This window comes from Novacetimonas pomaceti (assembly GCF_003207955.1).
Classification (GTDB): domain Bacteria; phylum Pseudomonadota; class Alphaproteobacteria; order Acetobacterales; family Acetobacteraceae; genus Novacetimonas; species Novacetimonas pomaceti.
In genome coordinates, this window is sequence record NZ_NOXG01000001.1 from 1 (window position 1) to 57,671 (window position 57,671).

General features: G+C 59.3%; 44 protein-coding genes, 1 tRNA gene, 1 rRNA gene and 3 pseudogenes (1 of these 49 running past the window's edge). 30 read left to right on the forward strand and 19 right to left on the reverse strand.

Annotated elements, in window-relative coordinates:
• From rrf to CFR71_RS17180, 4 genes and pseudogenes are all read left to right on the forward strand, one after another.
• Positions 1 to 88: ribosomal RNA gene (gene rrf, locus CFR71_RS00005) — 5S ribosomal RNA — on the forward strand; the annotation flags it as partial.
• A 31-nt stretch (positions 89 to 119) separates the two neighbouring features.
• Positions 120 to 196: transfer RNA gene (locus CFR71_RS00010), tRNA-Met, on the forward strand.
• A gap of 245 nt (positions 197 to 441) precedes the next feature.
• Positions 442 to 916, forward strand: a pseudogene (locus tag CFR71_RS17175) (hypothetical protein); the annotation flags it as partial.
• The gene (locus CFR71_RS17180; RefSeq protein ID WP_207781312.1) at positions 879 to 1,034 is read left to right on the forward strand and encodes a hypothetical protein; all 156 of its coding nucleotides are present in this window, start codon (positions 879 to 881) and stop codon (positions 1,032 to 1,034) included. The pseudogene CFR71_RS17175 and the gene CFR71_RS17180, both read left to right, overlap by 38 nt.
• A 16-nt stretch (positions 1,035 to 1,050) precedes the next feature.
• Here the strand turns inward: CFR71_RS17180 and CFR71_RS17185 are convergent, their stop codons facing one another.
• Positions 1,051 to 1,227, reverse strand: a complete 177-nt coding sequence (locus CFR71_RS17185; protein ID WP_207781302.1) for a hypothetical protein — start codon at positions 1,225 to 1,227, stop codon at positions 1,051 to 1,053.
• 51 nt (positions 1,228 to 1,278) lie between these two features.
• Entirely contained in the window at positions 1,279 to 4,338 is a 3,060-nt protein-coding gene (locus CFR71_RS00025) for a TonB-dependent receptor domain-containing protein (RefSeq protein WP_110525436.1), read from the reverse strand.
• Positions 4,339 to 5,004: 666 nt separating this feature from the next.
• On the opposite strand from CFR71_RS00025, the pseudogene CFR71_RS16770 reads away from it, so the two are divergent.
• Positions 5,005 to 5,646: pseudogene (locus CFR71_RS16770) on the forward strand (IS5 family transposase); the annotation flags it as partial.
• On the opposite strand, the pseudogene CFR71_RS16775 reads toward CFR71_RS16770, so the two are convergent.
• Positions 5,643 to 5,835: pseudogene (locus tag CFR71_RS16775) on the reverse strand (SOS response-associated peptidase); the annotation flags it as partial. The pseudogenes CFR71_RS16770 and CFR71_RS16775 overlap by 4 nt on opposite strands.
• A gap of 807 nt (positions 5,836 to 6,642) precedes the next feature.
• Between CFR71_RS16775 and CFR71_RS00050 the strand changes: the two are divergent.
• Positions 6,643 to 7,671, forward strand: a complete 1,029-nt coding sequence (locus tag CFR71_RS00050) for a phosphoethanolamine transferase (protein ID WP_165832000.1) — start codon at positions 6,643 to 6,645, stop codon at positions 7,669 to 7,671.
• Positions 7,672 to 8,065: 394 nt separating this feature from the next.
• Here CFR71_RS00050 and CFR71_RS16780 read toward each other — a convergent pair whose 3' ends face one another.
• Positions 8,066 to 8,395, reverse strand: coding sequence for a hypothetical protein (locus tag CFR71_RS16780; RefSeq protein ID WP_239020204.1), 330 nt, complete (start codon positions 8,393 to 8,395; stop codon positions 8,066 to 8,068).
• A gap of 33 nt (positions 8,396 to 8,428) precedes the next feature.
• Positions 8,429 to 9,565, reverse strand: coding sequence for a helix-turn-helix transcriptional regulator (locus tag CFR71_RS16085; protein ID WP_133251076.1), 1,137 nt, complete (start codon positions 9,563 to 9,565; stop codon positions 8,429 to 8,431).
• 1,779 nt (positions 9,566 to 11,344) lie between these two features.
• Here CFR71_RS16085 and CFR71_RS00070 point away from each other — a divergent pair.
• The 3 genes from CFR71_RS00070 (at position 11,345) to CFR71_RS00080 (ending at position 15,777) form a co-directional block, all read left to right on the forward strand.
• Entirely contained in the window at positions 11,345 to 11,926 is a 582-nt protein-coding gene (locus tag CFR71_RS00070) for a TetR/AcrR family transcriptional regulator (protein ID WP_239020205.1), read from the forward strand.
• Positions 11,927 to 12,036: 110 nt separating this feature from the next.
• Positions 12,037 to 13,395 carry an MFS transporter gene (locus CFR71_RS00075; protein WP_110525455.1) on the forward strand — a complete coding sequence of 453 codons (1,359 nt, stop codon included), beginning with the start codon at positions 12,037 to 12,039 and terminating at the stop codon, positions 13,393 to 13,395.
• A 219-nt stretch (positions 13,396 to 13,614) separates the two neighbouring features.
• Complete coding sequence (locus CFR71_RS00080) at positions 13,615 to 15,777, forward strand: TonB-dependent receptor (RefSeq protein WP_110525458.1); 2,163 nt, start codon at positions 13,615 to 13,617, stop codon at positions 15,775 to 15,777.
• Between the two features lie 6 nt (positions 15,778 to 15,783).
• Here CFR71_RS00080 and CFR71_RS17230 read toward each other — a convergent pair whose 3' ends face one another.
• From CFR71_RS17230 to CFR71_RS00105, 5 genes are all read right to left on the reverse strand, one after another.
• A complete protein-coding gene (locus tag CFR71_RS17230; protein ID WP_207781304.1) occupies positions 15,784 to 16,173 on the reverse strand; it encodes a transposase in 390 nt (129 codons plus the stop codon).
• Between the two features lie 6 nt (positions 16,174 to 16,179).
• Positions 16,180 to 17,370, reverse strand: coding sequence for an MFS transporter (locus tag CFR71_RS00090; protein WP_110525461.1), 1,191 nt, complete (start codon positions 17,368 to 17,370; stop codon positions 16,180 to 16,182).
• 11 nt (positions 17,371 to 17,381) lie between these two features.
• Positions 17,382 to 19,697 carry a TonB-dependent receptor gene (locus CFR71_RS00095; RefSeq protein WP_165832001.1) on the reverse strand — a complete coding sequence of 772 codons (2,316 nt, stop codon included), beginning with the start codon at positions 19,695 to 19,697 and terminating at the stop codon, positions 17,382 to 17,384.
• A gap of 141 nt (positions 19,698 to 19,838) precedes the next feature.
• Positions 19,839 to 21,146, reverse strand: coding sequence for a type I glutamate--ammonia ligase (locus CFR71_RS00100; RefSeq protein ID WP_110525467.1), 1,308 nt, complete (start codon positions 21,144 to 21,146; stop codon positions 19,839 to 19,841).
• Positions 21,147 to 21,156: 10 nt separating this feature from the next.
• A complete protein-coding gene (locus CFR71_RS00105) occupies positions 21,157 to 21,753 on the reverse strand; it encodes a cysteine hydrolase family protein (RefSeq protein WP_239020206.1) in 597 nt (198 codons plus the stop codon).
• Between the two features lie 230 nt (positions 21,754 to 21,983).
• Here CFR71_RS00105 and CFR71_RS00110 point away from each other — a divergent pair, with 230 nt between their 5' ends.
• From CFR71_RS00110 to CFR71_RS16090, 7 genes are all read left to right on the forward strand, one after another.
• The gene (locus tag CFR71_RS00110) at positions 21,984 to 23,294 is read left to right on the forward strand and encodes a M20 family metallopeptidase (RefSeq protein ID WP_110525474.1); all 1,311 of its coding nucleotides are present in this window, start codon (positions 21,984 to 21,986) and stop codon (positions 23,292 to 23,294) included.
• On the forward strand, positions 23,291 to 24,160 hold the full coding sequence (locus tag CFR71_RS00115; RefSeq protein ID WP_165832002.1) for a MurR/RpiR family transcriptional regulator: 870 nt from the start codon (positions 23,291 to 23,293) through the stop codon (positions 24,158 to 24,160). The genes CFR71_RS00110 and CFR71_RS00115 overlap by 4 nt, the downstream gene beginning before the upstream one ends.
• Before the next feature lie 83 nt (positions 24,161 to 24,243).
• Positions 24,244 to 25,041, forward strand: coding sequence for an N-formylglutamate amidohydrolase (locus CFR71_RS00120; RefSeq protein WP_110525480.1), 798 nt, complete (start codon positions 24,244 to 24,246; stop codon positions 25,039 to 25,041).
• Positions 25,042 to 25,620: 579 nt separating this feature from the next.
• Positions 25,621 to 27,411 carry a Hint domain-containing protein gene (locus tag CFR71_RS00125; RefSeq protein ID WP_239020207.1) on the forward strand — a complete coding sequence of 597 codons (1,791 nt, stop codon included), beginning with the start codon at positions 25,621 to 25,623 and terminating at the stop codon, positions 27,409 to 27,411.
• 131 nt (positions 27,412 to 27,542) lie between these two features.
• A complete protein-coding gene (locus CFR71_RS00130) occupies positions 27,543 to 28,127 on the forward strand; it encodes a helix-turn-helix domain-containing protein (RefSeq protein WP_110525486.1) in 585 nt (194 codons plus the stop codon).
• A gap of 408 nt (positions 28,128 to 28,535) precedes the next feature.
• Positions 28,536 to 30,230 carry an alpha-keto acid decarboxylase family protein gene (locus CFR71_RS00135; RefSeq protein WP_239020208.1) on the forward strand — a complete coding sequence of 565 codons (1,695 nt, stop codon included), beginning with the start codon at positions 28,536 to 28,538 and terminating at the stop codon, positions 30,228 to 30,230.
• 363 nt (positions 30,231 to 30,593) lie between these two features.
• Positions 30,594 to 30,821: a hypothetical protein gene (locus CFR71_RS16090; protein WP_133250283.1), complete on the forward strand. Its 228-nt coding sequence runs from the start codon at positions 30,594 to 30,596 to the stop codon at positions 30,819 to 30,821.
• A 597-nt stretch (positions 30,822 to 31,418) separates the two neighbouring features.
• Here the strand turns inward: CFR71_RS16090 and CFR71_RS16330 are convergent.
• On the reverse strand, positions 31,419 to 31,757 hold the full coding sequence (locus CFR71_RS16330) for a hypothetical protein (protein ID WP_165832003.1): 339 nt from the start codon (positions 31,755 to 31,757) through the stop codon (positions 31,419 to 31,421).
• A 664-nt stretch (positions 31,758 to 32,421) separates the two neighbouring features.
• Between CFR71_RS16330 and CFR71_RS00150 the strand changes: the two genes are divergently transcribed.
• From CFR71_RS00150 to CFR71_RS00165, 4 genes are all read left to right on the forward strand, one after another.
• Positions 32,422 to 33,648 carry an MFS transporter gene (locus CFR71_RS00150; protein ID WP_110525494.1) on the forward strand — a complete coding sequence of 409 codons (1,227 nt, stop codon included), beginning with the start codon at positions 32,422 to 32,424 and terminating at the stop codon, positions 33,646 to 33,648.
• 46 nt (positions 33,649 to 33,694) lie between these two features.
• Positions 33,695 to 34,960, forward strand: a complete 1,266-nt coding sequence (locus CFR71_RS00155) for an acyl-CoA dehydrogenase family protein (protein ID WP_110525497.1) — start codon at positions 33,695 to 33,697, stop codon at positions 34,958 to 34,960.
• A gap of 275 nt (positions 34,961 to 35,235) precedes the next feature.
• Positions 35,236 to 36,324 (forward strand): anhydro-N-acetylmuramic acid kinase, encoded by a 1,089-nt coding sequence (locus CFR71_RS00160; protein WP_110526520.1) that lies wholly within the window; start codon positions 35,236 to 35,238, stop codon positions 36,322 to 36,324.
• Between the two features lie 38 nt (positions 36,325 to 36,362).
• On the forward strand, positions 36,363 to 37,376 hold the full coding sequence (locus CFR71_RS00165) for an asparaginase (protein WP_110525500.1): 1,014 nt from the start codon (positions 36,363 to 36,365) through the stop codon (positions 37,374 to 37,376).
• A 189-nt stretch (positions 37,377 to 37,565) separates the two neighbouring features.
• On the opposite strand, the gene CFR71_RS00170 is transcribed toward CFR71_RS00165, so the two are convergent.
• The 3 genes from CFR71_RS00170 to CFR71_RS00180 all read right to left on the reverse strand — a co-directional run bounded on the left by CFR71_RS00170 (position 37,566) and on the right by CFR71_RS00180 (position 41,148).
• Complete coding sequence (locus CFR71_RS00170; protein WP_110525503.1) at positions 37,566 to 38,540, reverse strand: hypothetical protein; 975 nt, start codon at positions 38,538 to 38,540, stop codon at positions 37,566 to 37,568.
• Positions 38,541 to 38,950: 410 nt separating this feature from the next.
• The gene (locus tag CFR71_RS00175) at positions 38,951 to 40,357 is read right to left on the reverse strand and encodes an amino acid permease (RefSeq protein WP_110525506.1); all 1,407 of its coding nucleotides are present in this window, start codon (positions 40,355 to 40,357) and stop codon (positions 38,951 to 38,953) included.
• On the reverse strand, positions 40,354 to 41,148 hold the full coding sequence (locus CFR71_RS00180; protein ID WP_165832004.1) for a GntR family transcriptional regulator: 795 nt from the start codon (positions 41,146 to 41,148) through the stop codon (positions 40,354 to 40,356). Before CFR71_RS00180 ends, CFR71_RS00175 begins: the two co-directional genes overlap by 4 nt.
• Before the next feature lie 181 nt (positions 41,149 to 41,329).
• On the opposite strand from CFR71_RS00180, the gene CFR71_RS00185 reads away from it, so the two are divergent.
• Complete coding sequence (locus CFR71_RS00185; RefSeq protein WP_110525512.1) at positions 41,330 to 42,190, forward strand: hypothetical protein; 861 nt, start codon at positions 41,330 to 41,332, stop codon at positions 42,188 to 42,190.
• A 20-nt stretch (positions 42,191 to 42,210) separates the two neighbouring features.
• Here the strand turns inward: CFR71_RS00185 and CFR71_RS00190 are convergent, their stop codons facing one another.
• Together CFR71_RS00190 and CFR71_RS00195 are read right to left on the reverse strand one after the other, a co-directional pair.
• Positions 42,211 to 42,507, reverse strand: a complete 297-nt coding sequence (locus CFR71_RS00190; RefSeq protein WP_110525515.1) for a putative quinol monooxygenase — start codon at positions 42,505 to 42,507, stop codon at positions 42,211 to 42,213.
• A 147-nt stretch (positions 42,508 to 42,654) separates the two neighbouring features.
• A complete protein-coding gene (locus tag CFR71_RS00195) occupies positions 42,655 to 43,947 on the reverse strand; it encodes a restriction endonuclease (RefSeq protein ID WP_165832005.1) in 1,293 nt (430 codons plus the stop codon).
• A gap of 256 nt (positions 43,948 to 44,203) precedes the next feature.
• Here CFR71_RS00195 and CFR71_RS00200 point away from each other — a divergent pair, with 256 nt between their 5' ends.
• The gene (locus CFR71_RS00200) at positions 44,204 to 44,866 is read left to right on the forward strand and encodes a histidine phosphatase family protein (protein WP_165832006.1); all 663 of its coding nucleotides are present in this window, start codon (positions 44,204 to 44,206) and stop codon (positions 44,864 to 44,866) included.
• On the opposite strand, the gene cobS is transcribed toward CFR71_RS00200, so the two are convergent.
• The gene (cobS, locus tag CFR71_RS00205) at positions 44,863 to 45,627 is read right to left on the reverse strand and encodes an adenosylcobinamide-GDP ribazoletransferase (protein WP_110525524.1); all 765 of its coding nucleotides are present in this window, start codon (positions 45,625 to 45,627) and stop codon (positions 44,863 to 44,865) included. The genes CFR71_RS00200 and cobS overlap by 4 nt on opposite strands.
• Complete coding sequence (gene cobT, locus CFR71_RS00210; protein WP_110525527.1) at positions 45,624 to 46,682, reverse strand: nicotinate-nucleotide--dimethylbenzimidazole phosphoribosyltransferase; 1,059 nt, start codon at positions 46,680 to 46,682, stop codon at positions 45,624 to 45,626. Before cobT ends, cobS begins: the two co-directional genes overlap by 4 nt.
• A 51-nt stretch (positions 46,683 to 46,733) precedes the next feature.
• Between cobT and cobU the strand changes: the two genes are divergently transcribed.
• Positions 46,734 to 47,276: a bifunctional adenosylcobinamide kinase/adenosylcobinamide-phosphate guanylyltransferase gene (gene cobU, locus CFR71_RS00215; RefSeq protein ID WP_165832007.1), complete on the forward strand. Its 543-nt coding sequence runs from the start codon at positions 46,734 to 46,736 to the stop codon at positions 47,274 to 47,276.
• A 117-nt stretch (positions 47,277 to 47,393) separates the two neighbouring features.
• Positions 47,394 to 48,860, forward strand: a complete 1,467-nt coding sequence (locus CFR71_RS00220; protein WP_110525530.1) for a cobyric acid synthase — start codon at positions 47,394 to 47,396, stop codon at positions 48,858 to 48,860.
• Here the strand turns inward: CFR71_RS00220 and cbiB are convergent.
• Positions 48,855 to 49,874 (reverse strand): adenosylcobinamide-phosphate synthase CbiB, encoded by a 1,020-nt coding sequence (gene cbiB / locus CFR71_RS00225; RefSeq protein ID WP_110525533.1) that lies wholly within the window; start codon positions 49,872 to 49,874, stop codon positions 48,855 to 48,857. The two genes, CFR71_RS00220 and cbiB, sit on opposite strands and share 6 nt — an antisense overlap.
• A 500-nt stretch (positions 49,875 to 50,374) precedes the next feature.
• Here cbiB and CFR71_RS00230 point away from each other — a divergent pair, with 500 nt between their 5' ends.
• The 6 genes from CFR71_RS00230 to CFR71_RS00255 form a co-directional block, all read left to right on the forward strand.
• On the forward strand, positions 50,375 to 51,283 hold the full coding sequence (locus tag CFR71_RS00230; protein WP_110525536.1) for a hypothetical protein: 909 nt from the start codon (positions 50,375 to 50,377) through the stop codon (positions 51,281 to 51,283).
• A gap of 235 nt (positions 51,284 to 51,518) precedes the next feature.
• A complete protein-coding gene (locus tag CFR71_RS00235) occupies positions 51,519 to 52,214 on the forward strand; it encodes a gluconate 2-dehydrogenase subunit 3 family protein (protein ID WP_239020209.1) in 696 nt (231 codons plus the stop codon).
• A 1-nt stretch (position 52,215) separates the two neighbouring features.
• Complete coding sequence (locus CFR71_RS00240) at positions 52,216 to 54,000, forward strand: GMC family oxidoreductase (protein ID WP_110525539.1); 1,785 nt, start codon at positions 52,216 to 52,218, stop codon at positions 53,998 to 54,000.
• Entirely contained in the window at positions 53,997 to 55,340 is a 1,344-nt protein-coding gene (locus tag CFR71_RS00245) for a c-type cytochrome (RefSeq protein WP_110525542.1), read from the forward strand. The genes CFR71_RS00240 and CFR71_RS00245 overlap by 4 nt, the downstream gene beginning before the upstream one ends.
• A gap of 92 nt (positions 55,341 to 55,432) precedes the next feature.
• The gene (locus tag CFR71_RS00250) at positions 55,433 to 56,644 is read left to right on the forward strand and encodes an L-dopachrome tautomerase-related protein (protein WP_110525545.1); all 1,212 of its coding nucleotides are present in this window, start codon (positions 55,433 to 55,435) and stop codon (positions 56,642 to 56,644) included.
• A gap of 227 nt (positions 56,645 to 56,871) precedes the next feature.
• Positions 56,872 to 57,671, forward strand: the 5' portion of a protein-coding gene (locus tag CFR71_RS00255; RefSeq protein ID WP_110525547.1) for a quinone-dependent dihydroorotate dehydrogenase. Its footprint extends 277 nt past the window's final position; 800 of the gene's 1,077 nt are visible here — the first part of the coding sequence; it begins with the start codon at positions 56,872 to 56,874; its stop codon lies off the right edge, out of view.

Below are 57,671 nucleotides of genomic sequence, written 5' to 3' on the forward strand. Positions count from 1 at the left end.
CCCGATCCCATCCCGAACTCGGACGTGAAAAACCCCAGCGCCCATGATACTGTGCCTCAAGGCACGGGAAAGTCGGTCGCCGCCAGATCTTCCAGACAGCCCATAACACAACTCACCACCGCGGGGTGGAGCAGCCCGGTAGCTCGTCAGGCTCATAACCTGAAGGCCGCAGGTTCAAATCCTGCCCCCGCAACCAAAAATACGTGTCTGATAAGACAACAAAAAGCCACCCCAATGGGTGGCTTTTTTTGTGCCCGGAATTCTCCGCAGGATGCACATAGGAAACAGACGGAAAGATACCGGGGTAGAGCTTCGTCCACTTTTACAAATGCGTGAAAGCGGGGAGGGGCATCCCGTTGCCTGTTTCAGGGTATGATCCTGCCTCATCGAGTCAGGATGTCTCCCCCCTGCTGTCTATAACTGGAGTAGCAGGAAAGTCTCATGGCCGCAGACGAACTCATAGGACTGATCCGTTATCTCGGTCAGGATGACTGGCAGCACTGTTTCGCGGAAGTGCTCGGCGATCACATCGGTCCGGCGCTTGAAGCGGGCGACATCACGTTCGAGGATCTGGTGGAGATGATCGGTCCCGATGCCGCCATGACGCTATGGGCTGTGTCTTCGAGGATTTTCTCGGGCAGGACTGGGACGATGCTCGGAACATTGTTGACGTCTATCTGAAACGCCGGGGCTAGAAGAAAGGGCCACGCAACAGCGCCTATATACGTGCCCTCCAGGCTTCGGTCATGAGCCTGTATGAAGTCTCGGACATCAGACCCGGCCAGAGCCTCATGGCGCGAGACCTGCTGCGGGGTGGCGAACCATGAAGGCACAACAACCCGGACACTGACGGATTGCAGCGCGTCTCGTGCCGTCCGATGGAAAGACCATTCTGGCAGGCGACCTCCTCGCTTACGGCTGACCTTGCAGAACAGGGCGCATCCGTCTTCGAGGCTGCCATCCTCATTCTCTTGCTGTTCCTGAAGGCGGAGTTGGCCGAACGCGAAGTGCGCTCCATCGCGAACCAGATATAGACCGTCCAGATTCCGCCTACATGGACGTGTCCGGGTTCTCTTTTGCCAATAGGATAGGCAGGTCACCGAACCCATGGTCCGCCAGATTCATGGCAGGGACTTCATCGAGCGTGCCGAAAATGTTGTGCTGATTGACCGGCATGGGAACCGGGAAGATCCACCTGACGGCCACCCCCATGGCAAGTGTTGCCATGAGGAATGCCGCGCGTGAATAGGATCGCTCGGTTGTATTTAGTGTCATGCCTTACAGTGTTGCCGTAATTCCGAAGCGGAAGGCCCGTCCGAGAACACCATTCTGGGCCCAGGACGAGTTGTAAAGGTAGGAACCGTAGGTACCGAAATCATATGGAGCCTTGAAATCGGTCAGGTTGTAAATGTTGACATAGCCAGCCCACTGCTTGTTGAACTGGTAGTTCACAGTCATGTCGATGTCCCAGAAATGACGGACATTGCACTGCGTGGGATAGAAGCTGCTGACGTCCTGATAGAGCGCATATTTGCAGTTTCCGGCTGTTCCCGGGCCATCGTTATCTTCCGCTGTGCCGTGGTAGCCGCTGGTGTAATAGACGGTGAACGTCGTCGAGAGCCTGTTCCACGTGAAGGTATTCTGCCAGTTGGCGCGCCAGCGAGGCGTACCCGACGCAGAAGTCGTGTTCCATGGACCTTCGGTACCGGCAAAGCGCTCTATGCCTACACCCGGTATGCTTTCGTTGAAACGATGCACCCATGTTGCGTGACCGTTGCTGTACCAGTTGATCATCTTCAACGGACCAGGGAGGCGATGGGTAATCGAGAGGTTGAGGTCCACGCCATCGGTCATCATGCTGTTGGCGTTGATATAGGATGACTCAATGATGCCTGCGCGGCGCGGTGCGTCAGGATGCAGTGGGTCCGCAACGTCGGGGATCACCGTATCGCCGTCGATCATGACCGTCCTGTTGGTGTTCATGGCCTCGTAAGCTGAAGCTACGGTTGCTGCCGGAATCGGGTTGGAGACGATGACGTTCTTTTCGCGAATGTACCAGTATTCCGCGCTGAACGTCGCCCACGGGACGGGATGGAAGACTGGACCACCCGTGAAGGTGGTGTTTGTCATGGGCTTGAGGTTCTTGTTGCCGACGCTTTCGCCACCAAGGCTGTAGGCCTGGGCGTAGTCGTCCTTGGTTCCGTTGGTGTTGAGATGCTGGTTGATCCAGGTCTGGTTCGAGGGACCATAAGAAGTGTAGCCAATCGTAGTGCCGTTTGTTTCATAGAAACTCGGGACCTGGAAGCCCTGTGACCATGTCCCGCGGAGCATGAACTCCTTGGTCGGCTTGAAGGTGACGCCGATCTTCGGGGAGAAGTGGCTGAAGCCTGTGGAATAGGAGTCGTAACGTCCTTGGAAATCGGCGTTCAGCATCTTCACGATTGGCGCATTCAGCTCGAAATATCCGGAATAGACGTAACGATGGCCGATCGCGCTGAACGGATTGATGCTTTCATACTGGTTGTTGACGTTGGTGGTGTCGACCGGGTTGGCATTCGGGGCGTTGAAGCCTTCGTAACGGACGTTCGTTCCGACCGCGAGGTTCAGCATTCCGCCTGGCAGTTGTGTGAGCCCCTTGGTGACAGAGGCCTGCCAGGAATATTCTTCCGTATTGGAGTGGACGATTTCCGTTGGCGCGATGGCGTTCTTTGCCGCGGCGGAGTTTGCGGCCTGATCAACGAAATTATAAGTACCGTTCTCGATCGCATAATCAAGGTCGGCGATGTTGATGTTGTTGCTATATTTCGTGGAGAGGTCTGTATTCATGCCGACAAAGCTGGAATCATAGTTCCAGTCGCCACCCCAACTTGACGGTTCCCAGCCTGTCAGATGTATGGACCCGCGGTAGTTCTGGGAGAACTGGGTTTCGGCCGTGGGGTCGATGAAGCGTCCGTAAAGCTGTGCGCTTTCACCGAGCGATGCATAAGGATTGTTGGGGTTCAGCGAACCGTTCGGCAGATAGGCAGGCGCGAGCACGCCCTCGCTCGTCCCAAGCTGGGATTGTGTGTTGGCGTAGAACGCATTCGGGGTACCTGTATAGTAGGACAGGTTCTGCGAGTAGGTGAACATGCTCACAAGCTTCACGCGGGAGCCAAGCCTGACCGTGAGATGGGCGGTTGCTTCCACGCGACGGTCGTAAGGTGAAATCACACCATACTTCGAAACCTTGTCCTGTTGGCACAGGGTGCTCACCGAACCCGTCGGTGTGCCGGCGACGTAGCCCGAATGGGCTCCGGACAGTCCATTGCATCCAGAGGTGGGGTTCAGCAACTGATAGCCACTGAGCGCCTTTCCGTTGCTGTCGACAGCCTGTGCCGTGACGCCGGTGGTTTGCGTGACGGCATTGGTAAATATTCCGTCAGAACCGAGAAGGTTACCATCAGCGTTTCCGCCGCCGATACCCGTGATATTGCTTGTATTGTATGGATAGCCGAGCTGGCTGTTGGTGATCATGTCATCGGACTGGTATTCCGAGTTGACATAGAAGTTGTAACCATCCTTCGCCACGTCACCCACGCCGTAGTTCGCGTAGAGACGCTGATGGCCACCATAGCCGCCCTGGGTAAGGCCACCTTCCGCGTTGCCTTCGAAGCCCTTGATCTGTTCGCGCGTAATCATGTTGATAACGCCGGCAACAGCGTCAGCACCATAAAGTGCCGAACCGCCATCCTGCTGGACATCAATGGTCTGTACCAGTGACGAGGGCATCCAGTTCGTGTCGACAAAGTTACGTGCGCCGTCGTCGCCTGCGGGATAATAGGACAGGCGCATGCCATCCATCATCACGAGCGTAGCGGACGTCTGGAGGCCACGCAGAGACGGTGCGGATGCACCACCCGCGAAGGCACCGTTGGCGGAGAACGCGTTCGTCAGATTGCCCGAACCATTGGATGACAGAAGCTGAAGTGCGTCGGTCACGGTCTTGATGCCGCGCTGCTGAAGCTGCTTGGCGGTGATCTGCTCGATCGGCGAAGCGCTGTTCAGGTTCTTGTCACGGAACATTGTGCCCGTGACAACGATGCTTTCGGCGCCCGTCGAATTTCCGCTGCTTGCGGAAGCATTTTTCAATGCCATCTTGCGCGATGTGGTGGTGGCCGACGTCTTGCCCGTCGCAGAGCGGTTTGGGGCCTTGCTTCGTTTTGTGCTGTCAGGGTCGTCCTGGGTGGTATTGACGGCCTGGGCTTGCGCCGAGTCGGCGGGGGCCGTGACAGCGATGCCATTCAATGCAGAAAAGGCGAAAAGTATGATGTTCCGATGTGGGGCTGACCTGACTTTCATGGAAAAACAATCCTCAAGCTGGAGAGCAAACCGGAGAGTTCGTCACGGAAAAACATCGTTCTTGGATAACAACATATATGAGCTTATAGCTTGGGTGTCCTGTTATAAAAAACATTAATTCTTACAAAAAAACCTTCGAACATAAATTTAGTCCGATGTGTTGCATAAAAGCACATAAATTTCTTGATCGTAACAACTGATGCGATGTCTATTCCGTGTTGCATTGAATTTTGTGTTTGCATGCCAGGGGCATCGCCCTGAATCAAGTGGAGGATCGAACGACCATTGCGTGCTGTAACTTCTGGCGTAGAAAACGAAGCGTGACAGGTCTTATGCCATCTCCCGTGTGCTACGTCCTATATCGGGAAGCATCCGGTCGATTTGGAAACACGTCTCCATCGGCAGTTCGCACTGTCGTTGAAAAATACTGCAAACAAAAACCAGGCGGTCTCCACCGCAAAAAAGGTGCTTCTGGCCATAGCAGATACAGAGTCCAGAGCGGCGTGATGGCGCCGTGGCGCTAACCGTCCTGAAGATGGGATGCGATACCCCAGGTGGAGGATCCAAACATTATTTACAGGGTTGCTGATCAATGAAGGGCTGGTAATCGTCACCGCGTTTAATGATCGCGTGTACGACATGCCCCATCTTTGCGGTGAGACGTGGATGCGACGGTATGGCCTGAGTGATAGCCAGTGGGAGCGGATAAAGGATTTTCTCCCGGGTCGTTAAGGTCATGTCGGTGGCACAGTTGCGGATAACCGTCTGTATATCGTTATCGCGCGGGCATTCCGTGGCGTGACCTGTCAGTGCGGTTTGGGGATTGGAAGAATGTTGACAGATGTCTGCGCCGCTGGTGCGAAAGCGGCGTGATCGAACGGATTTTCCGGCATCTGGCTGCCGATCACGCCAATGACTACATGATGCTCGACAGTACGATAGTCCGTACTCACCAGCATAGTGCGGGCGCCCGTAAAAAAAGGGTGTGGATCAGGCATCGGGCGATCCCGTGGTGGGCTGACCACAAAAGTCCATGCCGTTGTCGATGCCGCGGGAAAGCCGGTAGTTCTTTCGCTGACGCCAGGGCAAAGGGCCGGCATCACTGAAGCAGAGCCTTTCATGGGTGAAGTCGATCCCGCAGCCTTTATCGCCGACAAGGCGTATGATGCTGCTCCGCTTATTGAAAAGCTTGTAGAACAGCAGATCACACCGGTTATTCCATCAAGGAAACTCCGCCTCTCACTCTACAAAAAGAGAAACGAAATTGAGCGGTTCTTCGCTAGACTGAAGCAGTTCAGGGGCAAGGCCAAGGGCTCTTCGTCGCTACGGGCAAACCAGACGGACCTGCTTGTCCCATCCGGCTGGCGCTTTGGTTCGGAAAAGGCCGTGATTGGCATCAGGCAGCGATGCGCTACCCCGCTCCCAGCGCTTCCACCATGTCGAGGCGGGATTACCGATATTGATCACACTCCGATCGACCCTGTGGCCTTTCAGGTATTCGACCCTAATCTGCCCCCGTCTGACCAGGCAGATGCCTGTCTGGACGCCAGACTGGACTACATGCGGGCTGTTCTGCAACGGGATTCATTTTTTTCTCAAGGAATGAAGCATCTTCCTGGGCGAATTATTAATAATAATCAATTGTATGATTATATATGGAGAAAAAATGACTTTTTACGACCCCTTATATCTTGTTCATAGAAAAAAAATAGGATATAGACCTCACCAACATTTTTATATACCTCACAAAGGATTGCATTGTGAATTTTAGGGCCTATTTTATTTTTATTTACTCGTTATTTTTATCTGCGTCTGAGTTTTATATTTCAAATAGCTCTGTAGGCCATAAGCATTACCCGCATCACGTATTTCTTATAATAGAAATGTTCCCCTTGCCATTCCTGTTTTTCAATTTAGGGAAAATTATATCAGCCATTTCCAATGGATTTTTACTATTTTTAACGATATTTGATTCATTTATTTCCTATAAATGCAAGGCTGTGACGGACGCAAATATTATTGCGGTGTTGGGAACAAATAAAAATGAACTTGTTTCCATGCTGCATACTGTCAATATTATTGTCTTGATGATATCTTTTTTATCGTTTTGTTGTTTCATTTATTTGTTTTATATTTTGGGCCGCGTTAACAAAAAAAAGCATAAAAATATCGTCTATTATACTTTTTCCTTTGCTCATGAACTTTTGTTATGTTTTAACACAGACGCTCACAAATAAAAAAATAACACGTACATATGATATCGCATCTCAACTAAGGTTTGAGCTGCCGGGTGTTTTAGGTGATATGTTATTTGCCATTTTGATCTCTTCGCATTCAGGGGATCCACTTTATGTCACACCAGTCGTGAGGCATATTGTAAGGGACCCTTCCATTACCAGGCAAAATGGTGAAAAAATCCATAACATAGTGTTTGTTATGGGAGAATCTTCACTTGCAACACACTATGGTATCTATGGTTACAAATCTTCTAATACAACGCCAGTTCTTGATAAATACAAAGAACAAGGAAAAATATGCGTAATTCAGAATTCGCATTCCGCAGCAGATATGACACGTTCTTCCGTTCCGATGACATTTTCGTTCTTTTCCCCGAAACAACAGGATACACTTTTATCAGAAAAAAATATCATTGAACTTGCACAAGACCAAGGTTACAAAACATTCTGGATTTCATCGCAAGATGGGACCGGACCCTATGCACGTAATTACGGATACATTTCAGAATTTAGCAATTATGTGACACGTGGTGATCTGAATAACACAGAAAATGGCATACGTAGTGCTCAGGACGATACTCTTTTACCTGTTATTAAACAGAAATTTTCAGATACTGCACCCTACAAGCTCTATGTAATTCACATTTACGGTAGTCATCAAAACTATGATGATAAAATAACATTGCAGGATGTAAAAGAATTGCCGCAAGCCATAACATATGATCAAAGCATACATCATACAGACCGTCTGCTCGGTGAAATCATGGATATGGCAAAACAGGAACTTGGTGACTATACTTTGATTTACACATCAGATCATGGGGAGATCGTTGGTGTTGGTCATGGAATACAATATGGTGGATACGATCAGTATAATGTCCCATTCCTGATGTATGATCCAAGCAAAAAATATTGCAATATTGCTGAGGAATTTGAAGAAAAAAGAGGATATTATTCATCTCTGGTCAATAAGTACATTCTTCTGTCTATGCTCGGTTATCCATTTTCAGAGCCGGAAATTGAAAAATTGATACCAGATGATATTATTCTACATTCGGACTCGAAGGTATATGATTACAAGTCAATCCCGCAGTAACTGGACGGATCGAAAGGCTGTTAAATAATGCCCCGTGCGCCTGAACTGGGGCAGTCTGTGTGACGGAAGCCTTTTCCGACTGGGGGGATCTGATCTGAAGCTTCCGGCCATGACACCGTGCCGATTTCTGGCTGACAAGGGATATGATAGTGACAGGATACGGGGGAAACTGCTTTTTTGAGGCATTCTTCCCGTAGTCCCACCGCGTTCAAATCGCACAGAGGATATGCTCTGTGATTTCCATTGTTACAGGGATCGCAACTGTATCGAGCGGATGTTCAACAGGATGAAGCAACTTCGCCGTACTGCAACCTGCTATGACAAGGAAATCCTTCCTCGCTTTTCTCTACCCCGCCGTCATCAAGTGCTGGTTACTGCCTTTTGTAAACAAAACCTAAACAGTCTCGCTACGTGTGGATGGAAAGACTCTGGGAAAATCCTTTGCGTTCGATACCTGCGTGCCTGCATGCTGTATCGTGTCGATGGAAGTATCAAACCCCCAGATGATGCACTTGCCGTCGGCAAAGAAAGCCGAAATAGTTTTTCGGCGGCGACCGGTTAACCGCTGAGCGTGCTGATCCCGCATACAGGCCTTGCCCAGACGATGATCCGGACCAGAGCCCTGTCCCATTGATGACGCGATAGGGTGCGCAAGGGCATGGGCTATTTGCGCGACATATCCTGCGCATTGAACGCTGAAAATGGTGAGTTGAAGTTTTGGCATGATCATTATCAATGGGTGGAATCCGGTGGCTCCTTAACTGGAAAATCGCCCAAAAGATGAAATGTTTCCGATAAGTGCAGCAAGCTGGCTCTGGCTATTCACGTTCAGTTTGTAGAAAATTTCCTTGAGCATGGTTCTGGCATACTGTTCCGATATGCCGATGATTTTTGCAGCCTGGCGTGGTGGATGTCCTGCTCCGACAATACTGGCAAGGCGCGCCTCTGACCTGGTAAGGCCCAATGCCTGCATGATGTCAGAAATATCAGGCAGAACAGGCTCCAGACTTTTTGTCAGAAGAACGATAAAATCATTATTATTCAATAGTGGGTTATTGATTTCCGTCAGAGATATCCTCATGGCCTTCAGCAGAATTTTCTGTCCATCCGTATTGTTGATGACAGCAAATTCCGATGCCTGAACCGTATCCTGCATATGACTGACTTTGTTTAGAATTTTTGTTATCTGATGTTTGTTTTTCTGATTGGTGGAAGACAGTTCGCCGCCTTCATAAGTCAGTGCATTTCCAATCAGGGATTTGAATATGGGATTCATCATAAGTATTTTCCCACTTCTGTTCAGCAAGGCAATTCCAAAGTTCGCATCATTATGAATTTTGCATGTGTTTTCAAGTATTAATGATGTATATATACTCGAAAAACTTAATGATCTGCATATATGTCTTGAAATAATGTTTCTTATGTATTTTTCATTATTTGTTTCACTTCTCTGGCCATCGTATCTCTGGGTGGAAATTTTTATTCCAGACGTAAATATGTCTTGGTCGACAAAGACATTTACGCGACCCCAATTATATTTTTTCAGAAACTCATTATAAAAAGCGGACTTTTTTATTTCATCTCCGACCAGTAAATGATTGTCGGGAAAATCCCCAACAATGTTTTTCTTGTATTTAAACGATATGTTGTATGGGTCTATTTTACAATATGGGTCTGTACGGTGGTAATAATCATAGGATGATGCATCGTGTTCCGGTTTGTTGAGGGATGTTAGTAACATATCTTTAAGATTCGGATCGAAGGGCACGACCACAACGGCAGCGACATCGATAAGCTTTGCGCATTTTTGAAGCGTATCTTTCCAATCGTAATTTCCAAGAGCGGATTCATATATGAGTTCGATAATGGAATTTACTTTCTGACACATATTCATTTACCTATCAAAAAGTTGACATATCCGGAGGGAGTGGCTCCTAAATGTGAACACCGTATATATTATCTTCTTTTGGCATCCAATCCCCCCAAAATGAGAAAGCTGCATTTTGCGGAACCGGATGACGTCCAGGCATGGCTTTGTGCAGCATCCCCAAAGGCGTGAGCGTGCCAACGGAGAATGTGGGGTCACCGTCATGCCCCCTGTTCTGTCCATCGTCTCAGCTATGTCGTGGCCTTATAATGCGGACTGAACCGAGATTTCGCTGCGACTGTCCTGCGGACATATGGAGGACCGGCATTTACGCATTTTTTGGCATGTGTGCTTGTGTGTGTAAATGAACAACGTTCATTTCACGCAGTGTGAATTCCCGCATGGCAGTCTGGTCAACGTCATTCATAATCCTGAATACAGATATTTTCAGAAAGATGTATGATGCGCCATCTGATAAATATGAACGTTGTTAATTCCGCAGGGAGTCCTGCCAAGGTATAATCCGATCACTCTGGTTCATATCCTGCGGCTCCTTTATGTGCTGAAAGATTATTCAGAATGACGACACCTCTTGGCGAGAGGCTCGGAGCGAGCATCTTTCGGGTATAGGAGGCAAACCACTCGCCGGTTACGGGGAGCATGCCGGACAGGCGCAGTCCGTCAATGAACGTTGTGATTTTCCGGTGCCCGTGGGGCACAGACATCCGAAAGCGTGCGCCACGATGCGACCGTTTCCGCAGGCGGCCCATCTTCGTCGAGGCAGCGCCAGATCGTGCTCGGCGCAAGCGGACACCGTGTGCCGTTGCCAGTTTCTCTGCGAGTTCGACGAGGGAAATATTGGCCTGTGCGTCAATCGATGCCAACAGGAAGGCCGACCAGGCTTCAATCCGATGAGAATGGCGATCACCGCCCCGCGTCAGAGCGTGGTCAGGACCGCTTGCCTGCCACTCCGCCGGCCATCGGATGACACTCGACGAAGACGCACCAAAACGAACCGCCGTCGCATGACGGTCATCCCAGAAACAATAGCTGCAAACGTGCGACAGCGAAGATCAGCAGACAGGCCTCCGGTCATACGGGCCGGCCTCCATACCGGCGCACAGTATGAAACAGATTGCGCCCGATATGGAAATCCAAAAACAAAACATTCAGGTCCGGGGCGTAGAGCCGCCCCCGGTGGAATATGTCACCCCCGCCGCGTGTCATCGACATCCAGGCTGCCGTGCTGCGTGTCTTCGCTGCATTGCTTGAGGCTGTATGGGCCATGGCATGTCCCGCCTCCTCGGGAAGGGGGGCAGTGCATATCGGGCAATGGCCCTCAGGATGGTGATGATGCTGTTACATGACCTGCCATCGGAGCAGTCAGGGGGCAAGGGTCAGGAATACGGCTGGCGCCTGCATTCACAACGAATTTTATGAAGTCCTGATCCAACCCACAGTGCGAAGGGTATGGGGTGTTGCCGATGTCTCTTGGCTGTCCAGCGGATTCGCCCTAAAAACTGGCAGTGTGCACTGAAGCCGTCAGCATGACGGGAACAAAATAGGCAATGCCAGATTTTTTCCGGACAGGATCACACATGTCAGGTATGCTCGGATTTTTCAGGCATGACTGCAATGAACCGCTTCGGATCGTATTGATTATCTCTGCGCCTTCATCATATGGATTTGCCTGTCGAATCCGCACCATGCCCACAAGGATGACGTCCCATTTCAAGAGCCTACCACAAAGGAAACGTCGCTGAAGACTTACGGATCGCCACCGTCAGGATACTGGAAACCGAACGGTTGGAAGATCTTTCAGTACGTCGTCTGACGCGGGAAGTCAGGGTCGCGCCAGCAAATTTTTATAACCATTATGGCAGCCTGAACGATCTGCTGCTGGAAATCGCCGCGGATTATTTTGAAGTGTTCCGCGAGCAGGCAGCTCATATCAGCCGCACATCCGCCAACCGGACGGAGGCACTGAAGCGGACCATTTTCTATTTCGTGGATTTTGCGCGCACCCACCCGCAGCTCTACCGGTTGATGTTCGGCTACATACCCGACGCCTATACCCATCCTCGCTACCGGCAGACCGCAAGCGCAGCGTTTGAAGACCTTATGGAACTGATATACGGCTATAAAGTCTTCACCACCAGTGACAATTTCGGTCCCAGAGACATGGCGGCGCTGGGAAGCAAGGTGCAGATCGGTTACGGCCTGTATGCCATGCTGTGCGGCCTGTCGAACCTGTTTGTGGCCAATGCTGTCGATGGCCCCTTTGCCCAATTCGGCAACCCGCGTGAAAGCATCGCCCAGTTCCTGAATGGCATTATCGATGCCTTCATCAGGGGTGACCTGCCCAAGGTTTTGGGAACGGAAACCTGAGTCCGGGCCTCTCTTTTCCCGCCGGATGAGAGGTGATAGGGTCTCGCCCCTGAATACGAACATTATTCATATTAAAGTTCAACCGACCAGAAAGGGAAGATTCTGCTGCCATGGTTTCAGTTCTTCCCAATGCTTCCGATGCCCGACCGGAACTGACACGATGGAAAACATGGCTTTATGCCTTTCCTGCGCTGCCGGCGGCTTTCATCATATTGCCGATGAATATTTTCATACCTGCCTTTTATGCCAGCCATACGACCGTTACCCTGTTGCAGATTGGCACGGTGACATCGGCATGCAGGGTCATTGACGCACTGGTGGATCCGGCAATCGGTTTCATGTCTGACAGGTGCAGTGCCCGGTCCGGTGGTCGTGGCATATGGGGCGTGGCCAGTGCTGTCCTGTGCTGCATTGCACTGTACTTTCTTTTCCAGCCATCCCCGCATACGACAGTCCTGTATTACGGAATATGGGCCTTCGCACTGTATCTGGGATATTCCCTGTTTGAAATTCCCCGTTGCGCATGGGGGGCGGAACTTGGTTCGCGTCCATCCCTGCGTACACGCATCAACGCAACGGTTGGCCTGTTTACCATTGCGGGCAGCCTGATTTTCTGGCTGGTTCCTGTCATCCTGTTCCGGTTTTATGGCACGACTGGCTTCACCCAGGGGACGCTTTCCGTCATTGTCTGGTTATATGCAGCCCTTATGCTGCCTGCTGTCGTATGCGTCCTGCGGTATGTTCCCGACGCATCGTCCGTACGGACCGGCGCGCCAGCCCTGCGCGGGCTTGTGCAGTCCCTGACACGGAACCGGCCTTTCGTCCTTTACCTGCTTGCTGTCGGGCTGTGGGGGATCGGGCAGGGCATATGGTTATCCACGACGTTCTTTTTCCTTAATGATTACCTGCGTGTGGGCAGTGCTTTTCCGTTCGTCATGATCGTGTTTTTCCTGTCCACCATTCTCGCCATTCCGGTATGGGTGCGCCTGGAACATTGGGTGGAACGTCATGACATATGGGCCATCAGCATCGTCCTGACCGTCCTGACGCGGCCACTTGCCCTCCTGCCGGATCCGGGCATGCAGAACCTGCCCGTCATCCTGCTGCTGACGGCATTGGGCGGGGCCCTGTCCGCGCCTGCAAATTTTGCGCCCGCCGCCACGCTGGGGGATGTCGTGGATTATGACATCTGGAAAACATGGACCAACAGGTCAGCTACCCTTTATGCCCTCAATACACTGGTGACCAAGGCCACCCTTGGCATAGGTGGTGGCGCGGGGTTCATCATCCTTGGCTGGGTCCATTATCATGCCGGGCAGGTAAACCACGGCCTGCCGCTGACGGGCCTGCTGTCATGCTACACCGTCCTGTGCGGCATTCCCCAACTGATCGCGGCGGCCATCATTTTTCGTTTTCCTATCGGACGACAGGAACATGCCCTGATCCGCCATCGCCTGCATGGACGCTGACATCGCCCGTATGCCTGTCCAAGAATGATACCTGAATCTTCCTTTTATGGTTACAGGAAACGACAGTCCTGCAGGATACCATGGCCTGCATACATGCTTTTTTTCATCACGTTACATTTTGTATTATGCCCCGCCAGAGCGACAACCCAATCCCCCCCAAAAAAGAATCCGAAACTTCCGGTCGCCCATCTGGCACAGGGCAGGCCGCAGGCCGAACAGATGGAAGTTACCGCCCGGCGCACCACCCAGCGGCTGTCTGACGTGCCGGCGCCCACGACCGCCATCGGTGGCCAGACCCTGCATAATTTCGATATCCTCGATATGAAAAGCATCATGGACATGGTGCCGAACGCCGTGGTGCCGACTGATCCGCAGAATATCAATACATATATCAATATCCGCGGCATCCGGCAGGTGGACAACAATGCCGATCCCAATTTCGGCATGTACCGCAATGGCATCTATGATGGTGGCCTGCGCACCAATCTCGGCCCACAGGTGGATGTCGCACGGGTGGAGGTCAATCCCGGCCCGCAGACGGGCCTGTATGGACGTGACGCCGTGGGCGGCGCGGTCAATGTGGTATACGCGACGCCGGAACAGAAAACCGGCGGATACCTGACCGGGTCCTATGGTAATTATGGGCGGGGTGAATTGCAGGGCGCGCTCAATGTGCCACTGTCGCGTCATTTTGCACTGCGCCTGACGGGCTGGTACATCGACCAGCCACGGGGTTCCCTGTACAACGCCACATTACATGAATATGAGGACCGTTATCGCCAGCAGGGCCTGCGACTGGGGGCGAAATGGACACCCAGTGACAGCCTGTCCCTGACATGGATGGCGGAATATGGGGATGTTCACGGGCCGTCCCTGGCCGGTTACGCACCCGATGGCGTTGCCAACCTGATCCAGGGCAGCGCGGCCGAAACGCCGGGTGTGGTGTATCGTGACACCCCCGACCGTTCCCACAATCATCAACTCTACCTTTCACAGGACCTGACATACAGATCACACTGGGGCACGTTCCAGTGGCTGTCCGCCTACCGGGATTATCATCTTGATGCAGGCGAGGATGGTGACCGCACGGACCTGTCGGCGTCATCCTATCCCCTGACATTGCAGAACCGGTTTGTCCGTCATGAAAATACACGCAATTATTATACTGAACTGCTCTGGTCTTCACCACAGGACCGACGCCTGACCTTTATGGCGGGGGCATCCTATTTTCATGAATATTTCTCGTTCCAGCAGATATACAATACAAAAATCGACCTGAGCCTTCTGCAGGGGAGGTGGGGCAACATTGCCTGTGATGCGTTGCAGGGTGATCCGACATGTTCTGCCATTCCTGGTGGCCGCTTTCCCGATACCGGTGTGCAGGCGATCAGCGAATATGCCCCGGGGCCGGGATCGGGAATCGGGACGCAGTCATGGTCCGGGTTTGTTTCGTCCACGTTCCATATCACCCCGTCCCTCAACCTGACGGCGACAGCACGCTATACACGCGACCGGAAAACCCTGTCCTACAGGCAGTACAATAATCCCGTGAATGCGAGTGGGCGGGCCATTGCCGCCCTGTTCGGGAATGTCTATCCGGACATGTCGCTCAATGACACGGCAAGTTATGGCAACTGGAGTCCCAGCGTCGAACTGAATTACCATCCATTCCACAACATCAATCTTTATGCCCTGTACAGCAACGGCTTCCGGGCGGGTGGTTTCAGCACGACAACGACAACGGCGGCCCTGATACCGTATGGGGAAGAAACCGCGACCAATTATGAACTGGGCGGACGCACGCAATGGCTTGACGGGCGTCTGGGCGTTAATGCCAGCCTGTTTTATATGACGCAGAAACACCTCCTGCTGGATGAGGCCGATCCACGTGCGCCTGCCGCGTTCAGTTTCTATTACCTTGCCAATGTCGGCAGCGCGAATACATACGGCGCGGAACTGTCGGCCCAGTTTGTGCTGACCCGCTGGTGGTCACTATCAGGCAATGTCGGCTGGCTGCATGCCCGTATGGCTGGTGGCCAGTCATATGGCAGCGATGTTGCCAGGCAGTCCCTGCCCGATACGCGCACATGGACAACGAACATACGATCCGAAATGGCGTATCCCATCACATCCACCTATAACCTGCTGTTCAATGCCAATTGGCATCATGAGGCAGGTGGCGTGCTGGATATCACCAATGTTCCGTGGCATTCGCTTGATCGTCTGGACCTGACGCTGGGAATGGCGTGGAAGAAGAATCAGCTTGTCGTCTTTGCCAACAATGCCTTCAACAACCGCGTCGTGGATTATGCGCTGACTGATGGAATCGATATCATGACCGCGCCCGCGACTTATGGAGTGCGTTTTACCGCTGCCTTTTAGGGCCTGTTAGACCTTGATATAGCCTGCTGTAGCAGCGATGAGGATAACGGAGGGGAAAGATGTGGCGGTCTTCTCATATCGGGTCGCGACAGCCCGCCATTCCTTGAGCCCTGCCCACAGGTTTTCGACCAGATGCGGGAGTCTGTAAGCCCGTTTCGGGCAGGCGACCTCGGGATCGTTCTTCCTTGGTAGGATGACAGGACGAGATCCGCGATTCCAGAGATCCTCACGAAATTTGTGCGAGGCATATCCGTTTGCCGGGTTGTTCAGATACGGGTTGGTACCATGTCGAGAGTGAGCCGGAGGAGCAGTCAACCGATCGCAGAGATATGGTTGGGAGTTTTTTTTACGGTATGAATATATGTACTTATTGGTACAAAAATTTTCGAAAGGCAACAGCGATCAATTCCCGCGGTTTTCGGAAATCATCGACATGTCGGGGACATTGCTTCTGGCATATATCTGCATCCAGTACACGCTGCCCGCGGAAACCAGCAACAGGATGCATTCAACCAGAAGCAGGGTTGGAAGGTTTCCAAAGGCCACGATCTGTCCCGCAAGCCATGGCGCAACAGAAAGTCCCAATCCAGCCAGAAGGTTTACCTCGGCTATGACTTCGCCTTTTTTGTCCTGTTGCCCAATGGTGGCGAAAATAAACGGAATAACGAATGTCCATGCAAACTTGAAACTCACGATACCTGCGATGAATCCCGCCATCGTCGGCAACATCAGAATCAGCAGGGCACCAATCAGCACACCGTATCCCATGAACATTGCGCCATTTATATTGGGCCTGCGGCCGTACCAGGCTGCCAATGCCGATCCCATGACCCCGGCGAACGCGGCGCCTGACATCAGCGCGCCGCCATGCAGGGCATTGATTCCCGCGCGTGTGCTGATCGCACCCGAAAATGTCCATACGCCACTCAGCCCCATATAGAACAGCAGGACAGCAATGCGACGCAGGAGTACGGGAAAACCTGATGAAATTGAAACATGTCCATCATTTGCGGGACGGGTCCCGGTGCCACCCCGGGCCAAAAACAGGCCCAACCAGGACAGGGCGATAAACAACATGGGCAGCAGGATGAAGTATGACCTTATCCCGTAATGCGTAAACAGCGCGGGCAGCAGGGCAAGTCCGATGACACCAGTCATGCACTGACCCAGAATATAGATGCCATAGGCTCGTCCCCTGTCCGCGCGTCTGTTGGCGCTGCTCATCGCGACAATTCCAAGCATTGCGCTGAATGTCGCCGTAATGAGGCGCACGAACAGAAGTGCGATGAAGTAATGGAGGCACAGGATCGCGATAAGGTCGCCCATGATGACGACAGCAACCGACACCAGCACGATCAGGCGCCACGGCATGCCGGGCAGGAGCCATCGTCCCCCCAGCCCGGCAAGGCAGTAGCCCCCGAATTCCATCGAGAAGAACAGCCCGACCCTGCGCGCATCAAGGCCGAGTTCGGTCATCAGCTGGGTGGCGATGACCGGCGCGCACAAAAGGCTTGCATTGGCCAGCCCCGCGAAGGCCGCGATGGCGATCAGTCCGCAAAGTCCTGACGTCGGGTATCTGTCCTGCTTGGGCATGGCATCATGTCTCAGAAATTGGCGGTTATATCGAAACCGACATTGGCGGGCGGGGCGACGACATCATGAATGTAATTGCCTGCGGGCTGGGCAAAGAATGTATTGAACTTGGAGAGGATGATATACCGGTTCAGGACATTGTTTCCGTAAAGCGACGCGGACCAGTATTCCCCCCTGTACATGACCTTCAGGTCCAGCTGGTTCCATGATGGAATATTCAGGATCGGGTCGGCGGAAGTTGCGTTCGTACCCACGTAGGTACTGTCAACCCACCGGAAATTGGCCTGGAACACAAGGCTCTTTTTTGGACCAAGCGGTACTGTGTAATCGCCACGGACACTTGCCGTCCAGTCAGGCGTGCTGGGCAGAGAGGAACCTGTCCGCACCACAGGCGCCTTTCCAACGCCGGGATGAATGACGTAATCCAGAAATTTGCTTGGGGTATAAGCCGCGTTTGCCGTGATTTCGAACTGGTTGATGGGGCGCCACGCCACGCTGGCCTCAAACCCCGTAATCCGGCTTGCCCCGGCGTTGGTGATGGCGTTCGAGGTAATGCCGTCCCGGACAACGGTTGACTGTACCTGCTGATTTTTCAGATCGATGTCATATCCGGCCAGTTCGAGACGCAGGCTCCTGTTGACCTGTGACTTGATCCCCATTTCATAGGTGCTGGTTTCTTCGGGCGCGACAGGGCTGACATCGGTGGGAACGACCGGTGCTTTCTGGTAACTGCCGGACTTGTAGCCCTGTGCATAACGAAGATAGACGGATGTCCCGCGCCGGATGTCATATCGCAGCGTGGCGGAAGGCAGCGCCTTGCCCCAGGAGTGGCTGCTGGGCACGTCCGTATTGAAAGAGGCCCATGATCCCAGACTGGACAGGGGGGATTTCAGGACATTGTTGGCAGGAATGACATAACGTTCTAGCCCCGCCGCGCTGACATCTTCCCAGACATAGCGTAGCCCCGCATCCAGGTGCAGCCTGGGCGTGATTGCGTATCCCACCTCCCCATACCCGGCGTAGCCGGTGCGACGCAGGGAGACGACCTGGGAATTCCAGATGCCGGAATACAGGGAATGCAGCGTGCCGTCCGGGGAATCCAGATCCGAAAGGACGTAGAAGCGGTTTGTATATTCCCGGTCCTTGTAGGCACTGAACCCGACATTCCATGTAAAGCGTCGTGACCCGTTGGACTCGATACGGAATTCCTGCATCTTTGACTGCTGTTCGGAATAGATGTCCTGCAGGTTGTTCTGCAGTCGCGCATCGCCGACAAAATCCAGCGGGATATCCGAATTCGCCTCACGCCATGACGTGATGCTTGAAAGCTTCATGTAGGGAAGCGTGTAGCTTGCGACAATGGCCGCGCCGTAATCAACGCTGTTGGACTGATAGGCAAGATCGCCATTGACGGTATAGCAGTGACAGCTGTTCAGCGGGCCTGCGCCGTTCTGGTTGCCATTGTCGCGATGGTAATCACCGATCAGCCGGATATCGAGGTTGTCGGTAGGCGTATAACGCAGGACCGTACGGAAACCACCTTTCTGTTCCACGCCAGTATAGCGGTTGAGGTTGATATGGTTGCCATATTCCGCGACCAGGTTCTCGCCGGGGAAATAAGGGTCGGTAAAGGGGAATTTCGATTTTCCCCTGTTATCTATGTAACCATCCGAACGGCTGTAATCCGCCAGGATGGATCCATACAGATTCCGTGCGATCTTGCCGCTGAAATAAAGCTGCGTCCGCAATGTATTGAAGCTGTCATAACCAACTTCCGCGCGGCGTATCCGTTTTTCACTGGGCGGCGTCGTGACAATGTTGACGACCCCGGCCTCCGCATTGCGGGCAAACAGTGTATTCTGCGGGCCCTTGTAAATATCCACGCGCTGCGGATCCATAAAACCTACGTCGAAGTTCAGGGATGGCATATAGACGCCATCAACATAGGTGCCGGTGGCGGCCTCCAGCTGCGCATTGGTGCCGACACCGCGAATGACCAGCTGCGTTGATTCCTGTGTGGGCGATAAGGAGCTTGTCGTCATGTACAGGCCCGGCGTCATGCCCAGAAGGTCCGTGGTACGCGCGACATTCAGCTGTTTCAGTTCCGCGCCGGAATAGCTGCTGATGGATTGCGGTACCTTTATCAGTTCCTGCTTATGGCTCTGGCCTGTGACATTGATTTCCTCAGGAACGATTTTCCTGTCAGCGGTTTTTACATTGGACCCGGGTGTCGTTTTTCCCGTGGGATGCGACGCGGTCTGGTCCATCGCCGGATTGCGCTGCGTATTGCCGGCCGCGCGTGCCTTGCTGCATTCCGCGGCGGCCAACCCGAAAATCAGGGCCGGAATCGGTACAGACCCAAGAATATGCGAAAAAGAACTATAACCTTTTTCTATGTTCCTTGACATGGGAACTTTGTCCTGTTTTCTGGGTATTTCTAATATTATCAGGAAATATCCTGATGCTATTTAATATATGCGTGCGTATTGTTCGCAGATATTCTCCGGGCTCCAGTCCCGGGTCTTGTCCATTTCGCATTTCTTTGCAGTGCGTATCCCTTCGATCAGGACAGGATCAAACCACTGCCGGACAACATGATCCGAAAGAAAGCATTCCAGTGCCGCGCCAAGGGTGGCAGGCAGGCGTGTTATTCCCGACTGCGCGCGTTCGGCCTCCGACAGGGCGTCGGGATCGCCGGACAGCAGCGGTGGGGTCGGCAGGCGCTGGCGCAATCCCTCCAGACCCGCGCGGACCAGGCATCCCAGGGCCCAGTAAGGGCTGGCCGTTCCGTCTGTCGGCCGGAATTCTATGTTGAAGGCACGGGCGGGATCGGCATGGGGCGCGATCGGGCATATCCTCAGGGCCGCTTCGCGGTTCAGCGCGCCAAAGCTGCTGTAGGCGGCGCTCCAGTGATGGGGAACCAGCCGCAGATAGGACACGACCGTCGGCGCGCACAGGACCATCAACGCCGGCATATGCCTGACAATGCCGGCCACGAACTGCCCACATCGCGCGGAGACGCCATGCGGCCGCGCGGGATCGTAAGCAACCGGCGTGCCGTCCGTCGCATCAAGGAACGAGAAATGGATGTGCAGCCCGTTGCCGACGCCATCGGGATGCAGCTTGGGCGTGAATGTGGCGCGATGCCCATGCAGGCGCGCGACTTCGCGCACGACCTCGCGCACCAGAACCGCCTTGTCCGCGGCCTGCAGGCCGGGCCGGGGGGCGCAGGCCAGTTCGAACTGGTCCTGTCCGTATTCGGGAAGTATTATTTCCGGCGCCGCGCCAATATCCGTCAATGCATCGACCAGATCCCGGCACATCGTGTCCGCGCGCCGCATGGCCTGCAGGGAAAAGGCCGGTGCAGCCCCCCATGACGCGCCCTTTATCTGGAATTCCATTTCAAAGGCACCCTGAAGGATCAGGCCGAATTCATTTTCCAGATCCGACAGTGCCGCCTTGAGGAAGGAGCGCCCGCAACCATACCAGGGCGTTCCGTCCAGCGTGGTGATGTCACACAGCATCCCGTCCAGGGCGCCATCCCCCAGGCGGCGCGACAGGAACCGCGTCTGCGGGTCCGGAAGCAGGCGCAGGTCACCGATGCATCCCCACGGATTGTCAGCCGCGATTTCATCAAAAGGGGTGAGGCCGAGGTTGGCGGGCACCCACCCGCATCCCTTTTCCATCGCGGCACTGCGTGCGGGCAGGGGAAAGAAACGGCCGCGCGTGATCCCGACCAGGTCATTGGTCAGCAACGCCCCGAGCGCCGTTGTCATGTGGATATCATTACTCATGTGGCATGATCTCTGTCATGCGATGAATGACATCGTCGGTATTCGTCACCATGCAATATCCCCCAAAGGCCGTCAGCGCCGCATGATGGCGCGCGGCGGTGTATGTCGCGCATGCGTCTTCGGGCAGGACAACGCGGTAACCCCTGTCGGCAGCATCGCGCACGGCCATGTCCACGCACTGGTCGGTCAGCTGTCCGGCGACGATCAGGTGATCCGTCCCGAGATTGCGCAGGAGATAGTCGATATTCGTGGAATTGAAGACGCCAGAAGAAGTTTTCGGAAGAACAATCTCATCCTTTATCGGGGAAAGTTCCGCGATGATCTCGCCCTGCGGGTCATCCGGCGCGATATGGATCGGTGTCAGCTTGTGATCAAGGGAACGGTCCCGCCCGTCGGAACGCAGGCTGCGGATGATGGTATGCACGACATCCACCCCCATCTGCCGTGCGGTCCGCAGAAGCCGCATCTGGTTGGGAACCGCAACCGTGGCGTTGCGATGGGTGAAATAGTCGTTATCGGCACCGGACGCGGAATGCATCCAGACAACCTGCATGTCCACCAGAAGCAGCGCGGTCCGTCCCACTCGCATTTTTGAATTCCGTTGTCTCATCAACATCTATCCGTAATTGTGCGTGGATGTGGACCATGGTCCCGTAGCCCCTGAAGATACGATGGCGTACGGGTCGATACGGTGTCAATACAATTTCATTATGGACATTATATTAGATAATGTGGAATATCTTACATTCCTGACAGATTGTCAGTCTGCTCACGCAAAATCCGTCGCATGACGGGTCAAGGGGAAATGGAGACAGCCCGATGCACGCAGCGTTTGAAAAAGTATGTGCCCTGATTGACGCGGAACAGGACTGGGCCGTGCGACACAGTCAGGCGATCGTGCGCATTCCATCCGTAAACCCCAAATTCCAGCGCGGGGAAGGCCTGAACCGGGAGGCGGACGTGCAGACCTATCTGGCCGGAATTCTGGACGGGATGGGGTTGGGGACAACGCGCTATGATGTCTTTGCCGGCCGGCCGAATCTCATTGCCTCCCTGCCGGGGGAGGATGAAACGTCCCTGATGCTCAATGGACATATCGACGTGGTTCCCGCGGGTGAGGCCGCGCGATGGTCGATGGATCCCTTTTCGGGGGACATCCATGACGGGCGGCTGTGGGGACGGGGCGCCACGGATATGAAAAGCGGCGTGATCGCGATGATCGCCGCCCTGCGCGCTGTCCTCAAGGCGGGTTACAGGCCGCGTGGGCGCGTGGATATCCATTGCGTCGTTGATGAGGAGGCCGGCGGTTTTGGCGCGATCGACGCCGCAGCGCGTTTCCCCAGATGCCGGGCCGGCATCATCACCGAAACATCGTATGGCCGGATCCTGCCTGCGGAGGGCGGCCTGGAATGGGTACGCGTGGTCATTCCGGGCCGGACGGCGCATTCCGCATGGCGCTATACCTCCCTTTACCCGCAGCCACCGGGGCTGGAGCGCACGCCGGGCGTCAATGCCGTCGATCTGGCGGCAAAATTCCTGATCGCCATGCGCGATCTTGAACATGACTGGGCAATGACCAAAAGCCATCCCCTGATGCCGCCCGGTATGAATACGCTGCATGCGGGTGTCATTCGCGGCGGCGCCTTCGCCGATGAACGCGGCGTTCCGGCCATGATGGAAAACCCGGCCATAACGCCTGACTGCTGCGCCATTGATATCGACCTCAAATTCCTCCCGAATGAAAAAACCGCCGATGTCAGGCAGGCGTTCGAGGCATTCGTCCACCGTTTCGCACAATCCGATGACTGGCTGCGGCACAATCCGCCCCGGGTGATATGGGAACTGGGCGGCCTGCATTTCGAACCTATGAACACGCCTGTCGACCATCCCCTTGTCCAGTCGCTGGCGGCGGGACGCAAAAGCCTGGGACTGGATGTCGAGATCACCGGTTTCGTCGGTGCGTCCGACGCAGCCCATTACGCCGCGCATGGCATCCCCTGCGCCATCTATGGCTGCTCCGGCAATAACGCCCATGGTATGGACGAGTATGTCGAGATTGACAGCATCACGGAGACGACGAAGGTGCTGGCAGGCAGTATTATGAAATGGTGTGGTATTCACGACGCATGATGGACGGCAACATATCAATCCGCGATCACCTGATTGCCCGCAGCGCTGATCTGACCCGTTCGGAACTGAAAGTGGTCCGGGTCCTTATCGACAATTATCCGCTGGCGGTCATGGGACCGATGTCGGCATTGGCACGCCAGGCGCATGTCAGTGACCCGACCGTCATGCGCGCGGTATCGAAACTGGGATTCGACAGTTATCAGGACATGAAGACGGCGATGCTGGCGGAACTGGACAACAACCGGTTTTCGCCGCTGCATGTCTTGCGAAGCAAGGATACCGAGGCATTCCGTTCCGACAATGTACATAACGTGTTCATCGACGGGATCATCGCCAATCTGACGGCGATGCGCGACGGGTATCTTCCGCCGAATTTCCGCGCAGCACTCGACCTGCTGGGCCGTCGCCGGCGTTACGTCCATTGCCTTGGCGGTCGTTCAAGCAAATCCCTGGCCAAGCTGTTGTGCGGGCACCTGATCCAGGCGCGGCCGGGGGTGACGCACATTGATGGCGGCCCGGCGGACCTTGTCGATATACTGGTCGATTTTACGGAAAACGATACCCTGGCGGTTTTTGACTATCGCCGGTATCAGGACGATATCATCGCATTTTCCCGCGCGGCGCGGGATCGCGGCACGCGGATCCTCCTGTTTACCGACATGTGGCAGTCCCCCATCGCGGATTTTGCCGACATAACCCTCAGCGCCCCGATCGAGACCGTATCCCCTTTCGACACACTGGTCCCCGGACTTGTCCAGATCGAGACCCTGCTGGCCGCCATGATGGCGGATCAGGAAAGCCGGGTGCAGTCGCGGTTGGAAGACATCGAGGAAATCCGGGAAAAATACGGAAAAACCCTGTTTTAACAAGCATGACATTCCATACCGGAAACCGCGCATGGCCTGGTCATGCCGGTGTGTAAAGTCCTGCGACATGCATAAGGTCAAGCATGAACAATACAAACGGACCAGATACATCCGCGCAATCGGAAATCGGGGCAGTGCAGGTCATCAATGCGCAAGGGCGTTCGCCCTATGTGATTTTGTGCGAACATGCATCATCGCATATTCCGCCGGCATATGGCGATCTGGGACTGCCAGAGGCGGAACGGCTGCGGCATATTGCATGGGATATCGGCGCGCGGGACATGGCCATCGCGCTTGCGCGTCGCCTTGATGCGGTGCTGGTGCTGGGAACGGTGTCGCGACTGGTGATCGACCTCAACAGGCCGCTGCACAGCAGCAGCTCGATCCCCGAAATCAGTGAAACCACGGTCATTCCCGGCAACACGGACCTGTCCGTGGAAGAGCGCACGAAACGGCATGAACACTGGTTTCGCCCGTTCCATGAAACGGTGACGGCCATCCTTGATGAACGTGCCGCGAGGAAAAAACGTACATTACTGCTTGGCATCCATACGTTTACCCCCGTCTTCAAGGGGGAGAGACGACCATGGGCCGCCGGCATTCTTTTCGGTCATGCGCGGTCTTACGGCCGGCTGTTCATAGAGGCGTTGCACAAGGCATCGCATTTCCCGGTTGCGGAGAATTTTCCTTACCAGATCGAACTGGATGAGGATTATGCCGTTCCCGTGCATGGCGACGGTCGTGATCTTCCCGCCTGCCTGGTGGAAATCCGGCAGGATCTGGTGGCGGACGAAACAGGCGTTACGCGCTGGGCATCGTTTCTGGCAACCGCCGCCCGTGAAGTCGAGCAGACCTTTGACGGTCAAGGGGCCGTTGATTGAATCAGTCGGGCATGAAATGACGCCATACCTGCCACCTTAAGGAACGGTCCTGCGCCCCGAAACTGGGACATTCTGGGGCGTATCGCTTTTCCCGTAATGTATGGGATTTACCCGCTGCTGGCGCCTCCGGCCCGATGACGCGTCCTGCGGATGGCTGCAGGTTTTTCCGCTTATTGGGTAGAATCGCCCGGGCGGGGCGTTACGGGGATCCCTTTTGAACCGTCCGCGCGGGGCATCCTGATGGTGCGGGCGTTATGCGTTGCCGCAGGGAAGGCCAATCGCAGCCTGCCGTCACATGTTGCGGCACGCCCTGAGTCGTATCCATAGACATGTCCGTTTACCGATTGCTCACTTTTACGGAACATAATTCCGATACCAGCTTCAGCAGGCAGCACGGTTCAAGAAGTTCCGGCGGGAAAGGTATCAGATATGACAAAATACACTACAGCTTCGGGCGTAACTTACGATATCACGGAGCCACTTTCCAATTTGCTGGTACCTATTTATAACGACTGGGACGTTACAATTACAGCGCCCGATGGATCGGTGGTATACACGGGTGAAAACATAAACCCGGGGTTGGACCTTCTCGGCCTGGTGCAGGTATTTTCGGGTGGAGCCGTCCTGACCGGGACCCAGGACTATGACACCCTGATAAGTGCGGCCAGTAACCAGACGATCATAAGCGCGCCCGGATCTACCGGTGATATTGATATTGGAATTGGCGCGGCAGAGGCAAATACCTATTACATAGGGGGGGACAACACCCTGTCCGGCCTTGTCGAAGCGATTTCGGGAACCACGATCAATGTGGTTGGCGGGACGGCGACGCTTACAGGCAACAGCGGCGGCTCCCTCGTCGGCCTGCTGACCGGTTCAACGGTCAACATTGAATATGGCGGCACGTTCAATACCGGCGCTGCCCTTGTCAGTGTCCTTGAAGGGGGCACGGTCAATTTCGGCACGGGCGGCGGGACGCTGATCCTTAATGGGGGCGGCACGGTCATCAGCCTGCTGTCGTCCGGAACGCTCAGTACAACCACCCTGAACAATTATGATCCCTCAAAGGACACGATCGAACTGCAGGGCACGACCGGTGCCGTTTCCTCCTATACGATCAGCGGCAGCGGGTCGGATGGCAGGGTCATCAACCTGCTCAATTCCAGCGGCCAGACGGTTGCCGAATATTCCGTCAACCTGGCCGATGGCGTGACCCTGCCGGATGGTAAATATTCAACCAGCGGGACGGATGCGGCCGACAATCCCCTGCAGGTGACCTATGCTGATGACAACACCTATGTCGGGGTCTGCTTCCTCGAAAATTCCATGATCGAAACCCCGTCCGGGGAACGCGCGGTGCAGGACCTGCGGATCGGTGACGAAATCATCGCCTATGCCGGGGATCACAGGCAGGCCCGCCGGGTCATCTGGGCCGGGCGGAAACATGAAACGGTCCGTCCCGGCCTTCCGGATGATGAGGCAGGCTATCCTGTCCGCATCCTCAGGGATGCCATCGCCGAAGGCGTCCCCTACAAGGACATGCTGATTACGGCCGAACATTGCCTGTTTTTTGATGGGGGCTTCGTGCCGGCCCGCATGCTTGTCAACAATCGGTCCGTTTTTTACGACAGGTCGATCACGTCTTACGAATACTACCATATCGAAACGGAAGAACATTCGGTGATCCGGGCGGACGGCATGCTGACCGAAAGCTATCTCGATACAGGTAATCGCGCCAGTTTCCGGCAGAGTGGCAACATCGTCAGCATCGGGGGGCGGCCTGTCCGGTCATGGGCCAAAGATGCTGCGGCTCCCCTGACCGTATCGCGGGAGGTGGTCGAACCGCTGTTCCGCAGGATTGAAGGCCGGGCGGCGGAGGCCGGCCACGCCATTGCATCCGAAGCGCCCATGGTCAGTGACGATGCCGATCTGCACCTGATGACGGAAACAGGCGCCATCATCCGCAAGATGCGCGAGGCGAATGGATACGCATTTTTCATGATCCCGCCGGGGGTCGAGAATGTGCGGATCATGTCCCGGACCAGCCGGCCATCCGACACGATTGGCCCCTATGTCGATGACCGTCGTCAACTCGGCGTGCTGGTCAAGGATATCAAGCTGTTCGAAGGCAGCGTGGCGCATCCCATTTCCGACCATCTTGCGAAAGACGCGGCCGAGGGATGGCATGATGGCCGGTATGCCCCCGCCAATGTTCCCTGCCGCTGGACGGACGGGCAGGCAGTCCTTCATCTGGGACAGCGGCATCCCACGCTGATGGGGCTGCTCTGTCTCGAAATTCTGGCTGGTGGTCCCTACATTGTCACAGATAACGGGCCTTGTATCCCCGAGGCCCCACGCCTGACGGCCTGAGCGGGATATCCCCCGTGCCCGAACGGGCGCGGGGAGCCCTGCGTAGGGAACCGTTCCACGCCTGCCACGAAATATCGAGGAATCATGAAGGAATTGCTGATGAAGCGTTTCCGGACAGTTTTCAAAGCAGCATGACGACACCTTTTGTCCTGAAAGTCGCCCAGGTCTGGACCGGCGCGCCGCCCCGTGGCGAAGTGCGTCATATTGACGAGGTTCATGAAGGCCACGTCGTATTCCATAAACAGGCGACGCGTCGCCCCTTCCTGACATACCGGACAACAACGGTCATGGGGTTTCGCAAGTGGATCCAGCAAAGTCAGGCTGTCTCCAGTGACGGGATGAGCGCGGCCAGCATCCATGGATTTTCCCCGTCCCGTGAAATCGGGCAGCGTATCCAGCTTCTGCGCAAGGCCGCTGGATTAAGCCAGCAGGCCTTTGCCGACCTGCTGGGTGTTTCCCGAACCGCGGTCGGATTTTGGGAAACGGGACGCCCCAACAGGATCAGCCGGCATATTCCCCGCATCGCCCAGATTTTCGGCATTAGCGAGGAAGTTTTCCTCAATGGACGAAGCGAGGAAACGGTGCGGGTTGATATTACAAAAGATGAAGCCAGCATCATAGAACTCTACAGATCGCTTTCCATGGAAAACAGGCTGCAGGCGATCAAACGCATGGAAATGCTCGTCCGGAAAGAGGGCAGGGGCATTTCCCCGTGAAACCGGGTGCGCGCGTGGCGTGCTTCAATTCCGGGTAATCCTGCCCGGGGCAGGTGCCTCATTCCGGCGTTTACACACCCCATGTCCTTCCAGAGGGGGGGGGAGGGGATATCAACCTGGCATCTGAAGGCAGGATGGCAGGCAGTGCAGGATTTCAGGGTGAGTAATAAATACCATAATTTCAAAACACATTTGTAATTAAATAAAACAAAACAAAGTCATAAAAGACAATAAATATCTCCTGTTCAGGATGCATCGTGGGGGATAGGGTCCGGAACATTGCAAAAAGATATGTTTTTTAAATAAATAAGAAAAATATATTATATTTGTTGATATTGAAAAAGGTTGCGCAGTCGGGCCGAAGGTGATGCTTTCGATACATGGCATATCGAAAGACTTGAACGAGGCATGAAGATGACGATGCGCAAATCGGTGGGGGCCTACCTGATCGAACGTCTCCAGCAACTGGGGGTTCGACGGATTTATGGCGTTCCGGGCGATTATAACCTGGAATTCCTTGAACTGATTGAACAGGCCGAGGGCCTGACGTTCATAGGGAACTGCAACGAACTCAACGCGGCCTATGCGGCTGATGGCGATGCCCGCCTGTCGGGAATTTCCGCGGTCCTGACCACGTATGGGGTGGGGGACCTCAGCGCCCTGTCCGCCATTGCGGGATCTTATGCCGAAGGGGTGCCGGTCGTCATGATTTCGGGCATCCCGCCGCTTCACGCCATCGCGCAGCGTGCGCTGCTGCATCATACGCTGGCGGATGGCGGGTATGAAAATGTCATGAACTGTTACAGGCAGTTCACCGTGGCGCAGGCCCGCCTGATGCCACAGGATGCCGCGACCGAGATCGACAGGGTGCTGGGCGCTGCATGGCGCGAAAAGCAACCGGTGTACCTGCAGCTTCCGTCCGATACATGCTGCGTTTCGGTAAGCGTCCCGGCAGGGAATGACATTTCATCCTCCCCCGGCAGCGATCCGGTGCAGTTGCAGGCTGCCGTGACGGAAATGGCAAGGCGGCTGGAACAGGCCAGCAGGCCGGTGCTGCTGCTGGACGCGCTGGTGCGTCGTTACGATCTTGGCGCGCGGGTGCGGCAGCTTTCGGAAATGCTCGATATCCCGTTTGCCACCCTTGCGACATCCAAGGCGGCCCTGTGTGAAACCAGCCCGCGTTATCAGGGAATATATGGCGGCAAGGCGTCTTCACCCGCGCTGTATGACCTGGTCCGGCAGGCGGATTGCGTGATCGGCCTGGGCGTGCGTTTCGTGGATGCGACATCGGGCTATTTCTCGCAGTCTTTCGACAGCGATGCCTTTATCAATATCGGGGCGTTTGACGTGCGCTGCGGCGCGGATGCGTTCATGGGCGTGGGGGCGGCCGACCTGCTGGATGGCGTCCTTGCCCATCTGGCGGCGCGCGCGTCCTCTTCCCGGCCCGCGAAGGCCGCGCCTGCCGCCCCGACAGGGGCGCCGGACAGGGCGATCGGGACGGCGGAATGGGGACAGCCCGCATTCTGGGCGCGTATCCAGACATTCCTGCGGACAGGCGACGTCGTGCTGGCCGATAATGGGACATCGCTGGTGGCATTGACGCATATGCGCATGCCGGCGGAATGCCATTTCGTGTCGCAACCCATATGGGCGGCCATTGGCTATACCCTGCCTGCGCTGCTGGGCGCGCTCAACGCAAGCCCGAAGCGGCGGCATCTGCTGTTTATTGGCGACGGGTCGTTCCAGATGACGGCGCAGGAACTGTCCAGCATCCTGCGCGCGGGGCACAGGCCGGTGATTTTCCTGCTCAACAACCGGGGATACACGATCGAACGCATGATCCTGGGAGAAAATGCGGCCTATAACGATATCGCCAACTGGGATTACGCCGCATTGCCGGAGGTGCTTGGCCCATCGGGCGGGGCAATCTGCCTGCGGGCAGGCAATGCCGATGAACTGGAGGCCGCGTTAAGGCAGGCGGAGGACCCCAGCCATCTGGTCTTTATCGAACTGGCATTCGCGCCAATGGATGGTCCGACGGGAATCGCCTCGTTCGGGGGCGTGGTGCGTCATTATGATTATGGGGCCTTTGGCGAGGGCTGATTTTTCCTGATATCCATCGACAGGGGACGATTTTGCATTGCGCTTCCTGTCGATGGCGCTATCTTATTGAAAAGCACGGCGATCTGACACGCCTGTATGTTTTGGCGTCATTCCTGCCGGGTGACGCGATTTCCAGCATTCTGGAAATCCCCAAAGACCTCACGAAAACGTGAACGAAATGCCTATTGCTTGGGCATTTGCCTGCATTTGATGCAGGGTGAGGGCATTGGCTTTTGATGGAAATCAATCCTGCCTCTATTTTTATCACAAATATTCGGACGGCCCCTGCATGTCATGGGAAGAGTTCAGGATGATGTTTGTTTTGTAATCAAATATTGGTTCTGGAATATTTATGAAACCGTCATGAAAACGGATCTTCATTATTTCCTCGTTGCAGTGAAACGGCGTTTCGTGTTTTTACCGCGTCACTCCACATCGAGAGATATGAAAGAAAAGAAAATGCTGATCCAGAATCTGAGCGAACTGCTTGCCAACTCTGTCCATGCCATGTCGTCGCTGACCATGGTGTCGTTCCTGCCCATGATTGCGGCGCTGATGATTGCGACCATCATTTCCGATCGCGTTGCCTAAGGCGGGGGTTGTTACCCCCACCTTGACCCTGCCCTGTTACAGGCAGGCACCCCGCAGCGGTTGATGTGCGATAAGGCCGCCGGTTTCCGGCAGGCATGATATTCCCCACGCTGTGGCCCACGATCCGCCCATGCCCGGTCATTCCACTGGAATACCGCAGGCAGGCAGATCGTCATCCGGAAACAGGGCATATGATAATGCCCCTGCCGGACGGATAAATTACAACCAACCCTTGCCCGATCCGGATGCGGCCCAGAGATGGCGACCGTTAATGGTCTGCCGTGACCGCATTGCTGGAATGGCTGTCCTGTAAATGATGTGCAGGGCGCGCCGTATCTGATGGCTGCTGTCCGGTGCGAGATCCCGTGGGTGGGAAGTGCCAGGCAGAATCCTGCGGTTACGCAGTTTAAAAAGCTTGCGCTTGGACGAGCCTGTAATTGTAAAGAAGTTTTTGGTGAAGCTTTTTCTAAAAGCTTCGAAGAACGTCGCCTTTTTGGAAAAAGGCGACACCCAAAAACTGTTGTATTTTCTATCAAAGGGTTATTTTCAGGCAACCTGATTGTATCAATCGGCCTTGATGGTCCCTGCGGCAGGCTTTCAGTAAATGGGTTCGTTACGGCCAAGCGCGCGCAGGCCGCGAATGATGCTGTAAATCGTCCATCCCGCCCACCACAGCATCAGCAGGAGTGGGAAAACAAAGAAAATCGCGCCTATTCCGCCCGAAATGGCGGTGATCGCGATGCTGAACAGATACAGCAGCAGTCCCGCCACGGAATAGATCAGCCCAGTCAGGAAAATCGAAATCTGGAACTGGAAATGCGAAGTATAGGGCTCCCGCGAATCATTCCGATTGATATAGGCGAGTATTATTCCAAGTGCGCTGGTTCCCGGGATGAAAAAACCGATCAGGTACAGGATATAGACAATGTTAACCATTGAATTGCCGCCATCTTCCCCTTGTGATGGGGGCATTCCTGTCCCGTTATGCGCATTGAAATCCATTTCTGCCTCGCTCTGTTCTCTTTCTGTGGGGATGTCTGACATACATTACGCGATGCGAATGATGGAAACTTATCCGTTCATATTGGTCTAATAATATTAATTCAATATCTGATAACAGATAGTTATAAAACGAAGATATGTCTTTGTGCCCTGAATGCATCCTGCCATGGGATAAAAGGCACGTGTGCTTCCCATGGCCATGACCGCCGCACAGGCTGCCCTATCGCGGGGGCGTGGGATACTTAAAAAAATATTATCGCAAATAATAAAATTATAATGCGCTGCGGAACCGGGATCAGCCGCCGGATGACCGTCGTGGCGGGAGGCCGGCCGGCATGCTCCCTGCATCATGACCCTTTCATCACGAAGGATGCGCGGGCGATTTCCGATGGATGTCCGGCATGCGGTGGTTCCACCCGCAGGGCATTGATGGCAGGCGATGGCGGTCATGGGGGAAAGGACGGAAAAGGGCAGGGCGGCCCCGGTCTTCATCCTTTCCGGATGGGGCTTGTCCTGCATGGGGTGTGGGTGTATCGGCGATAAAGGACGGCCGGTGGACTGGTCCGGTACTATATTTCTTTCCATACAGAGCAGATACATGACCGAAACACTGACTGCCCGGGTGACGGGGGCGTCCGATGCCGGACGTGCATCCATACATCCTGCATGGATCTTTTTCATTCTGGCGATGGGCGGGTTCGCCATCGGCACGGCCGAATTCGCGGCCATGAGCCTGGTGCCCATGATTTCCCACGACATGAATGTCAGTGTGCCGCAGGCGGGACATGCGATTGTCGCCTATGCCGTGGGCGTCTGCGTGGGCGCGCCGCTGATCGCCCTGATCGGGGCAAAGGCCAGCCGCAAGCTGATGCTGATCGGCATGACCGCGCTGTATGTGCTGGGCAGCGCGCTGACCTCTGTCGCGCCATCCTTTTCATGGCTGCTGCTGTTCCGCTTCATCAGTGGCCTGCCCCACGGGGCCTATTTCGGGACGGCGGGGATCGTGGCGGCGTCGCTGGTCCCTGAACGGCAGCGGACGCAGGCCGTCGCCCGTGTCGTGCTGGGCCTGACGATCGCGACCATCGCGGGCGTGCCGATGGCCAACGGCCTGGGGCTGCTGGTGGGGTGGCGCTGGGCGTTCGTGCTGATCGCCGCGATGGCGTTCTGCACCATGCTGCTGGTGATCCTGTTCGTACCGGCCGATCCCGCGCGCCCCAATGCCGATGCCCTGACCGAACTGCGCGCCATGCGCAGCCGTCAGGTATGGCTGACGCTGGGGATCGGGGTCATCGGCTTTGGCGGCATTTTCTGCGTCTATACCTATCTCGCCTCCATCATGCAGGAGGTGACGCATGCGAAGCCGGTCATGATCCCGGTCATGCTGGCGGTTTTCGGCGTGGGCATGACGGTGGGCACGATGGCCTGCGCATGGGCCGCCGACCGCAAGATGATGCCGACCATCGGGGGCACCCTGCTGGTGAACGCGGCGGCGCTGGCGGGCTTTCCGGGGTCCATCCACAGCGTCTGGGGCATGATGCCCATCGTGTTCATGATCGGCTGCGGCGGGGGGCTGGGGACCGTCATCCAGTCGCGCCTGCTCAGCGTCGCGGTCAATGCGCAGGCCCTTGCCGCCGCAATGAACCAGAGTGCCTTCAACCTTGCCAACGCCATTGGCCCATGGCTGGGCGGTCTGGCGATTTCCGCCGGCTGGGGCTGGGGATCCGTCGGCTGGGTCGGCTGCGCGCTGGCGATGGGCGGGTTCACGATATGGATGCTTTCCCTGAGCGAGGAGCGCGCGTCCGCCCGACGCAGGGCCGGTGGTTAGGGCGGGGGTATTGAACCGTCATGACACCTGCCTGTAACCTTGGGTCATGACGTCCTTTCTTCCCGACGGGGTGATGCTGCCGCCGCTGCTGGGTGACCTGTTTCCGCCCTGCGTCGTGTCGCGCGCGGATGCGCCGCTGCTGTTGCGTGTGCAGGAAATACTCGACATCACCATCGCGCCGCATGCCGCCGACAATGACCGGACCGGCCGTTATCCGACCCATGCGATATCGCTGCTGAAACAGTCGGGGCTGCTGATGCTGGCGGTCCCGCGGGCCTATGGTGGCATGGGGGTGGGACAGGCCCTGTCGCTGGAGGTCATGGTGCGCATCGCCACGGCCGATCCCGCCGTGGCCCAGATCTACAAGGTGCATGACGATCTGGTGCGCGAGATTTTTTCCTATGCCACGCCCGCGCTGTGTCATCGCCTGGCGGAACGTATCCGTTCCGACCATGCGATCATCGGCATGGCGGTTGCCGAAAATGGCCCCACGGCGGACAGTTTCATGCAGACGCTGGCCATCGCCCGGCCGGATGGCCAGTGGGTCTTGCGCGGGCGCAAGATCTACGCCACCGGGGCGGCAGGAGCGGACCTGATCGCCATCACTTCGTTTGATCCGCTGGCGGCGCGGGATCATGATGACGTGCGCGCGGGCCTGCGTCTTGACCTTGTGCCACGCGCGACGGCGGGTCTGCGCATCCTGCAGGACTGGAACAGGATGGGGCAGCGGGCGACGGATTCCGGCACCGTCATCCTTGACGATGTCCGCGTCGGGTCTGAATGGAATGCCATTGCCCCGCAAAGCGTGCTGCCGGTGCATACGTCATTGCGTTATCAGGCAGGGTTCAGCGCGATCCTGATCGGCACGGGCATCGGGGCCCTGCGCGCCGGGTGTGATTTCGTGGCACGGTACAGCCGTCCATGGGGGGCAGCACAGGTCGAACGCGCGACGGATGATCCGTATGTCCGTCGCCGGATCGGCGAAATCGGTGCGGACCTGTCGGTGGCCTATTGCGCGGTCCGGCAATGCGGGGACCTGCTGGACCTGCATGAACGCGGCGGCATCGCGCGCGGCGCGGTCGCCATTCCCGTCAGCGCCGCGCGTTCGGCCGCGACGGGGGCGGCGCTGCGGGCGACATCCGATATCCTTGCGGCCACGGGCGCGCGCGGGACCGATCTGCAATACGGCCTTGACCGCTACTGGCGCGATGCGCGCACATTGTCGCTGCATGATCCGGTGGACTGGAAAAATGCTGAAATCGGGCGTCATCTCCTGACAGGCTGGACGCCTGAACCGGGACCGTACCAGTAACCGGCATCGTGACGGTCGCGCCTGAACACTGCGTAAAGATAACGTATTGACGGGAAAATAATAAAAGTTTTTGGGTGCCGCCTTTTTTCAAAAAGGCGGCGTTCTTTCGGAGCTTTTTGCAAAAAGCTTCACCAAAAATCTTCAAGGTTTTCCAATGGTATCGTCGCTGCGACCTCCCTGCCTCTGTCGTGCGTGATGCGGGGCTGTTCTGGAAAAATCCTTTCGGGAACGCTGGATTGTCCACATGCGGACCGGAAGTGGCGGAGGATGAAAAGATGCTGTGTGCAATAGGATTGATGAGCGGCACGTCACTGGACGGCGTCGATGCGGCATTGGTCGAGACGGATGGCCACAGGATTGGAAAACGTGGTCCCTCGCTCTCGCTGCCCTATGCGCCGGAACTGCGCGAGGGGCTGCGCGACCTGCTGGACCGGGCGCCGGGACTGTCGCCTGACGCGCCGCAGGTAAAGGCGATGGAACGCGAACTGACCCTCCGCCATGGCGAAGCCGTGCGGGCATTGCGGCAGAAGGCGGGATTTCCCCATGTCGATGTCATCGGTTTCCATGGGCAGACGATCCTGCACCAGCCGCAGGCACGCCGGACATGGCAGATCGGGGACGCGGCCCTGCTGTGGCGCGAGACGGGAATTCCCGTTGTCCATGATTTCCGCAGCGCCGACGTCGCGGCGGGGGGCGAGGGGGCGCCGCTGGTCCCGTTCTATCACGCCGCCCTGCTGGGGGCGGAGGAACGGCCGGTCGCCATCGTCAATATCGGGGGCGTGGCGAACGTGACGCTGCTGGACAGCAACGGGCGCATCCATGCCTGCGACACGGGGCCGGGCAATGCGCTGCTGGATGACTGGGCGCGCATCCATACCGGGCACCCGTGCGATATGGACGGGCGACTGGCCCGCGCGGGACAGGTGGACCATGCGATACTGCGTGACCTGCTGTCCGATCCGTTCTTTCACAGGCCCGCGCCAAAATCCCTCGACCGACAGTCCTTTCACCGCGCGCTGGCGATGGTCTCGGGCCTGTCGGCGCGGGACGGGGCGGCGACGCTTGCGGCATTTACCGTGGGGGCCATTGCCGGCACGCCGCTGCCACAGGTGCCGCGTGCATGGTTCATCTGTGGCGGTGGGGTCCATAATCCGGTCATCATGCAGGGCCTGCGCCAACACCTGCCCGGCGTCGTGGCGTCTGTCGCGGAACTGGGATGGGACGGGGATGCGCTGGAGGCGGAGTGTTTTGGCTTCCTGGCCGTGCGTTCCCTGCTGGGCCTGCCGATTTCCGCGCCGGAAACCACCGGGGTCAGCCATCCGCTGACGGGCGGGCATATTGTCGGCGCTGCTGGCGCGGTCTAAAGAAACGCCCGTATTTCCATAACGGATCGTGCCATTTCATGTCTGATGCTGCTTCCCTGCCGTTCGTGACGGTCATTTCCACGGGCGGGACGATCGCGCGTTATTCCGATAATCCGTGTGACACGGTGGATTATGCCGAAATAGGGCAGGATCTGGATTCATCGGACCTGCTGTCGGCGCTGCCTGCGGTCGTACGCGCGCGTTTCCGGGTGCGTGAGATCACATTTTCACAAAAGGACAGCAGCCATCTGGATATGTCGCAATGGGCCGCCCTTGCGTGTCGTATCCGCGACCTGCTGGCGGAAAATCCGGACATGGCGGGCATCGTGGTGACACATGGCACCACGACGCTGGAGGAAGGGGCGTTCTTCCTTGACCTCGTGCTGCATGAGAATCGTCCGGTCGTGCTTGTCGGCGCCCAGCGTCCCGCCAGCGCGATCAGCGCGGACGGACCGGCCAACCTGCATGCCGCGCTGCTGGTGGCGGCCTGCCCGCAGGCGCGTGGCAAGGGCGTGCTGGTCGTCGCAGATAACGAGGTCCATGCCGCCGCCGCCGTGACCAAGGCCGCGACCTATCGGCTTGATACGTTCCGTTCCCCCGATTTCGGGCCGCTGGGCGTGATCGAGGGGGACGTGGTCCATTTCGCCCGCCAGCCCCTGGGGCGTCGGCATATTGACAGTTCCGTGCTGGGGCGTATCGCCCGCGGCTGGCCGCGCGTGGACATCTGCTACAGCTATTCCGGGGGGGATGGGGCGGCGATCGCGGCGTTCCATGCGGCAGGCGCGCGTGGCATCGTGGTTGCCAGCATGCTGCCCGGGATGTGCGCGCCGGGGGAAAATGACGCGCTGGACGCCGCGCGGGCGCAGGGCGTGGCGGTGGTGATGTCGAGCCAGGGATCATGCGGGGCGACAATCCCGCGACAGGACCTGCGTCAGCGCGGGATCGTGGCAGCGGGCCGGTTGCGTCCGCGTCAGGCGCGTATCCTGCTGACATTATGTCTGGCGATGGACATGTCGATGGAACGGATTGCGGAGATATTCGATATTTCCTGACGCAGGCCCGATATTTCCAGTGCCCTCGGAAACTGTTTGAAAAGTCGGGCCTGACAATTTCCTGAAATCATAAAAGTTTTTGGTGAAGCTTTTTTCAAAAAGCTTCGAAGAACGCCGCCTTTTTGAAAAAAGTCGGCACCCAAAAAACTTTTATGATTTATTATCGGCAGGTTGTTTTCAAACAGTCCCTCAGAAAACGCTGTTGAAGGCGAACTGCGGCGACAGGACGCGCGCCGTGTCATGCCCGGCGAAAATCGCGGTGACGCCCGCGATGATTCCAAAACGCGGGGACCAGTTATATTCGATGGCAGGCGCGATCATCCAGTCGCCCGACCCTTCGCCCACGGTATGGACCAGCGCGCCCCGCGCGTCATGGCCGTGGATGCTGGCCCCATCGGCCCAGTCCCGCGCAAGGTCGAGGGCAAGGACCCATTTCTGGCTGATGCCATATTCCAGTGAAAAGCCGCTTTCCCCGTACATGCCAGGGCGCGCAGTTCCGTGGAATCCCTGTGTCGTGCCGTAACTGCTGGTATTGGTGATGTGCGCCGTCGTCAGGGCGCGGCGGAACGTGCCCCATATCCGCAGGCGCAGCGCATGGTGACCCGGCAGGGTATAGGTGGACTGTTCCGTCAGGGCGAGGCGGAATGTATAGGCGCCGGTTCCGATCCCGTCTTCCGTCCGGCCCAGCTTGGTATAATCCCCGGTGGGGAAGGCGATCCCGGCAAAGATGCTCAGCGCCGGGATATAGCGGGTGGGGTCCGCATTCAGGTAACGCCACATGACATCCACGGGCAGGTCCCCGAACTTCGCCCCACTGGTGGTGTCGCCATGCCTGCGCCAGCCATAGCTGATGGTCGGGGTGGTCTGGATGCTGATGGCGTTGGTGATCGCGTATTTGTACAGGGTGAAGTTCGAAATATCCCGCATCCCCGAATGCAGGGCGCGCTCCCGCCCGCCACTGTCGAGATAACCGGTGGGCGTGCTGTAGGCGAAATAGGGCTCGAACGCGAACACGCCCTTTTTGGTCAGGGCACCGGAAGGGGAGACGAGGGAGCCGGTGTACCATTGCTCATAAGTGCGGGAGAGGGCCTGCGACCCGCCTTCGCTGCTGTTGCCGGTATTTTCCCCATGGGCGGCGGGGATATGCAGCAGCAGGCAACCCATGGCCGCCAGCCATGATGTGAGCGGAGGACTGTATCTTTTCCGGGTGGGGCGACGGCGGGTGGAAGAGGGGAAAAAGCCGTCGGTTCTGTGTGCAGGCAACGTGCGGGACTCGGTTTTGCCGGGCACGCGCAGGATCCATGCATCAACATGGCGGGCGTGTTCGTGGGATTCATGATGGGGACAGTTCGGGCCGCGTGGTCCCGTTCCATTTTACGACATCATGATTGTTCCCGGCATCCGCGACATGTTCCGCTCCGTCGCCCCGGACACTCCCTGTCACGGGGCGGCATGGCCGGGCCACGCACGGTGGCCTGCCCTGCCGGGACCAAAAAAGGGGAAAACAGCCACCGGAACAATACCTTCAAAATGTATGGCAGCTATTTCCCCCGTCGTGACGGGCAGGGACGGTGTTACGAACGGCGTATCATCCGCCAGCCCAGCGCCAGAACGCCCCAGATCAGCGGGATGACGGCGATCGTGCAGGTGCCGGCGGGATAATCGCACAGCATCAGCAGCAGCACGCACATCAGGAAGCCAAGAGACAGCCATGACGTAAAGGGCGCGCCGGGCATGGGAAAGCCCGTGGGCGCGATCTCGCCCCGTTTGATGGCCTGTCGCATCTTGATCTGGCTCAGCAGGATGAAGGCCCATGTGCTGATGATGCCGACGGAGGCGAAATTGAGGACGATTTCAAAGACCTGGCTGGGCACGATATAATTCAGCACCACGCCAAGCAGGTAGATCGCAACCGTCAGCCCGATCCCGGCGGCGGGGACGGAATTGCTGTTCATATAGGCCAGGAAACGCGGCGCCGTTCCGCCCAGCGACATGGCGCGCAGGACGCGGCCCGTTGAATAAAGCCCCGAATTCAGGCTCGACAGCGCCGCCGTCAGGACGACGATGTTCATGACCGTGTCGATGCCCGGAATGCCCAGCGCCTGAAAGAACGTGACAAACGGGCTGACGCCCGCGTGATACGCCGTCCATGGCAGCAGGCAGACCAGCAGGATGACGGAACCGACATAGAACAGGCCGATGCGCCAGATCACGCTGTTGATGCTGCGCGGCAGGAAGGTGCGCACGTCCTCGCACTCGCCGGCCGCCGTGCCGATAAGCTCGATCCCGGAATAGGCGAAGACCACGCCCTGCGTCAGGATCAGCGCGGGCAGAAGCCCATGGGGAAACAGGCCGCCATTTTCGGAAATGAGGTGGAATCCGGTGCTGTGCCCCCCCACCGGCGTGCGCAGTCCCAGCACGACGGCCCCGACGACAAGGAAAAGCCCAAGTGCCACGACCTTGATGAGGGAGAACCAGAATTCCATCTCCCCGAACCATTTGACGCCAATCATGTTCATGCTGGTGACAATTCCCAGCGCGGCAAGGGCGAACACCCATTGCGGCACATGTTCGAACGTGCCCCAGAAATGCATGTACAGCGCCACGGCGGTAATATCGACGATGCCCGTCATGGCCCAGTTCATGAACGACAGCCACCCGGCGGCATAGGATGCCTTCTCGCCCAGGAATTCACGCGTATAGGATACGAAACTTCCGCAGGTGGGGCGATACATCACCAGTTCGCCCAGGGCACGCAGGATCAGGAATGAGAAAACCCCGCACACCAGGTACACGATCGCAAGCGATGGCCCCGCCGACTGCAGGCGCGACCCCGCGCCCAAAAACAGGCCCGTGCCGATCGCCCCGCCGATCGCGATCATCTGGATCTGACGTTTCCCCAGGCCCTTGTGATATCCCTCGTCTTCAGCTTCCGGCAGGATATGCACGTTATCTTCGGAGGTGGGGTCCAGTTGCTTCATACTCTTGTTTCCGGTTGTCGATATGGGTTGGGGGCAGGCGACGAATGGGCCGTTTCCCGCTTGATACGGCGAAGGACAGGGGCAAGCGCTGTCTTCAGGTCGGGGGGGCTGGGCGGTGCATGGGGACATGCGGGCGGGACCTGTGCGCTTTCGATGCGCGCCAGCAGCAGCTTTTGCGCGCGCGCCATGTCCCCCGCCGTCATCGCATGCACAAGGGCATGGTATTCCCCATGGATGATCCGCGCGTCATGCGGCGTTGGCCGGGGCAGCGCAAGGCTGCTGCGTGCCATGAGCGAACGCATGTTTTCCGTCAGGATCGGGTTGTCCAGCAGCCGGGCGAGCCAGACGTGAAAATCCGCCAGCAGGAAGGAGAGGTGGCTGATGTCGCCATCCTCCATCGCGGCGCGCTGCCGGGCAAGGTGGCGCAGCCCCGCCGCCGCCCGGTCGGGGGGCAGGGGAACCGTCAGGCGCAGGATGCCGATCTGGATGATCCGCCGTGCCTCGCACGTGGCGCGGATTTCCTCGCGGCCCTGTTCGGGGATGAACCAGCCGCGTTTCGCGACCACGCGCACCAGCCCGCGTCCCTCCAGCCGGACCAGCGCCTCGCGCACCGTGGCGCGGGACGCCCCGAAGGCATCGGCCAGACGCCCCTCGCTCAGGCAGGTTCCCGGCACAAGAAGGTGCGCCATGACCGCGCGCAGCGTAACGCGTTCGATATACACGGGAAAAACTTCGTTCATTGCCCTGTCGTGTTGTTCCGGGTTGCGGTTGAACTTGTCAGACATCGCCATGTCTGACAAGAGCGCCCGACAGGCCGCGATACGGGGGGACGACAACAAATTGTGCCCCATGGTGCTGTACGGTATCGAGGCAGGGCATGTGCGACGCCATCCTGCGGGGACCGCGTCATCACGGCGCGATGCGCGATGGCGCGGTTTATGGGGTGCGGTAGTGTTGCGCGGACTGTTTTGCATGGTTCTGGTCCTTGCGGGGATGCTGGGTGCGGCCCGGGCGGAGGACGAGCGTTTCGACGCCAATGAACTGGCGGCCGATGCGCCCCATTATTTCGTGCTGCGCGCGACCGACGCCCGCACGGCGCACATGACGGGGGATGTCCGGGTGTCGGAAACGTCGCTGGATTTCACCAATGGCAGCAGGATGGACACCCAGCTGGTGAACACGGATCTGGAGGATGGCCTGGTCTATCGCGTCCTTGACGACGAAAACCCGCCCATGCCGTCGGGGCGGCCGCTGTGCCCCGCGCCGCTGCATCCGCTCTATCTCGTCTTTGACACCACGGCGCCGCAGGATCAGTCCGATACGTACCACATGACATTATACTGCGGGTCGCGTCCGCTGGACTTTGCCCTTGTGGACCCGGCGCGGCGTGCTGCGGTGCTGGTCTATCGCCGCACGACGGATACGAACTGGGCCCATTCCTCCGACGAAGGGGGATATGTGCGCGGGGAGGTGGAGGCCCATTGCAGGCTGGCCCATCCGTCAGGCGTCCCGGGGGAGCAGGCCTGCATCCAGCGCGAGGAGGACGCCTATCGCCAGATCCTCCAGCTTAAGGCATCGCCCGACGCGCTGAAACGCTGCGGTTCGTACGTGACGGCGCGCGCGACCCATGCGCAGGGGGACGATGTCAGCTTTTCCAATATCCTGCATTGCCTTGGCCTGCGTGACAGCCGCGCGGTCTTTGATTACTGCGCCACGCGCATCACGGGGCAGAAGCGCGCCAATGACACGACATTCTGGGACGCGCAGCCGGAGCAGGCAAAGGGGATATCCCTGTGCTTCAACGCGCTGGCCGCCACGCAGGCCCGTAACTGAGGTCGCGGGCCTGCGGGAAATCAGTCGATCGGGTCGAGGATCATGACCTCCAGCGGCTTTGCCAGCAGCGTGGCGAAGCTTCTGGCCATGGCCTGGAAATGCGGCGTCTTTTCATGTTCCGCCAGGGCCTCGCGGCTGGCCCAGCGTTCGACGAACACGAACCGCGCGGGATTGGCGCCATCGCGATGCGCGACGTAGGAAAAATTGGTGCTTTCCGCGCGGGACGGCGGGACGCAGGCGGCAATCGCGGCCTCGACCTGCGCCTCGCATCCGGGCTTGGCCTCCACGATGGCGACGACGGTGATTTCCTTGCTCATGAAAAACGCTCCACACGATATCGGGACAGGGGCCGACGCCGCAGGGGCGGCGGACCCTTTCGTGCCTATGGCGCGCAAGGTGGTAAAGTCAATGTTACCGACCTCCGGTGGAGGGCATCAGGCCCCGTCACGCAGGGGAGGCAGGGATCAGGCGACCTGCGGCGCTTCGACCTGGGAGGCGAATTTCTGGAGCTCTTCATGGTGCAGGACAAAGACGCGGCTGCTTTTTCCCGCCTGTATGGCCTGCTGGGTATAGGGCGCCGCGGAGACCACGACGGCGATGCGTGCCGACAGGTCGGCCTTTGCCGCCACGCACTGGTGGATGATCGCCTCTTCCACCGGCCTGCGTTCGGTCCAGCACTGCACAACCATCGACAGGCTGTCCTTGCTGGCGGAGATGAGCGTGCCCGCACGTTCGACATTTCCCGGCAGGCGGGCGTCCCACCCGGCTTTTTCCAGCAGTTCCATGCAGTACGCGACATACTGGGCGCAGCTCATGCCCGGCCGATACGGTTCGGCTGTCGTGATCAGGCGCAGGTCGGGACGCGGCGGTGCCGGCCGGCTTGATACGGCGTCGATGCTGGCATGCACCTTTTTTTCGATGTCCGTCCAGTAATGTTCCCGCTGTTCATGCGCCAGCGCGGGGATCACGGTGGTGCGACAGAAACGGCTGACCTCACGCTGCCATTGCCGGTCCGGGGACTGTCCGTGGGCGGCCTGTCCCTCATGCGCGTGAAGGCGGCGCTGGATCAGCAGCCCGGCATTGCGTTCGACAACCGCGCGTGCCTGTCGCAGGGCGGCACGTCGCCCCACGAATGCCATGATCGCACGATAAAGAACCACCAAGATCCATCCCGCCCCCATTATCAGCAACGCGGAGAGCAGCATTGATCCCACTTTCTGAAAGCCGCCGGTCATGAAGAACAGGTCCGTGGGCGCTGGCGGGTCGGTGCGGGCAATGATGACCGGCCCCTGCTGTTCCTGTGTGTCGGGTACGGGGGCGGCCGGTCCGGCGGGCGTGGTCGCGCCGGTTGCGGCATCCGCGCCTGTCGTTGCATCCGGCGCGGCGCGTGGCGGGGCGGCAGGGGCGTCCGCCGTCCTGCTGGCGGGCGGCGGGCTGAGGTCGGCAATGTCGGCCGTCATGAAATACAGTGGCGGCATGCCCGGCACGGGCGGGCTGTGCCGCAGGAGGGGGAGGCCGTTGCGGTTTGCGATCTTTTCCCATCGCATGTCCGGCGTCACGGCATAGCACTGGCCCTGCGACATGGTGGTGCGTCGCCATTGCGGATCGTTCTGGTGCGGATTGGTGCGGTCATTCAGGCTCTTGATGGCAGCATCATCACCGCACGCCACGGTGGGGTGCTTCACCTTGTATATGCTGCCGGCCTGAGCATGGACAGGCAGGCACAGAAGCAGACAGGCGTATGCCCATACCCGCATGTTTTTCTCCGTCTTGCCCCATCCATCACGTGGAGACGATGGCCAGCATATAGATGATTTTTGGCGATTTGTATGAAAACAACGCAGATATGCAGAAGATATCCATATCTGTAAAGCAGCCATAAGGGCCGTTTGTCAGGGGCGGGCCGCCTGTCGCGCATATAACATTTAAGCGAGTGCGCAGCGGCCCCCGCCCGCCATCCGGCAGTATGGGGGATATTCGCGGGCGGGCATGTGTCCACCGGATATCTGCCCCATGCCCGCCGGTATGGCGCGGCGGACGTTCCTGTCGGAACTTGGGGCCCGTTTTCTGGGGGCGGTATCGGGACAGGGGTGCATGGACAATCAATTTCTGGTGGCGTTTGCGCGGCATCCCGCGGTCCGCGACGCGCTGGGACGCTGTTACGGACGCGCCGACATGATGCTGGAGGCCGGGTGGGAACAGGTGGCCGACGGGATGAAGGCCGTCATGCGCGGCATCGGGTGCGAGGTCATATTTTCCTCTCCCGCCACACGCTGCCGCGTGGTGGCGCAACGCATCGCGACGGCGCTGGGACTGGAAATCCGTATTGACGGGCGCCTTCACGAACTTGATTTCGGCAGGTGGGAGGGCATGCTGTGGCGCGACGTGCCGCGCACCGTCCTTGACGCATGGGCGCGCGATGTCGAGGGATATACGTTCCCCGATGGCGAAAACGCCCGCGCCCTGCGGGCCCGCGTGGCGGAATTCTGGGATGATGTCGTGCGGCAGCGCCGTTCCTGCGCGGTCGTGACGCATGGCGGCCCGCTGCGCCTGCTGCGCGCGCTGGCGCGTGGCGGGGTGGCGACGCTGCCGGGGGATGCGCCGCCCATGGGCTCCGTCCACGTCATGCAGCCCCGGCTGGCGCATGCTGGTCACAACGGCTGCCCCCCGGCTTAGGAAAAGGCGGGCACCGCCATCAGGAGCGCGCATTCCGCAAGGCATGCGCCCGCGCCCAGCATATCGCCCGTCTGTCCACCGATCTGTCGCCGGGCCAGACGGATCACCGCGCCCGCGACCATCGCCGTGACAACCATCGCGCCCGCCGCGCGCCATGCGCCCAGCATCCACCATGACAGTGCCGCCGCAAGCAGCAGGCACGCCGCCAACGCTGCCGCCGGAACGCGCGCCATGCCGCTGGCGATCCCGTCCGCGCGGGCCGGGGGCAGGCGGGCGAGCATGACCACCATCGCCGTGCGTGCCAGCGCGCCCGCGACCGGCAGCACCACCAGCGCCAGCGCGGGGGAAATCCCGCCGATCGCCCCGACGCGGGCCATGAGCGCCAGCGCCAGCGCCATCATGCCGTAACTGCCGATGCGGCTGTCGCGCATGATCTCCAGCTTGCGCGCGCGGGTCGCGCCGCCGCCAAACCCGTCCGCCATGTCCGCCAGTCCGTCTTCATGCAGGCCGCCCGTCAGCAGGACCTGCGCCGCGACGCCTGCTGCGGCGCACGGCAGGGGCGAAATGCCAAGCCGCATCAGCACCATGAACACCATCGCGCCCGCCACGCCGCACAGGGCCCCGACGACGGGCCACGTCCATACGCAGCGCGTCATGTCATAGGGCAGGCCGTCACGCGCCAGCCATCCCACCGGCATCCGCGTCAGCAGCCCCACCCCACAGACGATGTCCGCGCGCAGGCATGCCAGCAGGCGGGTCATGAACGGCTGCTGATCCGTGTCTGGTCAAAGGTCGCCATGCCGTTATGACAGGCCACGGCGCTGCGCAGCAGGGGAATGACCAGTGCCGCGCCCGAGGCCTCGCCCAGGCGCAGTCCGAAATCCAGCAGCGGCGACAGGCCCAGCGCGCGCGCCAGCACCGCATGGCCGCTTTCTGCGGAACAGTGCGACAGCACGGTATGGTCCAGCCCGTGGCGATGCATGCGCGCAAGGGGGGCGGCGGCGGCGGTGCAGACGAAACCGTCCAGCACGACCGGGATGCCGCGCCACCGCGCGGCAAGGACCGCGCCCATGATCGCCGCCAGTTCATGGCCGCCCATCGCCTGCGCCACCAGCAGGGGATCGTCCAGCATGCCTTCATGCAGGGCCAGCGCCTGGTCGATCACGCTGCCCTTGTGCACCACCCCGGCCTTGTCCAGCCCGGTGCCGCGTCCCGCCCACTGCGCCCCGTGCCCGCCCAGAAGCCCCGCCGCGATGGCGGAGGCCGCCGTCGTGTTGCCGATCCCCATTTCGCCCAGGCACAGCAGGTCGGTGTCTTCGTCCACGGCCTCCATCCCCGCCGTGACCGCCTCAAGGAACGCCGCTTCCGTCATGGCGGGCGCGCGGGTGAAATCGGCGGTGGGCCGCAGCCCCATCAGCGGCACGACCCGCAGTTGCGCGCCGCCGACCCGTGCAATCTGGTTGATCGCGGCGCCGCCCGCGTTGAAATTCTCCACCATCCGGGCCGTGACGCTGGCGGGCCAGGGCGACACCCCGCGCGCCACGACGCCATGGTTGCCCGCGAAGACGATGATGCGCACGTGCTCCAGGCGCGGGCTTACGCGGCCCTGCCACCGTCCCAGCCACGCGGTCAGGCGTTCCAGCCGCCCAAGACTGCCGGCAGGTTTGGTCAGCGTGCGCTCGCGCTCCGCGATGGGGGCATCGACGCTGCTGTCAGCGTCCGGCAGGTCGATGCACGCGGCACGCAGCTGCGCCATCGAGGTCAGGCGCTGCGGAAGGGATGCTGCCGTGGCAGCGCGGGATTCACGGGATGGCATGATCGCATTTGTGTGGTCTTATGCCGCGCGATGCAAGGTGGGGAGGGGCAAATGCAGGCTTCGGCTGAAGCGGCGGACGCGGCGATCGGCATGGCCGGGACCGTGCTGGTGCTGGGGGGTGCGCGTTCGGGAAAAAGCAGCTTCGCGGAACGGGTTGTCGGGATATGGCCCGCGCCATGGACCTATGTCGCGACCGCCCGCATCCATGACGCGGAAATGCGGGACCGGGTGGCCCACCACCGCGCCACCCGCCTGCCGGGCTGGCACACGGTGGAGGAGCCGGTGGATATCGCGCCCGTCCTTGACGGCGCGGGCGCGCGGCCGGTGCTGGTGGACTGCCTGACGCTGTGGCTGACGAACCTCCTGCTTGACGGGCATGATGTCGCGGCCGCGACCGGGGGGCTGCTGTCGGCGCTGCGCCGCAGGGCCGGTCCCACCGTGCTGGTGGGGAACGAGGTGGGGCTTGGCATCGTGCCCGACAACGCGCTGGCGCGTCGTTTCCGTGACGAGGCGGGACTGCTGCATCAGGCCATCGCGCGGGAGGCGGGGCGCGTGGTGTTCATGGTGGCTGGCCTGCCGATGGAGATGAAATGACCCGTTCCTCGGGATCCGCCGTCACGGCGGAAGGCGGGCGGCTCTGATGCCGGAAATGACGCTGGCTATATATTATTTCCGCGATGGCGTGCCGGCGCGGATGGGAAAGGGAGCCTGATGGCGCGTGCGCTGATGCTGCAGGGAACGGGGTCGAGCGTCGGGAAATCGGTCCTTGTCGCGGGGCTTGCGCGGGCCTGCGTGCGCCGGGGCCTGCGCGTGCGTCCGTTCAAGCCGCAGAACATGTCCAACAATGCCGCCGTCACCCCCGGCGGTGGGGAAATCGGACGCGCCCAGGCATTGCAGGCGCGGGCCTGTGGCGTGACGCCCGACGTGGACATGAATCCTGTCCTGCTGAAGCCCCAGGGCATGACGGGATCGCAGCTTGTGGTGCGCGGACAGGTGCGACAGCAGGTCCATTCCCGCGATTTCACATCCTTCCGGCGTGACCTGATGCCCGTGGTGCTGTCTTCCTTTGGCAGGCTGGCCGGTGAATGTGATCTCGTGCTTGTCGAAGGGGCGGGCTCCGCGTCGGAGGTCAACCTGAGGGATAATGACATCGCGAACATGGGCTTCGCGCAGGCGGCGGACGTGGATGTCGTCATGGTTGGCGACATCGACCGGGGCGGGGTGATCGCAAGCCTTGTGGGCACGCGCGCGGTGCTGCCGGCGCGGGACGCCGCGCGGATACGTGGTTTCATCGTCAACCGCATGCGGGGGGATCCGTCCCTGTTCGCCGCGGGCATGACGGCGATCGCGGAGCATACGGGCTGGCGACCGCTGGGGCTGGTGCCGTTTCTGGAACAGGTGCGCGACCTGCCGGCGGAGGACGCGGCCGACCTGCATGCGGGGCGCGGGGGAAATGGCAGGGTGCACGTGGCGGTGCCGTGGCTGCCGATGATCGCCAATTTCGATGACCTCGACCCCCTGCGTGCCGAAGCGGACATCGCCCTGACGATCGTGGCGCGCGGGCAGCCGCTGCCCCCGTGTGACCTTGTGATCCTGCCGGGGTCCAAGGCGACAGTTGCCGATCTGGCCGCCCTGCGGCGGGAAGGATGGGACATCGACCTGCACGCCCATGTCCGGCGCGGGGGACATGTTCTGGGGATCTGTGGTGGCTACCAGATGCTGGGACGGTCTGTGGCCGACCCGCATGGGGTGGAAGGGACGCCCGGACGGGTTGCCGGGCTCGGGCTGCTGGATGTCGAAACGGTCCTGTCGGGGGAAAAGCGGCTGGAAAACGTTTCGGGGAAACTGTTGCCCGAAGGCGCGCGGGTGCGGGGATACGAGATGCATATGGGCGTGACCGACGGGCCGGATCACGTGATGCGGCCCATGATCGACCTGCATACCCATGCCGATGGCGCGATGACGCGCTCGGGACGCGTGTGGGGGACATACGTGCACGGTCTGCTGGGCGATGGCGCGGCGCGGCGGTGCCTGCTGGCGCGACTGGGCGCGGGATCGGACGGGCGCGACCATGACGGCACGGTGGAGGAGGCGCTCGATACGCTGGCGGACCATCTGGAACGCCATGTCGATATTGACGCCCTGCTGGAACTGGCGCGGCCGGTCAGCCCCTCATGACGGGTTTTTGCCCTTGCGCCACGCGCGCCGCGTCATGAGGGCCAGCGTGATCAGGACCACGCCCTGCACCATGCAGGCGCGGTGATAGAGGGCCAGCGCGCGTTCAAGGTCGCGCGGCGTCACGCGGGCGCTGCCATCGCCCACCCATGGTTCATGCGATACGACCCCGTGATAGGAACGCGGCCCCGACAGCCGCACCCCCAGCGCACCTGCCATCGCGGCCTCGGGCCATCCCGCGTTGGGGGAGCGGTGGCGCCGCGCGTCACGCCGCACGATGCGCCAAGCCCCGCGTGCATCCATGCCGGGCATCGTCACGGCCGCAAGGATGATCCACAGCGCGGACAGGCGGGAGGCGGGCAGGTTGACAAGGTCATCCAGACGGGCGGCGGCATGGCCGAAACGGTCGTGGCGCGGGGTGCGATGGCCGATCATGCTGTCGGCCGTATTGACCGATTTGTAAAATGCGGCCCCCGCCGGTCCCCCGATGACCATCCACAGCAGGGGGGCGACAACGCCGTCCGAAAAATTTTCCGCCAGGGTTTCCATGGCCGCGCGCATCACCCCGGCTTCGTCAAGCTGCGCCGGATCGCGTCCGACGATGTGCGAAACCGCGTCGCGCGCCTGCGGCAGCCCGTCCCGCGCGGCAGTGCTGACCGCATGGACATGTTCCCATAACGAACGTTGCGCGCTGAGCGAACTGGCCGCGATGCCGCCAGCAAGGAGCGCGAACGGCGGCGCAAGGCGACGTGACGCCGCGCTCTGCAGCAGCGCAACGCAGCCGCATGGAACCGTCGCGATAACGAATGCTGCGAAAAATCCCTTTCTGTGCCTTGAACGATCGCAATCCGTGTCGTGGTTCATCCGGCGGTCCAGAACATCCGTCAGCCATCCCGTCCACATCACCGGATGGCCGATCTGGCGGACCAGCCATTGCGGATATCCCGCGATGGCGTCACACGCGGCGGCAACGCAGGTGGTCGCCACGTTGCGGGCAAGGAAAGGCAGGATGTTCATGGGCGCGCAATATTGCGCCGAAGCTGTCGGGTCAAGGCGGGGGATGAATAACTCCCCACCTGTACACATGGCATGTCTGACGCCAGCGTGTGGCGGCCATGTCGCGCGCATGGGTGGATGTGTGGGGTCATGTTTTTAAAACTGTAGAAAATATAACGATATATATTAAAACATCATGATGGCTTTCTGCTTGTGCCGGATGTCATGTCACGCGTTTGCGGTCGGGATCGTTACGGTTGATATTAAGAAAAACCGCAAGTTTATTCGACATTCGCTTGACATTGTCAGGTTTCGCGTCGAAATGAAGGAATATCGTGGTATATCCATAATGTCCCAGTTGCGTGTTTTGTAATGCCAGCCCAACAGCAGGTAGTCAGCGATGGAGGCCATCGTCGGGCGGTCTGCCTGCATCCCGTCGGGAACGGCGCGGGCAGTGCCGATTGCGATGTCATGCGCCGGGTTGATGATGGGATACATACATTTATTTGAGGGTGGAGTGTATGGCAGACAACAAAAAGGCAACCGTTCGCAAGGGACGGCGCGCGGCGGAAACCGGCAAGGCACCGGCCCGTGGCGCCACAGCATCGCGCAGGCGCGCCGCAGCCGTGGAAGAGGCTGAAGCGCCCGTGGCAAAAGTGGAAAAGAAAGCCACGACTTCGAAAAAACGCGTGACGCGCGCGAAGAAATCCGAAACCCCGGTGAAGGTCGACCCGGTCCGGATCGAACTGGTCGAGGACGTGGTGGAAGTCGCCCCCGCGCCGGCGCGCAGGGGACGTCGCAAGGCCGCTGCGGAACCGGTCGCGGAACCACCCGTGGAAAAGAAAGCCGCCACGCGCCGCAAGCGTGCCGCCGCCCCGGCCCCGGTGGCGGAAGTGTCAGCCCCGGTGAAGACGCGTCGCCGTCGCGCGGCGGCCGTAGCGCCGGAACCCGTTGAAGAGCCTGCCCCCACCCCCGCCCGGAAGACCCGCAAGCGCCGTGCCGCCGCGGCACCGGAGCCGGTGAAGGAAGTTGTCGAGGCAAAGGCCTCGGCGCGTCGTGCCCGCAAGGCAAAGGCCAAGGTCGAAGAGGTTGTCGAGGCCCCGGCGCGCAAGCGCGCGACGCGCGCGAAAAAGCCCGTGGCGGACAGGCCGGTGGAAGAAGCATCCCCCGCCCCCGTGCGTGTTCGCGCGACCGCGCGCCGCAAGAAGGCCGTTGCCGAAGAAGTGAACAAGGTCGAGGTCCCGGCGCGCAAGCCAGCGAAGGCCAGGGCGGCGTCGGCCCGGACATCCCCCAAAAAAGCCACGCCCGCCAAGGCTGCGGAGCGTGCGCCGAAAGTAAAGCGTTCCGCCGTGGAAGCGTGGCGTGAGGCGCGTGCCCTGCGCAAGCAGGCGCGTCTGGACCGCCTGGCCGCGCAGCGCAAGGACAAGTAATACGGCCCCATGCCGGGGCATGTTTCGTGGGCGTGCGATCCCGTCAGGGAAAGCCCGCGCGCGGTCCCGCCCCGCCCATTGATGCGACCCGCCTTCGTGGCGGGTCGTTTCATTTTCGGGACAGGTGGTTCAGGATGGTAAAAATCACCTACCGGCCCGCACCCGGGCAGGCGGCAGGACGCCATGGCCCGGGTAATGCCATTACGCATTGTAATGATGGAGACATGACATCCCGATGAGCAGATCGCATGCAGTCCCCTCCCGTCGCACGTTCATGCAGGTAATGGCGGGTGCCTCGGCCCTTGTTGCGACGCCTGGGGTTGTGGCGCGTGGGCACGCGGCCCCATCGACCCCGCCCCATGCGCCCGTGTTTTTCAATGATGCCGAATGGAAATTCCTGAACGCGGCATGTGCGCGCCTGATCCCCGGGGATGCGCTGGGGCCTGACGCGGTCGCGCTTGGCGTGCCGCGTTTCATCGACCTGCAGATGGATACGCCCTATGGCCGGGGACAGTTGTGGTACATGCATGAACCGTTCGTCGCGGGGCCGGCCAACCTTGGATACCAGTTGCCTCATGCGCCGTGCGAACTTTATCGCCGGGGGATCGCCGGTGCCAATGCATGGTGCCTGCAACACGAAGGATCGGATTTCGCGAACCTGCCCGCCGCGCGCCAGGACGAAGTCCTGACGATGATGGAAAAGGGGGAAATGGCGTTCGACGATATCCCGTCGGATATGTTTTTTGAACAGTTGCTGTCCAATACAATGGAAGGTGCGTTTGCCGATCCCGTGCATGGCGGCAATATCGGGCTGAAGTCATGGACCATGATCGGCTTTCCCGGCGCGCGGGCCGATTTCATGGACTGGGTGGATCAGTACGGGGTTGCGTACCCGCTGGGCAGTGTTTCAATTTCCGGGGAAACCGCCTGACATGGACGCAACGCGACTGAAACCCGTTGATGTCGTCGTCATCGGTGGTGGCTGGGCCGGTTCGATCATGGCCAAGGAAATGACCGAGGCGGGACAGAAGGTTGTCATGCTGGAACGCGGTCCCGACCGCAGCACCGCCGTCGAGGGCGCCTATCCCGGTTCCATTGACGAGCTGGAGGGTAACTATCGTTACCGCCTGTTCCAGGACCTTTCAAAAAGTACCGTTACAATCAGGAACAACATGCGCCAGCGCGCGCTGCCGTACCGGCGCATGGCGGCGTTCCTGCCGGGCGAGGGCGTGGGCGGCGCGGGCCTGCACTGGTCCGGCGTGCATTTCCGCATGCCCCCCGACGACCTGATCCTGCGTTCGAAGGTGATCGAGCGATATGGAAAATCCTTTATTCCCGAAGGCATGAACCTTCAGGATTACGGCGTCACCTATGACGAACTCGAACCGTTTTTCGACCGCGCGGAAAAGGTGTTCGGCACGTCGGGCGAACCTTACATGATCAACGGTCAGGTCGTGGGAAAGGGAAATGTCTTTTCCCCGTCACGTTCGCAGCCGTTTCCGCTGCCCGCGCTCAAGGACGTCCATACCGCGCATCTGTTCCGCAAGGCCGCGACAGAGGCGGGATTCCATCCCTATTCCATGCCCGCGGCCAATGCGTCGGCCCAGTATACCAACCCGTACGGCGCTCAGATGGGGCCTTGCAATTTCTGTGGATATTGCAGCGGTTATGCCTGTTACATGTATTCCAAGGCATCGCCGAACGTGAACATCCTGCCGGTCCTGCGGCGCGACCCGCTGTTTGAACTGCGCACGCATGCCCATGTGCTGCGCGTTGAAATGGACAGCACGAAAACCCGCGCCACCGGCGTGACCTATGTGGACCGGGAGGGACGGACCTGGACGCAGCCCGCCGAACTGGTGATCATCAGCGCGTTCCAGTTCCACAATGTCCGGCTGATGCTGCTGTCGGGCATTGGCAAACCTTATGATCCTGTCGCGAACGAAGGGGTGGTGGGACGGAACTTCGTCTATCAGAACGTCACGACAAGCTTTGTCTGGCTTAACAGGAACATCGAGACCGAACAGTTCATCGGGACAGGTGGCGGGGGCGTCGCCTTTGATGATTTCAACAGCGAGAATTTCGATCATGGGCCTCTGGGCTTTGTCGGGGGATCGCCGGTCTGGGTGAACCAGGCGGGGGTCAAGGCCATCGCCGCCGCGCAGGCGGGTGGCCCGCCCGGCACGCCACGCTGGGGCAGCGCGTGGAAGAAGGGGCTGGTCGATACCTATCGCCATTCCCTGCGCATCGACGCGCATGGGGCGAACATGGCCTACCGCGATGTCTTCCTCGATCTCGACCCGACATGGAAGGATGCCTATGGCCTGCCGCTCCTGCGCATGACGTTTGACTGGAAGGACAACGATATCCGGATGAACCGTTACGTCGTCGATCGCATCGGGGAAGTCGCGCGCGCCATGGACGCGCGGCAGGTGCAGCTGACAAGGCGGGAATTCGGCGTGCCGTTCGACACGCGCAAATACCAGACAACCCATCTTGGCGGGGGCGCGGTAATGGGCACCGATCCCGCCACCAGCGCGCTGAACCGCTATCTGCAGGCATGGGACGTGCCCAACGTCTTCGTCATTGGCGCGAACGCCTTTCCGCAGGGGACGGGCTATAACCCGACCGGGATGGTCGCGGCCCTTGCCTACTGGTCGGCATATCATATCCGCCAGACCTATCTGAAAAATCCCGGCCCGCTGGTGTCCCTGTGAGGGGGGGGCACGTCATCGCCCTGCTTGCCGGGCTTTCCGGGTGGGGGCTGCATGCGGCCTGCGCCGAACCGGCACGCGACGAACGGGCGGAAATCGTGGCGGGGGAATATGTCGCCCATGCCGCCGATTGCGGCGCGTGCCATACCCTGCCGGGGCATGCGCCCTTTTCCGGCGGGCTGGCGTTCCACCTGCCGATGGGCACGATCCGTTCCACCAACATAACACCCGACCCGAAGGCAGGCATCGGCGGATATAGCGAGGCGGAATTCGCCCGCGCGGTGCGTCAGGGCATCCGGCGCGACGGGGCGACGCTGTATCCCGCCATGCCCTATCCGTCCTATGCGCGCATGACGGACGCGGATGTCCATGCGCTGTATGTCTATTTCATGAAGGGCGTCGCACCGGTCGCGACACCGGTCGCCCCCAATGACATCGTATGGCCGCTTTCGATGCGCTGGCCGCTGGTGGCATGGCGGATGATGTTCGTCCCGTCGCGGGATCAGGCAGGACAGCAGGTCCGGCGTGCTTTTGCCGATCCGCAGCTGGCGCGCGGGGCGTACCTGGTGGAAGGGCCGGGCCATTGCGGGGCGTGCCATACGCCGCGTGGCATCGCGATGCAGGAAAAGGCCCTGACGGCGGCGGACGGGCCGCTGTTCCTGTCGGGCGGCGGCGCGGTTGACGGCTGGAACCCCGTCAGCCTGCGGGGGGAGGCGCGCGTCGGGCTGGGCCGGTGGAGCGAGGATGACATCGTCACCTTCCTGCGCACCGGGCGCGTGACGCATGCGGCGGCGTTTGGCGGCATGACCGACGCCATCAGGCACGGGACGCAGCACATGACGGAAGAGGACCTGCGTGCGATCGCCCATTACCTGAAATCCCTGCCCCCCGCGCAGGCGGAGCAGGCGACGTGGCGGTATGACGCGGCGACCGGCCGCGCCCTGCATGCGGGGGACCTGTCGGCGCGCGGCGCGCGGGCCTATGTCGATAACTGCGCCGCCTGTCACCGCACCGACGGGCATGGATATCCCACGACCTTCCCCCCGCTTGCGGGCAATCCGGTGGTCATGGATGCCTCCGCCACGTCGCTAATCCGTATCGTGCTGACCGGCAGCGTGCTGCACGCCACCCATCAGGCGCCGTCTTCCTTCGTCATGCCCGGCTTTGCCGCGCGGATGGATGACCAGGCGGTGGCCGATGTGGTGAGCTTCATCCGGCAGTCATGGGGCAACGCGGCGCAGCCCGTCAGCGCGTCGGACGTGGCGGCGGTGCGCCGTTCGACGCAGGCATCCACGCAGGGGCAGGAGGGCGCGGCATCTTCCGCGCGTCAGCCAATGAACTGAATGTGAAGGAATGGCGGGCGATCTGGCGGCCACGGAATGGTTGTCCATCCCGTCATGCTTCTTCACTGTGGGCGATAAGGGAGGGTACGGTCATGAAACGTCGTTCATTGCTGGGTGCTGCGGTTCCCGTGGGGGTCGCGGCCCTTGCCATGGCGGGCGGGGGGCAGGCATCCCGCGCCGCGCCGGCCGCCACGGGCAGGATGAACCGCGATTATGGCCTCAATTCCGCGGGGCCGTTTGAAATCGTTGCCCGTTTCGATGGTCCCGGCCCGTCCGGCATCGCGGTCACGCCGGGACGGCGGATCTTTGTCGGCTTTCCCCGCCATGCCATCAACCACGCCGGCGCGACGCTTGCCGAACTGCGCGCCGACGGGCTGCATGCCTATCCCGATGCGCAATGGAGCATGCCCTCGGACCGGTCCCCGCAGCAGCGCCTGATGTCGGTGCACGGCATGACGACCGATACGCGCGGGCGGTTGTGGTGCATTGATGACGGCAAGCTGGCGGGACAACCGCTGGCCCCCGGCGCGGCGAAGGTGATCGGCATTGATCCCGAAAAAAACACCATCTTTGCCAATATCGTGCTGCGTCCCGGCATCGTCCTGCCGGACAGCCACATGAACGACCTGCGCGTGGACCTGACGCACGGGGCGGCGGGCACCGTCTATGTCACGGATTCATCGTTCGGCCTGTCGCCCGCGCTTGTGGTGGTCGATATCGCCACCGGCCGGCAGCGCCGGGTGCTGGCGACCCATCCCGCCGCCCAGGCGGAACGCGGGTTCATGGCGGTGGTGGAGGGACGGCCGCTGGTTTTCGATCCCCCCCGGCACAAGCCGGGCTTTGTCTGGGGTGGGATAGATGGGATCACCCTATCGCCCGACAGCCGCACGCTGTATTTCTGTCCCCTGACCAGTCGGCGCCTGTACAGCATCCCGACCGCCGTGCTGTCGGATTTTTCCACGACGGAGGCGCAACTGGCGCAGGCCGTGCGTGATGAGGGCGAAAAGGGCGTGGCCGATGGACTGGCCACAGACGGGCAGGGACGCATTTACACCACCAATTTCGAACATGACGCCATTTTCCGCCGCAATGTGGACGGGTCTTTCGACACCATGGTGCGCGACCCGCGTGTCCTGTCCCCGGACGGGATTTTTGTCGATGGCAATGATGTCTATTGCACGCTGGGGCAATGGAACCGCCTTGGCGGGCTGAATGGCGGGCATGACCTGCGGGTGCCCCCGTATTACCTGATCCGCTTTCCCGCCGATCCCCCCGACGCCGTGGACGCGCTGCATGTGAAATAGGCACATCGCAAAGACGGCGCCCGTATGTCCGTTTGAAACGGCAGACATAATAACATACTGAAATCATAAAAGTTTTTGGCGAATCTTTTCCCAGAAAGCTTCGAAGAACGTCGCATTTTCGAAAAAAGGCGGCACCCTCAAAACTTTTGTTATTTTTTATCAACGGGTTGTTTTCAGACAGTCTCTAACTCTTTCCCTTTGGCGTGAATTGCGGCAAGAATCCCGTCATGAATATTCTGTCGCGCACGATGATGCCCCTGATCCGGCGTCTTGATCCCGAGGACGCCCATCAGCTTGCCCTCAATGCCCTGCAACTGGGACTGGGAGGCGTGTCCGATCCTGCCCGGGACGATCCCGCCCTGTCGGTTCGCGCCATGGGGCTGCGGTTTCCCAACCCGATCGGCATTGCCGCGGGCTTTGACAAGAACGCGCTGGTGGTGCGTCCGCTGGCGCGCTCCGGCTTTGGCTTTGTGGAGGCGGGGACCGTCACGCCGCGTCCGCAGCCGGGCAACCCGCGCCCGCGCCTGTTCCGCCTGAACGAGGACAGGGCGATCATCAATCGCATGGGGTTCAACAATCAGGGGATCGACCGTTTCGCCGTGCGTCTGGCACGCCTGCAGCGCGTTAGCCCGTCGGGCCGCAATTTCGGCGCGCGCGTGCCCGTGGGCGCCAACCTTGGCATCAACAAGACCGGCGCCGACCCCGAACGCGACTATCCCATGCTGGTCGGCCGCATCAAGCATTACGTCGATTACATCGTCATCAACCTGTCCTCCCCCAACACGCCAGGCCTGCGTGACCTGCTGGAGGCCTCGCGCCTGAAATCCATCCTTGATGCGATCGCGGCCGCGCATCCCGAACGGCCGCCGCTGCTGGTCAAGCTGTCGCCCGACATGGCCCGCGATGACATCCCCGCCGTGGTCGAGGCCGTGATCGCGGGCGGTGCGCAGGGCCTGATCGTGACCAACACCACCATTTCGCGTCCCCGCAGCCTGCGTAGCGCCTATGCCAACGAAAGCGGCGGCCT

Coding starts and splice junctions, on each gene's coding strand:
- CFR71_RS17180 (WP_207781312.1), top strand. CDS start 879: ATGGAAAGACCATTCTGGCAGGCGACCTCCTCGCTTACGGCTGACCTT.
- CFR71_RS17185 (WP_207781302.1), bottom strand. CDS start 1,227: ATGGCAACACTTGCCATGGGGGTGGCCGTCAGGTGGATCTTCCCGGTT.
- CFR71_RS00025 (WP_110525436.1), bottom strand. CDS start 4,338: ATGAAAGTCAGGTCAGCCCCACATCGGAACATCATACTTTTCGCCTTT.
- CFR71_RS00050 (WP_165832000.1), top strand. CDS start 6,643: ATGTTATTTGCCATTTTGATCTCTTCGCATTCAGGGGATCCACTTTAT.
- CFR71_RS16780 (WP_239020204.1), bottom strand. CDS start 8,395: ATGCCAAAACTTCAACTCACCATTTTCAGCGTTCAATGCGCAGGATAT.
- CFR71_RS16085 (WP_133251076.1), bottom strand. CDS start 9,565: ATGAATATGTGTCAGAAAGTAAATTCCATTATCGAACTCATATATGAA.
- CFR71_RS00075 (WP_110525455.1), top strand. CDS start 12,037: ATGGTTTCAGTTCTTCCCAATGCTTCCGATGCCCGACCGGAACTGACA.
- CFR71_RS00080 (WP_110525458.1), top strand. CDS start 13,615: ATGGAAGTTACCGCCCGGCGCACCACCCAGCGGCTGTCTGACGTGCCG.
- CFR71_RS00090 (WP_110525461.1), bottom strand. CDS start 17,370: ATGCCCAAGCAGGACAGATACCCGACGTCAGGACTTTGCGGACTGATC.
- CFR71_RS00100 (WP_110525467.1), bottom strand. CDS start 21,146: ATGACAACGGCGCTCGGGGCGTTGCTGACCAATGACCTGGTCGGGATC.
- CFR71_RS00105 (WP_239020206.1), bottom strand. CDS start 21,753: ATGCGAGTGGGACGGACCGCGCTGCTTCTGGTGGACATGCAGGTTGTC.
- CFR71_RS00110 (WP_110525474.1), top strand. CDS start 21,984: ATGCACGCAGCGTTTGAAAAAGTATGTGCCCTGATTGACGCGGAACAG.
- CFR71_RS00115 (WP_165832002.1), top strand. CDS start 23,291: ATGATGGACGGCAACATATCAATCCGCGATCACCTGATTGCCCGCAGC.
- CFR71_RS00120 (WP_110525480.1), top strand. CDS start 24,244: ATGAACAATACAAACGGACCAGATACATCCGCGCAATCGGAAATCGGG.
- CFR71_RS00130 (WP_110525486.1), top strand. CDS start 27,543: ATGACGACACCTTTTGTCCTGAAAGTCGCCCAGGTCTGGACCGGCGCG.
- CFR71_RS00135 (WP_239020208.1), top strand. CDS start 28,536: ATGAAGATGACGATGCGCAAATCGGTGGGGGCCTACCTGATCGAACGT.
- CFR71_RS16090 (WP_133250283.1), top strand. CDS start 30,594: ATGAAAACGGATCTTCATTATTTCCTCGTTGCAGTGAAACGGCGTTTC.
- CFR71_RS16330 (WP_165832003.1), bottom strand. CDS start 31,757: ATGGTTAACATTGTCTATATCCTGTACCTGATCGGTTTTTTCATCCCG.
- CFR71_RS00150 (WP_110525494.1), top strand. CDS start 32,422: ATGACCGAAACACTGACTGCCCGGGTGACGGGGGCGTCCGATGCCGGA.
- CFR71_RS00155 (WP_110525497.1), top strand. CDS start 33,695: ATGACGTCCTTTCTTCCCGACGGGGTGATGCTGCCGCCGCTGCTGGGT.
- CFR71_RS00160 (WP_110526520.1), top strand. CDS start 35,236: ATGCTGTGTGCAATAGGATTGATGAGCGGCACGTCACTGGACGGCGTC.
- CFR71_RS00165 (WP_110525500.1), top strand. CDS start 36,363: ATGTCTGATGCTGCTTCCCTGCCGTTCGTGACGGTCATTTCCACGGGC.
- CFR71_RS00170 (WP_110525503.1), bottom strand. CDS start 38,540: ATGGGTTGCCTGCTGCTGCATATCCCCGCCGCCCATGGGGAAAATACC.
- CFR71_RS00175 (WP_110525506.1), bottom strand. CDS start 40,357: ATGAAGCAACTGGACCCCACCTCCGAAGATAACGTGCATATCCTGCCG.
- CFR71_RS00180 (WP_165832004.1), bottom strand. CDS start 41,148: ATGGCGATGTCTGACAAGTTCAACCGCAACCCGGAACAACACGACAGG.
- CFR71_RS00185 (WP_110525512.1), top strand. CDS start 41,330: ATGGTTCTGGTCCTTGCGGGGATGCTGGGTGCGGCCCGGGCGGAGGAC.
- CFR71_RS00190 (WP_110525515.1), bottom strand. CDS start 42,507: ATGAGCAAGGAAATCACCGTCGTCGCCATCGTGGAGGCCAAGCCCGGA.
- CFR71_RS00195 (WP_165832005.1), bottom strand. CDS start 43,947: ATGCGGGTATGGGCATACGCCTGTCTGCTTCTGTGCCTGCCTGTCCAT.
- CFR71_RS00200 (WP_165832006.1), top strand. CDS start 44,204: ATGCCCGCCGGTATGGCGCGGCGGACGTTCCTGTCGGAACTTGGGGCC.
- cobS (WP_110525524.1), bottom strand. CDS start 45,627: ATGACCCGCCTGCTGGCATGCCTGCGCGCGGACATCGTCTGTGGGGTG.
- cobT (WP_110525527.1), bottom strand. CDS start 46,682: ATGCCATCCCGTGAATCCCGCGCTGCCACGGCAGCATCCCTTCCGCAG.
- cobU (WP_165832007.1), top strand. CDS start 46,734: ATGCAGGCTTCGGCTGAAGCGGCGGACGCGGCGATCGGCATGGCCGGG.
- CFR71_RS00220 (WP_110525530.1), top strand. CDS start 47,394: ATGGCGCGTGCGCTGATGCTGCAGGGAACGGGGTCGAGCGTCGGGAAA.
- cbiB (WP_110525533.1), bottom strand. CDS start 49,874: ATGAACATCCTGCCTTTCCTTGCCCGCAACGTGGCGACCACCTGCGTT.
- CFR71_RS00230 (WP_110525536.1), top strand. CDS start 50,375: ATGGCAGACAACAAAAAGGCAACCGTTCGCAAGGGACGGCGCGCGGCG.
- CFR71_RS00235 (WP_239020209.1), top strand. CDS start 51,519: ATGAGCAGATCGCATGCAGTCCCCTCCCGTCGCACGTTCATGCAGGTA.
- CFR71_RS00240 (WP_110525539.1), top strand. CDS start 52,216: ATGGACGCAACGCGACTGAAACCCGTTGATGTCGTCGTCATCGGTGGT.
- CFR71_RS00250 (WP_110525545.1), top strand. CDS start 55,433: ATGAAACGTCGTTCATTGCTGGGTGCTGCGGTTCCCGTGGGGGTCGCG.